Consider the following 56,687-nt stretch of genomic DNA (forward strand, 5'->3'; position numbering starts at 1 on the left):
TGGGGACGCTGGAGCACATCATGCGCTCGGGCCACGAGTACACGTGGTTCGTCCTCACCCAGAAGATCATCGAGAAGGAGTTCGCGCTGTCGGGCTCCGAGCAGAACCCGGACCTGACCGGGAAGAGCGTGCGCGACGTGCTCAAGCGCGCGCTGCCGGGGGCACCGGGGCCGGTCGAGGCGTTCAAGCGGCACGGCGTGGACTTCGTCGTGGAGGACGACCTGGCGGCGCTGGTGCGCGGCATGAACGCGCTCACCAAGGACGACCTGATCGACGAGACCGCGCTGCGCCGCGAGATCGAGGCCCGCGACCGCGAGATCACCAACACCTTCACCAAGGACCTGCAGGTCACCGCGATCCGCGGGGCCCGCAACTACATCGGCGACAAGCTGATCCGCACCGCGGCGCCGCACCGGCTGCTGGACCCGAAGGCGGGACCGCTGATCGCCGTGCGCCTGAACGTCCTGACCCGCAAGTCGCTCGGCGGGATGGAGACCGACCTGGACGCGCGGGTGCTGCGCGCCGACGGCGAGCCGCTGCCGGGGCTGTACTCGGCGGGCGAGGCGGCGGGCTTCGGCGGCGGCGGGGTGCACGGCTACCGCTCGCTGGAGGGGACCTTCCTCGGCGGCTGCATCTTCTCCGGCCGTACGGCGGGCCGCGCGGCCGCGAAGGCGACCGCCTGACGACCCCCGGGGCGCCTCCTTGCGCTGCCGTTCCGTGCCGACCCCGGTCCTGACCGGTGCCGGGCGGGGGGCACCATGGGAGGAGCAACAACGGCGGCGCATGGTGGGAGCACGGGCTGTGGTGGACGTCCACGGGGCAGTGACGGAAGGCTTTGAGCCAGTCCGGGAGGCCTTCCTCCGGAACTTCGAGGAGCGGGGCGAGCGCGGCGCGGCCGTGGCGCTGTACCGGGACGGCCGCAAGGTCGTGGACCTGTGGGCGGGCTCCGCCGACGGGCACGAGGACGGTGGCGGCGGCGCGCCCTGGGCGGAGGGCACCGCGCAGGTGGTGCGTTCGGCCACGAAGGGCGTCGCGGCGGCGTGCCTGCTCCTGCTGCACCAGCGGGGCCAGCTCGACCTGGACGCGCCCGTCGGCACGTACTGGCCCGAGTTCAAGACCGCGGGCAAGGAGCGCGTCACGGTGCGCGACGCCCTGGCGCACCGGGCCGGTGTTCCGGCGCTGGACACCCCGCTCACCCCGGCGCTGGCGCAGGACGGCACCAGCGGTCCGCGCGCGCTCGCGGCGCAGGCCCCGTTCTGGGCGCCGGGGACGGACCACGGCTACCACGCGCAGACGTACAGCTGGCTGATCGGCGAGCTGGTGCAGCGCGCGAGCGGCGGCCGTTCCCTGGGCCGCTACGTGGCGGAGGAGATCGCCCGCCCGCTCGGTCTCGACCTGTGGATCGGGCTGCCGGCCGGCGAGGAGGGCCGGGTCGGCCGGATCGCCGCCGTGGAGACCCCGCCGCCGCCGGCCGCGGCCGGGCTGCGGGCGCGGCCCAAGCGCAACGTGACCGAGGCGTACGAGGACCCGTCGTCGCTGACCCGGCGGGCGTTCGGCGCGATCGACCCGCTGCCGGACGAGAACGACCCCGGGTACCACGCGGCCCAGCTGGCGGCCTCCGGGGGCATCGCCACCGCCCGCTCGCTGGCCCGCTTCTACGCCGCGCTGATCGGGGAGGTCGAGGGCCCCGGCACCCGGCTCTTCGCCCCGGCGACGCTCACCTCGGCGCGCACCCCGGAGTCGGAGGGCCCGGACCGCGTGCTGGTGGTGAACACCCGCTTCGGCCTGGGCTTCATGCTGCACGGCCCGGCCGCCCCGCTGCTGTCCCCCGGCTCCTTCGGCCACCCCGGCCGCGGCGGGTCCCTGGGCTTCGCGGACCCCGGCGAGGGCGTCGCCTTCGGCTACGTCACCAACGGCATGCAGAAGAACGTGACCGCCGACCCCCGTGCCCAGGCGCTGGTCCGTGCGGTGCGGGAGTGCCTGCGCTGACGACGGCCGGAAAAGTTGCCCGGGCTCCGGGAGCCGCGAACGATGGATGAGTGAGCGACGCCGCATACCTCCGGTTTCCGCATGTTCACGGCGAGCGGCTCTGTTTCGTCGCCGAGGACGACATCTGGGTCGCGCCCCTGGACGAGGGGCGCGCGTGGCGGGTGACGGCCGACCGGATCCGGGTCGGGCATCCGCGGTTCTCCCCCGACGGCTCGGTGATCGCCTTCAACAGCTGGCGCTCCCTCGATCCCGAGGTGTACGTCGCGCCGGTCGAGGGCGGCCCGGCCCGCCGGCTGACCTACTGGGGCAGCACCGACTGCCGTGTGCGCTCCTGGACGCCGGACGGCCGGATCCTGGCCGTCTCCTCCCACGGCGAACCGTTCTCGCACTACACCTGGGCCTACGCCGTCCCCGACGAGGGCGGCCCGGGCAGCCGCCTGCCCTGGGGCCCGGCGTCCGACATCGCCGTGGACGACAGCGACGAGGGCGGACACCGGACGCTGCTGCTGACGGCGACCGCGCCGCACGAGCCGGCCTCGTGGAAGCGGTACCGGGGCGGGGCGACCGGGCGGCTGTGGCTGCAGTGCCGCCGGCTGGTGCCGGAGGTCGACGGCCACCTGGAGTCGCCGATGTTCGTCGCGGGGCGGATCGCCTTCCTCTCCGACCACGAGGGGATCGGCAACCTGTACTCCTGCCTGCCGGACGGTACGGACCTGCGGCGGCACACCGACCACGCCGACTTCTACGCCCGCAGCGCCGCCACCGACGGCACGCGCGTGGTCTACCAGTGCGCGGGCGAGGTGTGGCTGGTCGACGACCTCGGCCCGGGATCGGTGCCGCGCCGCCTCGCCGTCGACCTCGGCGGCCCGCGCGCCGGGCGGAGGCCGTACCAGGTCCCGGCCTCGGCGTACCTGGACGGGCTGGCGGTGGACCGCACCGGCCGTGCCAGCGCGGTGTGCGTACGCGGCAGCCTGTACTGGCTCACCCACCGCGACGGGCCGGCGCGCACCATCTCCGACGAGCCCGGGTCACGGGTCCGGCTGCCGGTCATGCTGGGCGACACCGGGCGGATCGCCTTCGTCACCGACGCCGAGGGCGAGGACGCCATCGAGATCGCGGCGCTGCCGGGCCGCCCCGCGGCGCTGGCCGCCGCCGACATCGCCGACGCCGACGACGCCGTCGCGCAGGCGCTGCGGGCCGCGGAGGAGGAGGCCGCGGAAGGGGAAGCCGCGGAAGGGGAAGCCGCGGAAGAGGGGGAAACGGCGCAGGACCTCGCGTCCGCCGAGGGGCAGACCGTGCCGCGCCCCCCGTGCCGCAGCGGCGGCACACGGCTGGCGTGCGGACTGCTCGGCCGGGTCCACGAACTGGTGCCCTCCCCGGACGGCCAGATCCTCGCCGTGGCCTCCCACGACGGGCGGCTGCTGATGGTCGACGCGGAGTCGGGCATGGTGGCCGAGCTGGTCCGCTCCTCCAACGGCCCCGTCCGTGACCTGTCCTTCTCCCCGGACTCCAACTGGATCGCCTGGTCCCACCCCGTCATCGGCCGTTCGCTGCGCAAGATCCGGATCGCCCGGCTCAGCCCGGACCCGGAGACCGGCAAGCACACCCTCATCGACGTCACCAACGGCCGCTTCGAGGACGAGCAGCCGGTCTTCACCCGCGACGGGCGCTACCTGGCCTTCCTGTCCTGGCGCGGCTTCGACCCCGTCTACGACGTCCACACCGGCGACCTGTCCTTCCCGCTGGGCTGCCGCCCGCACCTCGTACCACTGCACTCGGCGACGCCCTCGCCCTTCGCGCTGCCCGTGGAGGGCCGGCCGCCGGGGGGCGGGCTGGATCCGACCGGCTTCGCCGAGGGGCCGCTGGCGGTGGAGGCGGCCGGGCTGCCGATGCGGGTGACGCCCTTCCCGGTGCCGGCCTCCAAGTACAGCTCGCTGGAGGCGGTGCGCGGCGGGCTGACCTGGCTGCGCTGGCCGATCTCCGGCGCGCTCGGCGAGACCTTCGTCAACCCGACCGACCCCTCGGCCCGCCCCACGCTGGAGTACTTCGGCCTGGCCAAGTCCAAGCGGGTCGAGCTGGTGCGGCACATGGACTGGTACCGGGTCAGCGGCGACGGCACGCAGTTGGTGGTCTTCGACGAGGGCGACCTGACGGTGGTCCCGGCGTACGAGCCGGGCGACCTGGACTCCACCGTCTACATCGACATGCGGCGGATCCTGCACGAGGCGAACCCGCCCACCGAGTGGCGGCAGGCGTTCGACGAGGCCGGGCGGATCATCCGCGACTACTTCTGGGCGCCGGACATGTGCGGCATCGACTGGCCGGCGATCCTCGACCAGTACCGTCCGCTGGTGGAACGGGTCGCCACCCCGGACGAGTTCGCCGACCTGCAGCGGGAGGTCCTCGGCGAACTGGGCACCTCGCACGCGTACGTCGCGTCCGCCCGCCGCAGCGAGGGGCCGCCGCACTACCAGCGGCCGATCGGGCTGCTCGGCGTCAACTTCGTCCACACCAAGGACGGCCGCTGGGTGGTCACGCGCATCCTGCCCGGGGAGTCCTCGGACTCCAAGGCCCGTTCGCCGCTGGCCGGCACCGGGATCCTGGAGGGCGCCGCGCTCACCCATGTCGACGGGCGTGCCGTCGACCCGGAGGCCGGGCCCGGCCCGCTGCTGTCGGCCGCGGGCGGCACCACGGTGGAGCTGACCTTCGCCCCGCCCGACGGCGGGCATCCGCGCCGGGTCGCGGTGGTGCCGCTGGTGGACGAGCGGCCGCTGCGCTACCAGGACTGGGTGGCCAAACGACGCGCGGTGGTACGGGCGTTGAGCGAGGGGAAGTGCGGTTATCTGCACATCCCCGACCTGGGGGGCTCGGGCTGGGCGCAGTTCAACCGCGACCTGCGCATCGAGATCGTCCATCCGGCGCTCATCGTCGACGTGCGCGGCAACGCGGGCGGCAACATCAGCGACCTGGTGGTGGAGAGCCTGACCCGCAAGATCCTCGGCTGGGACCACACCCGCCACGCGCAGCCGGTGAGTTATGCCGGCAACGCCCCGCGGGGCCCGATCGTGGCCCTGGCGGACGAGGCGACGGCCTCCGACGGCGACATGATCACCGCCACCTTCCGGCTGCTGGGCATCGGCCCGGTGGTGGGCCACCGCACCTGGGGCGGCGTGGTCGGCATGACCGGCCGGCACCGGCTGGGCGACGGCACGGTCATCACGGTGCCGATGAACGCCGCCTGGTTCGAGGCCTACGGCTGGGCGGTGGAGAACTACGGCGTGGAACCGGACATCCCGGTCATCCGCACTCCGCTGGACTGGGCGGAGGGCCGCCGCACCGACCTGGAGGTCGCCGTGCAGACGGCACTGGACCTGCTGGAGAAGCACCCGGCCTCCACACCGCCCGATCTGTCCGACCGCCCGGACCGGCGGCGGCCCCCGCTCCCCCCGCGTCCCTGAGCCGGCCCTCCCCGCCGGGGGCGGCCGGAGGTCCCGCCGTGGCCGGGGGTCCCGCGGAGGCCGACGGAAGGGGCGCGCCCGGTACGGACGCGCCCCTCCTCGTTCAGGCCTGGACCACGCGGGTCAGGACCGGTCCCGCCGCTCGTCGATCTCCTCAGGCGAACGCCGGCGTTCGCGGTCGCCCTTGGGCATCGACTCGGGCTTGGACGGCTGGCCGTGGCCGGGCTCGCGGTGCTGCGGCTTGCCCTGCTGGCGCATCGGGTCACCGGCCATGCCCTGAGCACGCTCACGGGTCTGGCCGATGCGCTCCTGCCCCTGGGGCTGAGCCTGCGGGCGGTGCTGCTGCTGCCCGGCCTTGTTTCGCGTGGGGTCGTTCTTGCCCATGATCACTCCTTCGTGATGTGCGGAATGGGCCTCCATCAGGCTGACACGGCCGGACACAGTACGCATTTCGGACGAACGCGGTCCGTGAACGGCGCTGGTCAGACGGGCCTTTCCGACCGGGCGCGCTCGTCGGCGGCACCGCCACGGCCGACGAGTCCGTGCCGGACGCCCCCCGCGGCGGCGATCCTCGGCTCCTGGCGGCGCATCTCGCGCTGCCCCAGGACACCCCCGATCAGACCGGGCAAGTACCCGCGCACGGACTGCATTCCGCGCAGCCACCACTGGGCGTAGACATGCGACGAGCGGCGCGCGACGCCGTCCGCGATGCGCTCCACCGCCGGTTCCAGCGGGTAGGTGCGGTTGGCCGGCCAGGGCAGCCGGGCGCGGGCCTCGCGCATCACCTCGTCCTCGTCGGCGCCGCGCACCATGTCGGTGTCGGTCCAGCTCAGGTACCCCACACCGACCTTGACCCCCTTGAAGCCGACTTCGGCGCGCAGGCAGTGCGCGAAGGCCTCGACCCCCGCCTTGCTGGCGCAGTACGCGGTCATCAGCGGCGCCGGGGTGATCGCGGCGAGGGAGGCGATCTGCAGCAGGTAGCCGCGCGACGCGAGGAGCGCCGGGAGGAACGCACGGGCGGTGACCACGCTGCCCAGCAGGTTGACCTGGATGACCCGTTCGAAGTCGGCGGGGTCCACGTCCGGGAACGGACCACCTGTCGCCACACCGGCGTTGGCGACCACGACGTCCACCCGGCCGTAGCGCTCCAGGACCTCCGCGGCCACCCGGGCCATCGCCTCCCGGTCGGTGACGTCGGCCGTCCAGTACCCCGCGTCCGGACCGATCTCCCCGGCGACCCGCCGGAGTTCCTCCGGCTCCAGCCCCACCAGGGCCAACCGGGCGCCGCGCGCGGCGAGTTTGCGGGCCAGCAGCGCCCCCACCCCGCGGGCGGCGCCGGTCACCACCGCGACCTGCCCGTCCAGCGACCTGCTCATGCCGTCTCCTCCTTGACCTGGGCCCCCGGCCGCAGATGGTCCTCGACGAGAGTGCGTACGACGCCCGCCACCGCGGCCGGCGCCTCCAGCGGCGTCATGTGGCCCAGGCCCGGCAGTTCGGTGAGCCCGGCGAAGCGGGAGAGCCGGGCGGCCATGCCGTGGGCGTGCACCGGCGGGGTGAGCTTGTCGGCGCCGCCCACCAGCACGGCGGTGGGCGCGCGCAGCGCGGAGACGCCCGCGTCCAGGTCGAGCCCGGCCAGCACCCGGCCCCACGCGGCGCGTTGCCGACGCCCGCAGGCGTGCACGATGCGGGCGGTGGCGGCCACCAGTTCCCGGCTCGACGCCGCGCCCAGGATCCCGTACTTCAGCGCGGCCCGGGTCACCGCGGACTGCGGGCCCAGCGGTGCCGAACTGACCAGCAGGAAGCGGTGGAAGGCATCGCGCACCCGCTTGCTGCGCACCCGCGGCGGCAGCACCGCGGCCTCGGCGAGCAGCCGCCCGCTGCCGGTGCTGGCCAGCAGCACCGCGGCCGTGCGGGTCTGCACGGCCGCGCGGTCGCCGGCCGCCATCGCGGTCATCCCGCCCATGGAGTGGCCGACCAGCACCGCCTTCTCGTCGCCCTCGACGGCGGCCTCCAGGACCGCGGTGAGGTCGTCGGCGAGCGCGCCGGTGCCGTAGCCGCCGCGGCGCGGGGTGCCACTGCCGCCGTGGCCGCGCTGGTCGTAGGCCACGACCCGGTACTCCCCGGCGAGTTCGTGGATGAGCGGGGCCCAGAAGAGGGTGCTGCAGGTCCAGCCGTGGATCAGCACCACGGTGGGTGCGGTGCCTGCCTCGGGGCCGTACTCCTCCACGTGGATCGCGGTGCCGTCCGCGGACCGCACGGAGTGCGTGCGCCGGGCGGCCGGAAGGTCGAAGACGGACGCGGTCACGAGGCCACCTCCACGCGCTCCGCGCGTTCCTCGGGGGCGCCGGCCGGCACGGTCTCGTACTCCTGGAGGTCCAGCCGGCGCGTGGCACGCCGGAACTCCGCGGTGGTCCCGGGCCAGACGGTGGTGTTGCGGCCCTGCTCGTCCAGGTACCAGCTGACGCAGCCCCCGGTGTTCCACACCGTACGGGTCATGCGGCGCTGCACCTCGTCGTTCCAGGACCGCACGGCCTCCGGGCGGGCGTCGAGCGCGGCGGCCCCGGTGGTGTCCAGGGCGCGCAGGTATGCGACGACGTAGTTCAGCGAGGACTCGATCATGAGGATCATCGAGCTGTTGCCCAGGCCGGTGTTGGGCCCGATGACGAACAGCAGGTTGGGGAAGCCGTCGACGGCGCAACCGCGCAGCGCGGCCATGCCGCCCTTCCAGTGCTCGGCCAGCGAGCGGCCGTCGGCGCCGAACACCCGCTCACCGATGGGCATGTCGGTGACGTGGAAGCCGGTGCCGAAGACGATGGCGTCGGCCTCGCGCTCGGTGCCGTCGGCCATGACGAGGGTCGAGCCGCGCACCTCCTTCAGCGCCGAGGCGACGACCTCGGTGTTGGGCCGGGCGAGCGCCGGATAGTAGTCGTTGGACAGCAGGATGCGCTTGCAGCCGATCCGGTAGTCGGGGGTCAGCTTGGCCCGCAGCGCCGGGTCCTTGACGGCCTTGCGCATGTGCGAGGCGGCCATGGCCTGCGCGCCGCGCATCATCGCCGGGCGTTTGGTGAACGCGCCGACCTGGAACTCGCGGATCAGCCAGAGCAGTCCGCGCCGCGCCTTGGCGGTGGCGGGCACCTTGTCGTGCAGCCACCGCTCGGCCCGGCTGATCCCGCGGTCCATGCGCGGCATCACCCACGGGGGCGTCCGCTGCACCACGGTCAGGCTCTCCACCTCGGGCTGGATCGCGGGCACGATCTGGATCGCGGAGGCCCCGGTGCCGACCATGGCGACCCGCTTGCCCTTGAGGTCGAAGTCGTGGTCCCACTGCGAGGAGTGGAAGACCCGTCCCGGGAAGGCGTCGAGGCCCGGCACGTCCGGCAGCCTGGGGTCGGACAGCGGCCCGGTGGCGGAGACCACGACGTCGGCGGTGAGTTCGCCGCGAGAGGTGGTGATGCGCCAGTGCCGGGCGCCGGCGTCCCAGCGGGCCTCGGTCACCTCCGTGCCGAGGCGCAGATGCGGGCGGAGGCCGAACGTGTCCGCGACCCGTTCCAGGTAGGCCCGGATGTGCGGCTGGCCCGAGAAGGTGCGCGGCCACTGCGGGTTGGGCGCGAAGGAGAACGAGTACAGGTGCGAGGGCACGTCGCAGGCGCACCCCGGGTAGCTGTTGTCCCGCCACGTCCCGCCGACGGAGTCCCGGCGTTCCAGCACGACGAAGTCGGTGATCCCCTCGCGTCGCAGCCGGACGGCGGCGCCGAGTCCGCCGAACCCCGATCCGATCACCGCAACCCGCACGTGTTCGCTGTGTCCGGCCATACCGCCGCCTCTCGGTGCCGCCCCGCTGCCGAATTGCGCCAGTGTTCACTGGCGCGGTTCGGAGCGTAGACCAGAAGGCGTTACCAGCGGTAGATGTCGGGCCGCGCGATGTGCCGCGCACACCGCATAGGCTGACCGGCGTGGCCACGCACGAGCGCGAGTACCGGATGGACGAGCTGGCGGAGGCGGCCGGTGTCCCGGTCCGCACCGTCCGTTTCTACCGGGAGCGCAAGCTGCTCCCCGCGCCACGCCGCGAGGGCCGGATCGCCTGGTACAACGACCACCACCTGGCCCGGCTGCGGACCATCACGGCCCTGCTGGAGCGCGGCCACACCCTCGGCGGCATCGCCGAGCTGATGGACGCCTGGGAGAGCGGCCGCCGCGACGTCGGCGAACTGCTGGGCCTGGACCCGGGACTGCCCACCCGCTGGTCGGAGGAGGAGCCGCTGCGGCTCACCCCCGAGGGCCTCGCCGACCACTACGGCGACCAGGCCACCGCGGAGAACCTGGCCACCGCCCTGGACATCGGCTACATCGCCGTCGACGGCGACGACGTCGTCCACGTCAGCCGCCGGCTGCTGGAGGCGTCCGCCGGGCTCGTCCAGGAGGGCATTCCGCTCGCCGAGGTGCTCGCCGCCGGACGCGACATGCGGGGCCGCATGGACCTGCTCGCCGAGCTCTTCGTCGAGCTGGCCCGCACGTACGTCCTGCCGGACGCGGAGGCCGACCTGCAGTCCGGCGACACCACGCGGCTCACCGAGGCCATCGCCCGGCTGCGCCCCCTGGTGCAGGCCGTCGTCGAGGCGGAGCTCGCCCTGGCGATCGACCGCAGGCTGCGCGAAGAGCTCAAGCGGTGACCACGCGCGGGCGGTGACCACGCGCGCCGCCCGCCGGAGACCGTACGGGCGCGTGGCCGGGCGGCTCCCCGGGCGGGTCCCGGCCGCACGGGTCGATCCACAGACGACCGCGTCCAGGGGGAACCCCGCCGCACACCGTCGCCCGGACCACCCCGGCACGACAACCGGACGATCACCGACCCCGCCGACCGCCGCCCCCACCCGCACAAGCGCCTCCCGCCCAGGGGCGAGGAGGGTGCCGGGCATCCGTACTGTGGTCGTATGACCCTCGATCTCGATGCCTATCTCGCCCGCATCGACTGGGCCGGGGAACGCCGTCCCACAACGGAGGTGCTGCGGTCCGTGCACCGCGCCCACCTGCTGGGCATCCCGTTCGAGAACCTCGACCCGGTCCTGGGCCGCGCGCCCTCGCTCGCGCTGCCCGACCTGGAGGCCAAGCTCGTCCGCGGCACGCGCGGCGGCTACTGCTACGAGCACAACACCCTGTTCGCCGCGGCGCTCACCGCCCTCGGGTTCCGGGTCACGCTGCTCACCGCCCGCGTCCTGGTGGGGGCGAAGCCGGGGGACGTCCGCCCCCGTACGCACATGCTCATGCTCACCGAGGTGCCCGGCGAGCCGGTGCCGTGGGTCGGCGACGTCGGCTTCGGCAGCATCGGCGGCCTGCTGGAGCCCCTGCCGCTGGTCGCGGACGTCGAGCTGCACGACCAACCGCGCCGCCACCGGCTGGTCCACGCGCCGCACGACGGCCCGCTGGAACTGTGGAAGCTCCAGGCCCACCTGCCCGGCCCCGCGGACGGCGGCTGGGAGGACCAGTACGCCTTCACGGTCGAGCCCTTCCAGGCCCCCGACTACGAGGTCATCAACTGGCACGTGGCGACCAATCCGCGCTCCCCCTTCTCCCGCGGCGTCTACGTCCAGCGCACCACCGGCGACGCCCACCTCTCCCTCACCGGACGCCGCCTGACGGAGACGGCCGCCGACGGCACCCGCAAGGAGCGCGAACTCGCCGGGGCGGACGAGGTGCTGCGGGTCCTGGCGGACGACTTCGGCGTACTGCTCCCGGAAGGAACCCGGCTGCCGGAGTGACCCGGCGCTACGACGCGCCCTCGCCCTCCGCGAGGGTGTGCGCCACCAGCGCGTTGGCGTGGCCGTGCCCGAGGCCGTGCTCGGTCTTCAGCCAGCCGACGAGCTCCATGTGCCGGGTCAGCGGGGAGGAGCGGATGAGCTCCTTCCATTCCCCGACCGGCCGGCCGTACTTCTTCTCGATGGACGGAAAGTAACTCGCGGGGCCCTTCGCGTTCTGCGTCATGCCCGGTTGACCGCGCGGCGGCCGCGAACTCATCGGACCGGCGACATGACCCGCGTCACACCGGCCGGCCGTTTCCCCGGGTCGGGTGAATCGCGCCGGTTCCCGGCGTGCCGCCCACCGCCGCGTGCTTAGCGTGGCGCCCGGGACGACATCAGGTGAGCCGGACGGGGGTGGCCGCATGACGGTCGAGGACAAGCGCTCGGTGAGCATGAGGATCTTCGGGGACCTGCTCAAGGCACTGCGCGAGGGCCGGGGGCTCACCCTGGACGCGGTGGCGGCGCACACGGGCTACTCGAAGTCGCAGACCGTCAAGATCGAGTGCGGGGAGCGCATCGCCAGTACGGCGTTCATCGAGCGGGCCGAGCAACTGCTGGGCTCACCCGGGGTGCTGAGGGCAGTGGCGCCCCATCTGTCCCGGGAGAAGCTGCCCGTGGGGTACGGGGAGTACGCGGACGAGGAGGCCCGGGCGCTGAGCCTGGGCGCCTACGACTCCCACGTCATCAAGGGGCTGCTGCAGACCGAGGCCTACATGCGCGCGGTGTTCGGCGCCCGCTGTCCGGCGCTGGAGGAGGACGAGACCGAGCGCTGGACCGAGGACCGGCTGGCCCGTCAGGCCCTGATCACCCGCAGGCCGGTGTGCATGCTCTCCTTCGTCCTGGAGGAGTGGGTGCTTCGCCGCCCCGCGGGCGGACCGGCAGTGATGAGGGAGCAGTTGGCGCACCTCGTCGAGGTGGGCCGGCGGCGCAACGTCCAGATCCAGGTCATGCCGGCCCGGTACGAGGCGCACGCAGGCCTGGACGGCCCCTTCACCTTCCTGGAGAACCCCGAACGCCACTTGCTCGCCTACGCTGAAGGACAGGTCGGGGGCCTGCTCACCGATGACCGGAAAAGGGTCAGTCTGCTCCACCAGCGCCATGGCATGATCCGGGCGCAGGCCCTCACACCCGAGGACTCAGCGAAGTTGATCGAGCAGATTGCGGGTGAACTGTGAGCGCTCTCGTGTGGTTCAAGTCCAGTCACAGCGGCAGCGACGGCGGCGAATGCGTGGAAGTCGCACTCAGCCCGGCTTCCGTCCGCGTACGGGACTCCAAGGACCGGTCCGGCCCCGTCCTGGCCTTCGAGCCGGACGCCTGGACCGCCTTCGTGGCCTTCGCCGGTCAATTGCCCCAGCCCCAGCGATAGTTACCTACCGGTAATCCGCACGCCGGTTTCCGCTCATCCGCACCAGCGACCGTACGGTGCATGACAACCCTCAAAACCCTCTACCGGAGACGCGGCGTCCTCGTGGCCGCGATCATCGCCGCCGGGGTGTCCGGCCTCGCGCTCCCCGCCGGCGCGCACGCCGCCGAGCGCACCGGCAGCACGGTGGCGGCGGCCACGACGGCCTCCGCCACCGCCACCGCCGCCGCGGTCGACCACGAGACCTGGCTGCGGGACGTACGCCCCGTGATCGACCAGGCACGCGCCTACGTCCAGGACCGCACGTCCGCCGCGCGCCCCGGCGAGAAGCTCGCGATCGTGCTGGACATCGACAACACCTCCCTGGAGACGTACTTCGACTGGTGGTTCCCACCGGCCGTGGCACCGACGCGCGACCTCGCCCGCTACGCGGACTCCCGTGGTGTGGACGTCTTCTTCGTCACCGCGCGCCCGGACTTCATCCACCCGGCCACCCTCCACAACCTCGAACACGAGGGATACCCCGTCGCGGGACTGTACGGCCGCTCGATCCCGGACCTCTTCGACGAGGTCGGCGCGTACAAGACGGCACAGCGCGCCGCCATCGAGAAGCGCGGCTACGCGATCGTCGCGAACATCGGCAACAACACCACCGACCTGGTGGGCGGCCACGCCGAGCGCACCTTCAAGCTCCCGGACTACGACGGCCTGCTCGACTGACGCCGGCCGCGACCGGCGCCCACGCCCGGGGAACGATCGTTCCCCGGGCGTTCACCATGCCCTCATGCGCGGGCTTCGTACACGCTCGACCTGCGGCTTAGCGTCACGAGGTCCCGTTCGCCCGATGTAGACGAGGTGTAAATGTCCCTCCGGCACGCAATCGCAGCCCTGGCCGTCGTACCCGCGCTCGTGGTCCCCACCGCCGCCCAGGCGGCCACCGCCGGCCACGGCCACGACCACGGCCACTCGCGCAAGGCCGACTTCGACCTGCAGGCCCACCGCGGTGGCATCGGCATGACCACCGAGGAGTCCCTGGAGGGCTTCGGCAAGGCCCTGCGCCTCGGGGTGAGCACCCTGGAGCTGGACACCCACGTCACCAAGGACCAGAAGGTCGTCGTCAACCACGACCGCCAGATCAGCGCCCAGAAGTGCAAGGACACCGGCCCCGTGACGCCGGGCGACCCGATGTACCCGTACGTCGGCAAGTACATCAAGGACCTCACGCTGGCCCAGATCAAGACGATGGACTGCGGCTACCAGCAGCTGCCCGGCTTCCCCGAGCAGGAGCAGATCAAGGGCCACCGCATGGTGGAGCTCAAGGACGTCCTGGGCCTGGTCAAGAGCTACAAGGCCAAGAAGGTCAAGCTCAACATCGAGACCAAGGTGGAGGCCGGCGCCCCCGAGCAGACCGCGCCGCGCGAGCTGTTCGTGCGCCGTGTCTTCGAGGAGATCCACCGCTCGGGCATCGAGAAGCAGGTCACCATCCAGTCCTTCGACTGGGGCGCCCTGAACGAGATGCACAAGCTCGCGCCGAAGTACCCCCTGGTGGCGCTGACCAACTACGACTTCCTCCAGGTCGGCAAGCCCGGCGCCTCCCCGTGGCTCGGCGGCATCGACGCCGACGACTACGACGGCGACTTCGTCAGGGCCGCCGCCGCGATCCCCGGCGTCAAGGCGCTCTCCCCGGTCTACGGCATGCCGCAGAACGGCACCATCGCCGACCCGAACTTCACGTTCTACGTCACCGAGAAGATGGTGGACGACGCCCACGCGCGCGGCCTGAAGGTCATCCCGTGGACCTGTGACGACAACCCGACCATCGAGGCCCTGATGGACATGGGCATCGACGGCATCATCACCGACTACCCCAACCACGTCCGGCAGATCATGGCCGACCGCGGCATGCGCCTGCCCAAGGCCTACCCCGCCCCGCGCCACTGACGACCGGCGCCCCGTTCGCGGACGCCCCCGGGACCGGCCGGTCCCGGGGCGTCCGCGCACGGTTCAGGTCGTCGAGGCGGCGGCGGGTTCCCCGGCCCGGCCGGCCAGGTGCTCCTCGGGGTGGACGCACTTGTAGAGGCACTGCGTGCGGGACATCGCGAAGACGCCGTAACTGAGCACCGCGAACCCCGCCAGCGCGGGCAGCAGCCAGAAACCGGTGCGCGGCTGCTCGCCGTAGAGCGTGACCCCGAGGCAGAAGCCGACGACCGCGTCGCCGAGCGTCAGGGCGGGCTGGGAGGCGATCAGCGGTCCGCCCTGCATCGCGGTCCCCAGCAGGAACAGCGAGAAACCGCCGGCCGCGGCGAAGGCGTAGGTCTGCCAGGACAGCAGCCAGGCCGCCACCCCCTGGTGCTCCAGGATGTCCATCGAGGACTTGATCAGCGCGGCCGTGAGGGCGTTGCCGACCGCGGCCCCGGCGCCCAGGCAGGCGGCGCGCATCAGGCCGTTGGGCCGCCGCAGACCGGCGAGCACCAGCACCGCGCCGAGCCCTCCGACGATCAGCAGCGTCGGCACCCACCAGATGCCTGGCACCTGCTCCCGCCCGCCGCTGGGCGCCATCGAGAAGAGGAACAGCGCCAGGCCGCCCGCGATGCACGCCACGCTGACCCAGGCCTTGTGGGACAGCTCGACGTGGAAGACCATGCCGCCGATCACCAGGGCCAGCGGCAGTTCCAGGATGAACACCGGCTGGACCGCGGCGAGCGACCCCGTGCCCAGCGCCAGCGCCTGGAAGATCGCGGCGAGGATGACGCCGAGGATGCCGGCGAGCCAGACGGGGGTGCGCAGCAGGTCCTTCATCAGACCGAGGCGCAGGGACTTCGAGGCGGGAACGGTGAGCACCGCGCGTCGCTGCAGCACCGTGCCGAAGGCGTTGCTGCAGGCCGCGAGGACGGCGAAGAGGATGGAGATCATGACGCAGGCACCACTCCCGCGTGCTCGGCCGCGGTCGTCCTCGTCCGGCTCGGCGCCGGACGACGCTCGACGGTTTCGCTGGTTACGTCCGGTTTTCCGCGTGAATGGAAAGTCTAACGTCGAACTTATCCGCAGGCCCGCCGCGGCCGGGTGATCACGGCACCGCGATCAGAGCGCGGCGCGGTCGCCGGTGTCCACCGGCTGCGTGGCCCGCGCCCCGCGCAGCGCGTCGGAGCGCACCTCGTCCGCGGTCAGCACGTAGCCCGTCGTGGAGTCGGCGGTGGAGCGGGCGAAGACCACCCCGTAGACGCGTCCGGAGGTGTCCAGCAGCGGGCCGCCGGAGTTGCCGGGGCGGACCACCGACCGGACCTGGTAGATGTCGCGGGTGACGGTGCCGTCGCCGTAGATGTCCTGACCGGTGGCCCTGATGCGCCCGGCCACCGTGGCGGCGCGCAGGTCCAGGCCGCCGTCCTGCGGATAGCCCGCCACGACGGCGCCGTCGCCGCGCACCGCGTCGTCGGTGAAGCTCAGCGCGGGCGCGTTCAGCCCCGGGACGTCCAGGACGGCGATGTCCTTGCCGGGGTCGAAGAGCACGACGGTGGCCCGGTAGGCCCGCCCGATGCCGCCGACCTGCACAGCGGGCTCGTCCACCCCGGCCACCACGTGGGCGTTGGTCATCACGTGCTCGTCGGCGTAGACGAAGCCGGTGCCCTCCTGGCCCTGGCGGCGGCCGTCCACGAAGGCGACGCCCTCGATCTTGACGGTGCTGCGGGCGGCGGCCCCGGCCGCGGCCGCGGTGACGTTGTCCCCGGAGGGCGCGGGCACCCCGTTGACGGGCTCGGACTCGAAGGGGTTGAACACCTGCGGGAACCCGGCCTCGGCCAGTGCGCTGGTCGCCCTGCTGAACCAGGTCGGCGCCTGCCGGGGCATGGTGTCCTGGACCGCGCCCAGCACCTCGGACCCCCGGATGGACTGGGACAGCACGCTGGAGGAGGACGTCACCAGCACGCTCGCGGCCACCCAGGCGACCAGCAGCACGGCCACCGCGTTCGCCACCGCGCCGCCCACTCCGTCGACCCAGCGCAGCGGACCCCAGTCCAGACCGGTGCGCGCCTTCCAGGCCACCCCGGAGGCGAGGGCGTGCCCGCCGGCCGCGGGTACCAGGACCGTGAGCAGCGCGACCAGCGTCGCCCGCGGCGTGCCCGGCTCGACGTACTGCAGCACGTACGGCAGCAGCCACACGCCGACCACCGCACCACCGAGGAAGCCCGCGAGCGAGATGCAGCCCGCGACCAGTCCCCGCCGGAAGCCGGCGACGGCGTAGGCGACGGTGAGCACCAGCAGCAGGAGGTCGAGCAGGTTCAACCGAGGGGCCTTTCGACGAAACCCTGTGGACCAGTAAAAACGCACATTAACTGACCATAGGTTCCCTTTTGCGGCGCACCGCACGCGGATTCCGTCACATCCGCCCCGCCTACCCCGGATCGCCGTGGAATCGCATGGGAAAGGCCCGGCGCGGCTTCCGTGTACAACCACGGACTCCGGCACCGGGCCCTCCGTCGCACCGCACCCCGTCCCCACGGGTCGGCGCGTGCGGGGCCTTCCCACCGCTCAGGGGCGGCCCCGCAGCTCAGTCCCCCTACATGTGGACGACCGGGGCGGCCTCAGCATTCCCGTCCTGAGCAGGAATTCCGCGCCGGTACATCAGAAAGCTGATCACCAGGCCGGCCGCGAAGAAGGCCGCGGCCCACCAGTAGGCCGTCGCGTAGCCCTCCAGGGCGGCCCGTGCCTTCACCAGCGGATCGGTGCGGTGAGCCAGGGCGTAGTCGGTGGCGGCGCCGGTGGCCAGGGTGTTCAGCAGCGCGGTGCCGATCGAACCGCCGACCTGCTGCATGGCGTTGACGGCGGCGGAGGCGACGCCCGCGTCCTCGGCCCCGACACCGGTGGTGGCCAGGTTCATGGCGGGCGGGAAGATCAGGCCCATGCCCAGGCCGATCACCAGCAGCGGCGGCAGCACGTCGGCCGCGTAACCGCTGTCCAGGCCGAGCCCGGTCAGCCAGGCCAGGCCCGCCGCCGCGAGGCCGAAGCCGGCCGGCACCACGGGCCGCGGTCCGACCCGGGGCACCAGCACGGTGGTGGCGACCTGTGCGCCGACCATCAGGGCGCCGACCAGCGGGAGGAAGGCCAGACCCGTCCTGACCGCGGAGAAGCCCAGGGTGAGCCGCAGGTAGTAGGTGAGGAAGAGGAAGACCGCGAACATGCCGGCGCTGGAGACCAGCGAGGCGGCGAAGGAGGCACCCCGGTTGCGGTCGAGCAGCACGCGCAGCGGCAGCAGCGGGTGCCGCGCCCGGGTCTGCCACCAGGTGAAGGCGGCCAGCAGCACCGCGCCCGCGGCCAGGTAGCCCCACACCTGCGGCGAGCTCCAGTCGTGGCTCTCGGCGTTGGAGAAGCCGAAGACGACGGCGAACAGCCCGGCGGAGACCAGCGCGGTGCCGGGCAGGTCGATCGTCGCGCCGGGACGGCGGCTCGCCCGCCGCAGCAGGGCCGCGCCGCCGAGGAAGGCGACCAGAGCGAAGGCCAGGTTGACGTAGAGCGTCCAGCGCCAGTTCAGGTACTCGGTCAGCACGCCGCCGAGCAGCAGGCCGACGGCCGCCCCGGAGCCCGCGATGGCGCCGTAGATGCCGAAGGCGCGGGCGCGTTCCCTGGCGTCGGTGAACGTCGTGGTGAGCAGCGAGAGCGCGGCGGGCGCGAGGAGCGCGCCGAAGGCGCCCTGCAGGGCCCGGGCGGTCACCAGCATCTCGAAGCTGCCGGCGACGCCGCCCAGCGCGGAGGCCGCCGCGAACCCCGCGACGCCGATGAGGAAGGCGGTCTTGCGGCCGAAGAGGTCCGCGATCCGGCCGCCGAGCAGCAGCAGGCTGCCGAAGGCCAGGGCGTAGGCGGTGACGATCCACTGCCGGTTGCCGTCGGTGAAGCCCAGGTCGGCCTGGGCGGAGGGGAGGGCGATGTTCACGATGGTCGCGTCGAGCACGACCATCAGCTGCGCGATGCCGATGACGGCGAGGACCCACCAGCGCTGCGTCGCCGGGGCCTCACCTGCCTTCTGCCCGGCCGCGGTCTCGGCCGCCACGGGAGGTTCGGCGGTGCCGGCCTTCGGGTCGGCGGTGCTCTGGGACATGCGGGACGCGCTCCAGTCGGTCGCGGGGAGGGCAGCGAGTGCCCCGGAACGCCGGGAACCCGGCGCGATACGAAACCGTTTCGTACACGTCGAGACTAGAGGCCTCCTTATCGAAACGCAAGTGTTTCGATCGCATGGGTGCAACCGGCTGCCTAGAGTGGGTGCCGACGAGCGAGGAGGTGCGGGCCGTGGCCGAGCAGCACGCGGGAGATCGCCCCGAGAAGGCGATCCTGGAACGGATCAGCGCGATGGTCTCCGACGAGAGGACCCTGCGCGAGCTCCTCAGCGAGGGGCAGATGGACAGCGAGACCGAACGGGCGCGGCTCGACGCGCTGGAGCGCGAGCTCGACCAGTGCTGGGACCTGCTCCGCCAGCGCCGCGCCAAGACCGACGCGGGCGGCGACCCGGGCGAAGCGAGGGTGCGCTCCTCGCGCACCGTGGAGGGCTACCAGTCGTGAAGAGCGACGCCAAGGTGACGGACGCCTCCGGCGCGCGGCGCTACGAGGCACACGTCGAAGGCAGGCTTGCGGGCTTCGCCACATATATCCGCACCCCCGAGATGGTCGCCTTCCTGCACACCGAGGTCGACCCGGAGTTCGAGGGCCGGGGCGTGGGCTCCTCCCTCGCCCGCCACGCGCTGGACGAGGCCCGCGAGCGCGGCCAGAGCGTGCTGGCGGCCTGCCCGTTCATCGCGGGCTGGATCGCGCACCACCCCGAGTACGAGGACCTGGAGTACCGGCCGCGCAGCACGGTCAGCGACTGACGCCTGCGGCGCGGGCCGTTTGTCCGTGTGCGGGTGCGTTGTGGTTGCGGTTGGGGTTCTTTTCCCGCCCGCCCGCCCTCCCCCAACCTTCGGCCGGGGGGACCCCCACCCGGTTGGTTGGTGCGGGTCTCGCCGGGTTCGTTGGGTGGGCCGGGGGCGGGGCCTCCGGGGTGGGCATTCTGTACGGCATATTTATGTGCATGGCGGGCAATCCGAATGGGCGCCGCTCTGCCGCACAACAAATACACGTCAGCGTCCAGAACGCCCACCCCTACGACCCCACCCCCTCCGCGAGTTGCGCGACCAACGGCCGGTGGGGGGTCAGTAGGGCGTGTGCGGCAACCCCGGACCGCTTCCTCACCCCCACCGGCCGTCATGCGCCCACACGGCGGGAGGGGGTGTGGCGGGGTGCGCCCATAGGGGTCCCCCGGCCGAAGGCTGGGGGAGTGCGCCGGCGCGCCACCGACCCGCCGACGAACAGAGCGCAGACCCGCACTGACCGCACCGGGGCAATCGGGCGCATGACGGCCGGAGGGTGGGCGATGAGTCGGTCCGGGGGTGCCGCAGGTGCCTTACTCACCCCCCACCGGCGTCAGTCGCCCACACGACGGGAGGGGGTGTGGCGGGGTGCGCCCGGAAGCGACGAGCGGCGGACCCGGGACGGAATGATCCGGCGAATCCGCGAGCGCTGAGGACGTGCGCCGGCGCGCCACCGACTCACAGACGGACAGAGCGCAGACCCGCACTGACCGCACCGGGGCAACGGGAGGGCGGGCGGGAAAAGAACCCCAACCGCAACCACAAACGACCCGCACACGGCAAACGGCCCGCGCCGCAGGCGTCACCTGGGGGCGATACCGAGCGCGGGAAGCACCACCGCGTCGATGTAGCGGTGCATGAACGCCGCGTCGACCTCCACGTCCTCCAGCAGGCGGCGGGTTATCACGGCGCCGAGCATCATGTGCGGCATGAACTCGGCCGCGGGGACGGCCGCGTCGATCTCACCGCGGTCGGCGGCCCGCCCCAGCAGTTGCCGCACCCCCGTGAGCTCGGGCTCGATCAGGTGCTGGCGCATCGCCTCGGCGAGGTCGGGGTTGGTGGCGGAGGCGTGGGCCAGGCCCCGGATCAGCGGGGTGTCCACGTCGGAGCCGTCGCCGATGCGGTCGGCGAGCTCGTGCAGGTCGCCGGGGAGCGAACCGGTGTCGACGTTCTCGACGTGCACCGGCTTGGTGCACCTGAGCGCGGTCACGACGAGCTCGGGCTTGCTCTTCCACTGCCGGTAGAGGGTGGCCTTGCTCGACCGGGTGCGGGTGGCGACCGCGTCCATCGTCAGCGCGTCGTACCCGACCTCGCGCAGCAGGTCGATCACCGCGCCGTACAGCTCCTGCTCCCGCTCGGGCGTCAGCCGCGTGCGGCGCGCCGGTGCGCTCGCGTCGGTCGTCATGTTCCGTGCTCCGTCTCTCGTCCCCTGCGAAACGGTTTCGTATCCCAACGACAATATGGCACCGCCCACCGAAACCGAAACGTTTCGATGGGCGGTGCACATGGTGCGGCGCCTGCGGCGCCGGGGGGCGTCAGGCCAGCGAGGCCGTGAGCGTGATCTCCGTACCGGCCAGCGCCTTGCTCACCGGGCAGTTCGCCTTGGCGTCCTCGGCCGCCTTCACGAACTCCGCCTCGTCCATCCCGGGCACCTCGCCCTCGACGGTCAGGTGGATGCCGGTGATGCCGGTGCCCGGCTTGAAGGTGACGTCGGCCTGGGTGCGCAGCCGGGTCGGCGGGGTGCCCGCCTTGCCCAGGCCGGCCGACAGGGCCATCGAGAAGCAGCTGGAGTGGGCGGCGGCGATGAGCTCCTCGGGGCTGGTCTTCCCGCCCGGCTCCTGCGAGCGGGCGACCCAGGTCACCGGGTACTCCCCGATGCCGGAGGAGTCGAGGGTCACGACCCCGCTGCCCTCCGTCAGACTGCCGTCCCAGACGGTGTGCGCGACCCGCGTGGTGGAGTGCGGCGTGGTGGACATGGTGGTTCCTCCCGAGTGCGGAGTACGGCTGCGGCGGGTCCAAGTCTTCACCACGGCGCGCCGCTTCGCGAAGCGACCTCCCGCGCCGTGACGGTCGTGTTGCCCCCTGTCAAACGAGCCGTCACCCACAAGAGTGGCTGTACGCAGGGATTTCACCGACCCGCCTCCGACCGCCGTGCCGCCGTCCTAGGTTCGGGACCTGGGACGCGGACTCAAGGAGTGAGCCTGGTGGTCGAATCCGTGCGGGTACCGATTCTCGCTTCGTGGGAGCGCTGTCAGACCGCCGGCCTCGATCCCGAACGCTTCGAGGTCCCGTACACCGACGACCTCGACCCCACCGGGGCCCTGGTCCGGGCCGCGGGTCCGGTCCTCGACCGGCTGGCCGGCACGCTCTCCGGCACCCGTACCGCCGTCCTGCTCACCGACGACCGGGGGCTGGTGATCGACCGCCGGGCCGCCGAGCCCCCGTTGCTGCCCGCCCTGGACCGGGTGCGGCTCGCCCCGGGCTTCAGCTACCACGAACTCGACGCCGGAACCAACGGCATCGGCACCGCCCTGGCCGCCCGGCAGCCCGTACGCGTCGCCGGCGAGGAGCACTTCTGCGCCGCCCTGCGCGGCTTCACCTGCTTCGGCGTGCCCGTGCGCCACCCCGTCAGCGGCCGGGTGGAGGGCGTGCTCGACCTCACCAGCCTGTACGGCGACGCGCATCCCCTGATGGCCGAACTCGCCCGCGGCTGCGCCCTCGCCATCGAGCAGCGGCTCCTCGAGCAGTGCGGAGAACGCGAACGCGCCCTGCTGCACGACTACCTGAACGCCGAGCACCGCGGCGCCGCGGCCGCCTCCCTGCGGCTCGACGGCGCCGGACGCGTCCAGGGCGTCGGGCCACCGGCCGGGCTCACCGACGGGGACGAGTCGGCGCTCGCCGAGACCGCGGCCGGGCTGATCGCCGCCGGACGCCGGGAGGCGCTCGAACTCCCCCTCTCCCACGGCCGCACGGCCCACCTGATGTGCCGGCCCCTCGCGGGCGGCGCCGTCGTGGAGGTCAGCGTGCCCGGGGCCGCCGCGTCGCCCGGCGCGGCCGGGCGCCGCCCGCTGCTGGTCGGCGAACCGGGGGTGGGCCGCCTCGCCGTCGCCGCGCGCCGCCGCCTGGAACTGCTCAGCGACGCCGCCCTGCGGATCGGCACCACCCTCGACGTCGCCCGCACCGCCCGCGAGATCGTCGAGGCCGCCGTGCCCCGCTTCGCCGACCACGCGACCGTCGACCTGTTCTGCCCCGTCCTGAGCGGCACGACCCCCGGTGACCCCGGTGACCCCCGGGCGGAACTGCGCCGTGTGGCGGCGAGCGGCGCGGGACCCGGCGCCGCGTACGGCCCGTACGCCAGGGGCGAACCGATTCGCCTCGTCCCCGGCAGTCCCCAGGCCAGAGCGCTGCGCGGCGGCTCCGCGGTCCGCGACACCTCACCCGGCCCGGACGGCGAGCCGCACGCCGTCATCGCCGTCCCCCTGCGGGCCCGCGACACCCTGCTGGGCGTCGCCACCTTCCAACGCGCCGCGCTGACCGAGCCGTTCGCCGACGACGACCTCACCCTCGCCCGCGACCTCGCCGCCCGCGCCGCCGTCTGCATCGACAACGCACGGCTCTTCACCCGCGAGCACCACCTCGCCCTCGAACTCCAGCGCAGCCTGCTGCCGCGCGGCGTACCGGAGCAGCACGCCGTGGACGTCGCCCACCGCTACCTCCCGGCGGCCCGCGGCCGGGTCGGCGGCGACTGGTTCGACGTCATCCCGCTCTCCGGGGCGCGTGTGGCGCTGGTCGTCGGCGACGTCGTCGGCCACGGCATCCACGCCGCGGCCGCCATGGGCCGGCTGCGCACGGCGGTGCACAACTTCTCCGCCCTCGACCTGCCCCCGGACGAGCTGCTGGGCCGCCTGGACGACCTCGTCGTGCGCCTCGACGACGAGAGCGGCAACGGTCCCGGCCTCGCGGGCGCGACCTGCCTCTACGCGGTCTACGACCCCGTCACCCGGCACTGCCAGCTGGCCCGTGCCGGCCATCCGCCACCGGCGCTGCTCGCCCCGGACGGCGAGGTGCGCTTCCCCGACCTGCCCGCCGGGCCGCCGCTGGGCCTGGGCGGACTCCCCTTCGAGACGGCCGGGTTCACGGTCCCCGAGGGCAGCGGCCTCGTCCTCTACACCGACGGCCTCATCGAGGGCCGTCACCTCGACCCGGACACCGGGATGCGCCGCCTCGGCCGCGCCCTCTCCGCCGTCCCGCGCGGCTGTCCACCGGAGGAGGTCTGCGCGGCACTCGAGGCCGCGCTGCGCCCCGCGCCCTCCGCGGACGACGTCGTCCTGCTCGTCGCCCGCACCCGCTCCCTGGACGAGCGCCAGGTCGCCTGCTGGGACGTACCCGACGACCCGGCGGCCGTCTCCGCCCTCCGCTCCGCCATCACCCGCCGGCTGCGGGCCTGGGGCCTCGACGAGTTCGCGTTCACCACCGAACTGATCGCCAGCGAGCTGATCACCAACGCCATCCGCCACGGCGCCGGCCCCGTACAGGCCAGGCTGCTGCGTGACCGGGCCCTGGTCTTCGAGGTCGCCGACGCCAGCGGCACCTCTCCCCGGCTGCGCCGCGCCGCCACCACGGACGAGGGCGGCCGCGGCATCTTCCTCGTCGCCCAGTTCTGCCGCCGCTGGGGCACCCGCTACACCGACCGCGGCAAGGTCATCTGGACGGAACAGCAACTCCCCGCGTGAAGCTCCGGCGACCACGGCTGCCCGTCGCTCTTCGGCACCGCGTCCGGCCTCGCCCTGATGGCCCACCGGCCGTCAACCGGGTCGCCGTACCGACCGGCACCGCCCGCGCCACGCTCCTGCACGCTGCCGGGGGCGCCCGCTTCTCCCCCGGGTGTGGCCGCCGGCAGCGTCCTCAACGCGGCCTTCCGGCAACGCCGCTGCCCACCGCCGGTGCCGTCCGGCCGCCCCGCCAGGCCGGCACGGCCGTACGGGTGATCGGCGGGACACGGGGGTTCCGGCTGTGCGCGGACGCGGTGTTGCCTACGGTGGAACCATGACCACGGCGGCAGACAGCGGTACGAACGCGAGCACGGACACCTACGACGTCATCGTCATCGGCGCGGGCCCCACCGGGGAGAACGTCGCCGACCGGACCAGGCAGGCCGGACTGACCACGGTGGTGGTCGAGGCGGAGCTGGTCGGCGGTGAGTGCTCGTACTGGGCATGCATCCCCAGCAAGGCGCTGCTGCGCCCGCAGGCGGCCCTGGACGCCGCACGCGCGGTCGCGGGGGCACGGGAGGCGGCCGGCGGACGGCTGGACGCCGCCGCGGTGCTGGCCCGGCGCGACTGGTGGACCGGGAACTGGAAGGACGACGGGGCGGTGACGTGGCTGGACTCGGCCGGCATCGACCTCGTCAGGGGACGCGGACGGCTCGACGGGCCGCGCCGGGTCGTCGTCGAGACCCCGGACGGCGGCGAGCGCGTCCTCGTCGCCCGGCATGCGGTGGTGGTCTCCACCGGCACCCGCGCCCAGCTGCCCGACCTGCCCGGCATCGCCGACGACCACGTGTGGACCAGCCGCGACGCCACCAGCTCCCCCGAGGTGCCGGGACGGCTCGTGGTGGTCGGCGGAGGCGTCGTCTGCGTCGAGATGGCGACCGCCTGGCGGTCCCTCGGCTCCGAGGTGACCGTGCTGGTCCGCGGCTCCGGGCTGCTGCCGCGCTGGGAGCCGTTCGTGGGCGAACTCCTCGCGGACGGGATGCGCGCCGCGGGGATGGACATCCGCACCGGCGTCTCGGTCACGGAACTGCGGCGCGCCGCCGACTCCGGCCCGGTCACCCTGATGCTCTCCGACGGCTCGGAACTCGTCACCGACGAGGTCCTGTTCGCCACCGGCCGCGTCCCGCACACCGACGACCTGGGCCTGGAGACGATCGGCCTGACCCCCGGCTCGTGGCTGGACGTCGACGACACCTGCCTGGTCAAGGACGTCGAGGGCGGCTGGCTGTACTGCGCGGGCGACACCAACCACCGCGCCCTCCTCACCCACCAGGGCAAGTACCAGGGCCGTATCGCCGGCGCCGCCATCGCCGCCCGCGCCAAGGGCGAGCCCCTGGACACCGCCCCCTGGGGCCGCCACGCGGCCACCGCCGACCACGGTGCCGTCCCCCAGGTCGTCTTCACCGAACCCGAGGCCGCCGCCGTCGGCATCACCGCCGAGGAGGCCCGGCAGCAGGGCCGCCGCGTCAAGGTCGTGGACTACGAGATCGGCAACGTCTCCGGCGCCGGGCTGTACGCCGACGACTACAAGGGCAAGGCCCGCGCCGTCGTCGACCTGGACCGCGGTCACCTCGTCGGCGTCACCTTCGTCGGCCCGTCGGTCGGCGAGATGCTGCACTCCGCCACCATCGCCGTCGCCGGCGAGGTGCCGCTGGACCGGCTGTGGCACGCCGTACCGGCCTTCCCGACGATGAGCGAGATCTGGCTGCGGCTGCTGGAGACCTACCGGGACGCGCCGGACGGCGAGGACTGACGGAGGCGGCGGCCCCGGGCGCCTGCCGATAGGATCGCGCCCTGCTCGTCGAGTCCAGGTCGAGGGGACAGCTGAGGTGGGGATTTTCCGGCGCGGGCCGAAGCGTGACCAGCGGGACGCACCCCGCGATCCCGAGTACGCCTTCTTCTCGGTGGACGAGGGCGCGCGCTTCCGCGCGATCGTGCGCGAGTCGTTCGCCGAACTCGGGCTGGAGGTCACGGTCTTCGCCGACATGGTGGCCGACGACTCGGGCCGTCGCTTCGGGCTCGGCAACCTCGCCGCGCTGTGCCACAACGACCGCCGCGGCCCGCGTGTGTGGCCCCAGCTGGCGCGGGAGCACGTCGGGGCGGTGCTGCGCACCCTCGACGGGCCCTCGCCGCTGGAGACCATGCCCGCCGAGGAGATCCGCGAACGGCTCTACCCGCGCCTGGTCCCCCCCGACGCGGTCGACCCGGAGACCTTCCGCTACGCCCGGGTCGCCGCGCCCGGGCTGCTGGAGGTGCTCGCCCTGGACCTCCCGGAGAGCGTGATGACGCTCGCCGACCACGCCCTGGGCCCGCTCGGCGACGCCCGCGAGCTGCGCGGCCGCGCCCTGCTCAACCTGCGCGACCTGCCGGTGGAGCGGCACGAGGTGGTCCGGCACGCCGACGTGCGCTTCGACGTCCTCGTCGGCGACTCCTTCTTCACCGCCGCCCGGGTGCTGGTCCTGGACGAGCTGGTGGAACGGGTCACCGGGGAGGCGCTGACCTCCGACGGGGCGCTGGTCGCCATGCCGTTCCGGCACCAGCTGGCCTTCCACGCCATCCGCGACAGCGCCGTCATCCCGGCGCTCAACGGCATGGCGGGTTTCGCCGCGGCGGGCCACGAGGACGCGGTGGGCCCCATCAGCCCGTACGTCTACTGGTGGCGGGACGGCGTGCTGACCCAGCTCAGCCGCAAGGACGGCGACGGGCTGCTGATCACCGTCGGCGAGGAGTTCCAGGACGTGCTGGAACGCCTCGTGCCCGACCAGGCGGGCGAGGAGAGATGAGCGGCGGCGAGCCGGGCGGCACGACCGTCAGACCGCTGATAGGCGTCGGTTCCGAGGGGCCGGCGCCCGACTGGGCCGAGGTGTTCCCCGAAAACCCGCCCGGCACGGACGGCGAGCCGGACGGAACGCGGCGGATCCGTCCGCCGCAGCCGCGGCCGGTGGACGCGCCGCGCGGGGCGCGCCGGGCGGCGGCCCGCTCCAGGCGGCGCCCGCGCACCGTCGTCACCGTGGCCGCCGCGGTGACCGGTGTGGGCGTACTGGCCCTGGTCGGGCACCTCGTCACCGGTCCGGGCGAGGCCGACCGCGCACTGCCCGCCCCGAGCGCCTCCCAGCCGCACCTGGCGCTGCCCAGCCTGCTCGACTCCGACGGCACGGCGAACCCTTCGCGCAGCGCCGGGGCCGCGTCGGCACGGCAGGGCGCGGGCGACGCCTCCCCGTCCGCGTCCGGTCCCGCGTCCGGCACGGGAACGCGGGCCCCCGCCACGGCCACCGCGACCACCACCGCCACCGCGCAGGGCGGGACCACCGCCACCGCCGGTTCCGGCGGCGCGGTGCTCAAGCCCGGCTCGCGCGGCGACGAGGTCGTGGCGCTGCAGCAGCGGCTCGCCCAGGTGCGGCTGTACGACGGCCCGGCCGACGGCAAGTACGACGGCGGCGTCAAGGACGCCGTCCAGCGCTACCAGCAGGAGCACGGTGTGACGGGCGACAGCCCGGGGTTCTACGGCCCCGCCACGCGCCGTTCGCTGGAGTCGGTCACCTCCGCGCCCTGAGCCCGCAGCGGGTTCGGCAGCGGCAGGTACCGGGCGGCGGCCCCGTCCGCGCCGGTCCAGCGCAGCAGCAGATTGGTCTTCCCGGGGATGTGCGCGGCGGCGAGCAGTTCCCGCAGCGGCGCCGGGTCGCCGTGCCCGGCCGACCACCGCACGAGGAAGGCCCGGGCCCGCGCCCACAGCACCGGGGCGAGTTCCGGGTGGCGTTCGGCGACCGCGCCCGCGATCTCCAGCAGGTTGTTGGTGACCAGGCAGTAGACCAGGCGCTCCCAGCCGTGCGCGGCGTCCACACCGGGCCCGGGGGCGTCCGGCCGCGCGTGGCGGCGGAGCAGTCCTCGGTGCCGCTCCTCGACCAGCTTGACGCCCTCGTGGTCGCGGAAGAGCGCCTGACCGGGCAGCCCGTCGGCGTCCACGGCGACGAGCACGTTCTGCAAGTGGCACTCCAGCACGGCCCCGTGCCGCAGGTAAGCGAGCAGCACCGGCGGCACGACCTGCCGCAGGTAAGCCTCCCACCAGGCCAGCGCACCCTCCGCGGTCAGCCCCGGCGCGGCGAGCGGGCTGCCCTCGTAGCCCTCGGCGACGGCCGCCGCGAGCAGCGGGGTCAGGCCGGGGCGCAGGTGCGCGCCGAAGCCGTCGCGGACGAGCACGGCCAGTGCCTCGTGGTCGTCCCGGCCGCCCAGGTCGGCGGTCCGGTAGCCGCGGTCGGACAGGACGTCCGCCTCCGGGACGGCGCGCAGCACCTCGTCGACGGGCCCCAGCCAGCGCAGGTCGTGGCGCCACAGCCGGCGGATGTCGTTGGTGATCCGCACGTCGAGGCTGAACTTCAGGAAGAGGTCGGCCTCCGGCAGGTACACCGTCCGCAGGGACGCCGTCGGCACGGCCGGTACGGCGGTGCGCCCCAGGCGCAGCAGCCGCCCGTCGCGGAAGGCGGGGAGGTCGCCCAGCAGGGCCAGCTGCCAGGGGTGCGCGGGCAGCACCCGGTAACCCTCCGGGACGTCCGGGTACAGCCGGTCGAGCACCGCGGTGTCGCCCTCGCCGGCCAGCAGGTCCGCGCGGACCGCGAGCAGGGTGAGCGGGAAGCTCGCGTGTGCCTCCGGCGCGTAGGGCAGCCAGCTCTCCGGCGGGCCGCCGCCACGGGTCTTGGGCGCGGGGTGGTGGCGGTGACCGGCCACCAGGGCCTGCTCGGAGCGCAGATACGGATCGGCGGGCGGCGGCGCGTGCTCGCGGGCCTCCAGCAGGGCGGCGAGCACGTCGCGGCTGTCGGCGATCTCGGCGGGCAGCGCGGTACCGGCGACGCCCGTGCGGGCGGTGAGCTCCGCGGCGGCGACGTCGACCAGCGCCTCCAGCGGAAGCGGCCGCCAGCCGTCCCCGGTGCGCAGCTCCGGCGCGGCGGGATGACGCCCGGACCGCACCCTCAGCAGCGCGCAGGTCGCGGGCAGCCGGTGGACGGGACGGCCCCCGTCCTCGCCCGCCGCCTCGGCGACCTCGCGCAGCAGGCAGTTCAGCAGGGCCGTGGCGGAGAGCGCCTCGGCGCGGTCCCAGGCGTCACCCACGACCGGACGTTCCTGCTGGTCGCTGCCCTGGTCGATGCACGGTCGGCCGCCTCCTGCGTAGGGTAGGGACCCATCATGTACCCGCACTCGGCGGCTGCGACGCGGCGCCCCCTGGAGACGGCGTTCGCCACCGAGCTGGCGACGCTCCGTCCTGATCTGCACGACGCGTACACCGCCGCGCTCCCCGGTGCCCGCGCCGCCGTCCTCGGCCGCCTGTGGCGGGCCCTGCTCCTGGAACCCCTGCCGGGCATCGCCTCGCGCGGCCCCGACCGCGTGCTCTTCCAGGACGGCCGGGTACTCACCGGGCCGCGGCGGCTGCCGCACGACCTGGGGGCGCCGAAGGACGAGCCGGCCCTGCTGCTGGACGGCCGGCCCCACGACCACCCGGCCACCCTGGTGGCGGCCCTCGGGCTGCCGGGCTCGGGCGTGCTGCGCGACGAACTCGACCACAGCGTGGCCTCCCTGGCCCTGTCCCGGGCGGGCGCGGAAAGCGCGGAGGGCCACGGCGTACGGCCGCCGACGCTGGCCTCCTTCGAGCAGGGCGTCGTCGACGGCCACCCCTACCACCCGTGCTGCCGCAGCCGTCCCGGTTTCTCGGTGGCCGAGCAACTGGCCTACGGACCCGAGCACCGGCCCGTCGTCGCCCTCGACCTCGTCGCCGTCCCCGCCGCCGAGTGCCTGGTCGCGGGCGCCTGGCCGGACCGGTTCCGGGACGGCGACCGGCTGCTGCTGCCCGTCCACCCCTGGCAGACCCGGCACATCCTGCCCGCGCTGGGGCTGCGCCCGTACGCCGAGGCCGCGGTCCCCACCCGGCCGCTGATGTCGGTGCGCACCCTCGCCCCGCTCGACGGCGGGCCGCATCTGAAGACGGCGCTGAGCATGCGGATGACCTCGGCCGTCCGCGACATCTCGGCCCGCTCGGTGACCGACAGCGCCGCGCTGTCCGCACTGCTGGACGAGATGACCCGGCGGCTCGGCGGCGACACGCTGCGCGTCACCCGCAACCTCGGGGCGGCCGCCGCCGTCATCGGCGGTGAGCCCAGCCCCGACCTCGCGGCGCTGCTGCGCGAATCCCCGTCCGGCTTCGCCGACCCGGCGGCCGGGGAGCGCGTACTGCCCGTCGCCGCCCTCACCGGGCGTCCCGCCGACGGCGGACCGCCGCTGCTCCGTTCCCTGCTCGCCGCCGCAGGACCCGGCGCGCCCCCGGACGGCGCCGCCTGGCTCACCGCCTTCGCCCGGCTCGCCCTCCCGGCCGTGCTGCGGCTGCTGTCCTGGGGCGTGGCCCTGGAGGCGCACGGGCAGAACCTCCTGGTCGTCCTCGACCGGCACGCCCGGCCGCTGCGGCTGGTCTACCGCGACCTCGCCGACGTCCGGATCAGCCCGGCCCGCCTCGCCCGGTACGGCGTCACCGTGCCCCCGCTCGGCCGCGGCCTCAGCGACGACCCGGCGGTCCTGCACGCCAAGCTCTACGGCTCCCTGGTCGCCACCACGTTCGGCAGCCTCGTCTCCGCCCTCGGGGAGGCCCACCGCCCCTCCGAGGCACGGCTGTGGGCCGCGGTGCGCACGGAGGCCGCCCGCGCCTTCGACGCCCTCCCCACCACGGCGGACACCCGCACCGACCGCGCGGCCCTGCTCTCCGCCCCCGGACTCCCCGTCAAGGCCCTGACCCTGATGCGCCTGGAGACCTCCGCGGGCGGCGACCGGTGGACGGACCTCCCCAACCCCCTCATCTGACCCCGGGATCCCCCGACGGCGCCCCGGCCCCCGGCCGCGCGGCACATCGGCACGCCCCGGCGTTGGCGGCCGCGGCCCGGCCCGCACTCGCTCCCGGCCCGCCCCAGCCCAACGCCGGCTCCCCCGCGAGCCCGGCCAGTGGACGCACCTGCTCAACGCCCCGGCCCTCACGGCCCGAGCCGAAGCAGGCACACACGGGCGGCCGTGGCGCGGCCCAACTCCTCTGGACCGGCCGCCGGATCGCGGCGCCCGGCGCCCGGCAACAAAACCGCTGCGGCTCATCGGTGTGCGTACCAGTCCTCGCGGCCCGAGCCGAAGCAGGCGCGCCCGGGCGCCCGTGGCCCTGCCCCGTCCGCGACCGTTGTCAGTGGGGGCCCCTACGGTGGCGGGCATGTCCGAACCGGCCGACGCCCCGCAGTCCTACACGACGTTGTGGACCAACGACCTCTGCCGCCACCTGACGCGCAACGGCTACGCCGGACGACCGCTCCGCGTCCTGTTCGGTGGCCCGCACCAGTCGCTGCCCAGCTTCCGGCTCGCGGGGGTCAAGCCCGGCGACCGCGTCTTCCCGGTCCGCGTCCACCACACCCGGCTCCATGTGCTGGGCCGCCTGCAGGTGGCGCGGATCATCCCGTACGAGGGGGCCGCGGACGAGCTGGCGAAGCTGCCCGACTGGTCGCCGCTGGAGGGCGGTTGCGCGTCCGAGGTGCTGGTGGGCCCGCCCGGCACGCCGCTCGACTTCGGCACGACCGTCCCCGGCGAGCTGCTGGAACGGCTCACGTACCGCTCGCGCCGCGCCGAACGCCGGCTGCGGTTCGTCGAGGACGGCCGGCTGATGCGGTCGATCGGCCTCCAGGGCGTCTACCGGCTCGCGCCCGAGTCGGCCGCCGAACTCGACCGCCTCGTCGACGCGGCCGCCACGGCAGCCGCGGCCGCCGCGCCGCCCGTCAGCCCCGGATGACGCCCGCCGCCCGCGCCGCCGTCAGCCACTGCGGGAACTCCTCCATCAGCGCCGCGTACAACTCGGCGTCCGACGCCGCCGCGGGCTCCTCCCCGGCGGCGTGGAAACCGGCGTTGTCCACCAACCGCTTGGCGGGCACCGGGAGTTCGTCGAGCTTGCGCAGGAAGTCGAAGTCCTTGCTCCCCGGATCGCCGAAGCCGACGAACTGCCAGAAGATCGGTAGCCCGGACGCGGAGCAGAGCAGCCTCTCGGCGGCGGTGCGCGAAGAGGGGCCGCCGTCCGTCTGGAAGATCACGAACGCGGGCTGCGCCGCGCCGGACGCCCGGTAGTGGTCGATCACCGCCTGCATCGCCAGGTGGTAGTTGGTGCGGCCCATGTGGCCGTAGCCCTCGTGGAGGGCGTTGATGCGGCCCTCGTACCCGTCGAGGCCGATCTCGGCGACGCCGTCCACCTCGGTGGAGAAGAAGACCACCGGCACGACCCCGTCGTCGTCGAGGTTCGCCGCGAGCCCGAGGGCCTGCTCGGCCAGGCGCTGCACCGTGCCGTCCCGGTAGTGCCGCCGCATGCTGCCGGACCGGTCCAGCACCAGGTACACCGCGGCCCGTTCCCCCGCGACCCCGGCCTTCTCCAGCGAGACCCGGGCACCCTTGTACAGGCTCACCAGGCCCGGCGCGGCCGCCCGCACCTTCTCCAGATCGATGGCCATTCCGCCCCGCCCCCTCGCGCTCGCACTCGCACTCGCAGCTTCCGCCCCGATCGTGCCACCTCCGCCCGCGCGCGGTCACCCGTCAGGTGACGCTCCACAGGCGCCGGTAGAAGGCGGTCCGTTCCGGGTCCGGGGCGATGCCGTACGCGTCGAGGAGCGCGCCCTCCCAGCCGGGGCCGTAGTTCCACTCGGTGCTCCAGGTGGCGACGGCCAGATCGGCCCAGCGGTCGGCGACGCCGAGGGCGCCCATGTCGACGTGGCCCGACCAGGTGCCGTCGTCGCCCAGCAGGGTGTTGGGCGCGCAGGGGTCGCCGTGGCACACGACGAGCCGCTCGACGGGCGGCGCCGGCGGCAGGTCCCGCGGCACCTGCCTGCCGGCCCGCCGGGCGCGTTCGAGACGGGTGCCGACGGACCAGTCGTACGGGCAGCCGGCCACCGGCAGCCGCTCGTGCAGCGCGCGCAGGCCGGCGCCCAGCGCACGTACCGCCGTGCCGGGGTCCGCCGTCCAGCGCGGGCTGACGGCGCTCTCGCCGGGCAGCCCTCGCGTCACCAGCCAGGCCCCGTCGCCGTCCGTCCCGTGCTCCAGGACGGGCGGCACGGGCGTGAAGCGGCCCGCCCACTGAAGGCGTTCGGCCTCGGCCGCCAGGTCCAGCCCCGAACCCGCCGGCGCCCACTTGGCGAACAGCAGGTCCTCCCCCGCCCCGAGCCGGAACGTCAGCCCGCCCGCCTCGTTGCGCCACACGGGCAGCGGCGTCCGCTCCCCCGCCAGCGCCCCGATCCGCGCGGGCACCTCCACCTCGCCGTCCGGCGGCCCCGAAATCTCCACCGCCGCATCCTCCCCCCGAACCCGGCGCAGGGCCGGCCGTTTCCGCGGGCCGGAGTGCCCGGGCCCCTCCCTACGCCGCCCTGCGCGTCGTCGTCGGCCTCGACGAGGTGGCCAGTGCCGCCAGACAGGCGGCGCCCACCGGCACCGCGACCAGCAGGACCGCCAGCAGCCCCCAGGGCGCCACGATCGGCACGTGCTTGATGATCAGGCTCGAACCGCCCTCGTCGAGTTGCCGCTCGTTGAATGCCTCGACGATGCGCCGGTCGACCAGACGCAGTCCGATGGCGGGGATGATCCCGGTCACGGCGCCCAGCACCACGCCCGTGGCGGCCACCACGGCGCACTGGAACGCGCTGAGCAGCCGACGGGTCCCGGGCGGCGCCCCGATCGCGGCGAGGGTGGCGAGGTCCGTCTCCGCGTCGGAGCGTGCCAGGCCGGTCGCGGTCCCGGCGGCGCCGAGTGTGACCACCGCCGCGAAGATCGCCAGCGCGAGCGGCACGACGTCATCCGGGTCCCCGGGTCCCTCCTCCAGGTGGAACAGGACGTCGGCCCCGGTGTCGCCGAGGGCCTGCTGCGTCTTCTGCTTCTGCGCGTCACTCGGCGGCTGCGTGGTGGTGAAGTAGGCGCCGAGCGGCAGTGTCCCGATGTGGGCGGCCTCGGCCGCCGCCGGGGGTACGACCAGGAGGATGCCGTACGCGGCCGGCTCGCGCGGCACTTGGTACGTGGGGAATTCGACGACCCTGCTCGGCGGCTGCTCCCCCCGTGCCTCGGCGGCGCTCGCCTCCAGGTCGTCGGTGACCAGCCGGACGGCGACCCGGCCCCGGGCGTCCACGTTGCGGCGGTCGAGGGAGACGGCCCGCCCCCGCGCCAGGGCGGCCACCGCCCCCGGGTCGTCGATGCCGAGCACCTTCAGCAGGTTGGCGTCGCCGACCAGGACTCCGCTGGGGGCCGTGAGGCCGACCTTGTCGGACGTGCAGCGCGAGTCGCGGGCCAGCGCCCTGAGTTCGGCACGGGGCATCGCGAACAGCGGGTTGCCCGGCCCCGTCTCGTCCAGCGGGCACACCCTGTCCGCGGGCCTCACGACCTCCACGTATCCGCACATCCCGTCCCGGTCGCAGCCGGCACTGCCGGTGAACAACTGGTCCACGTCCGCCTCCACGCCGATGGGCAGGTTGCGGTCGACGGCCGTTCTGGCGGCCGGGACGTCGCGGCCGCGGTCGTCGTCCGCCATCACCGAGACCGCTCCGTTGGGCAGCAACGCCTCGTACCCGTCGCGCTCCTGGGCGGCCGTGCTGCCGGTGTAGGCCGCGACGGTCACGGTGCCGGCGACGGCGGCGAGCACGGCCGCCACGGCGGGGGCGGTACGGGCCCGGTTGCGTGCGGCGTCCCGCAGCGCCAGACGCGGCGACAGGCCCCAACGGCGCCCGAGCCGGCCGGCGATCCCCATGAACGCCGGGGTCATCGCGACGACGCCGGTCTCGGCGATGACGCTGCCGACCGCGACGACGGCCTTCCATTCGGTCCTCATCGCCCCGTACACCGCGATGGCGGTGCCCAGCAGGAACGCTGCCAGGCCCACGACGGGCAGTCGCCGTCCGGCGCGCCGCACCCCCTTGCGGCCGCCCAGCGCGGCCAGGACCGGCTGCCGGGCCGCCGTGAGGGCGGGCAGGGCCGCGGCCGCGAGGCCCGCGACCACGGCCAGCAGCGCGATGCCGAGGAGGTCGACCGGGTGCGGGTCGAGTCCCGCGAACCGCGCCCCGCTCCGCTCCTCGAACAGCGGACGCAGGGCCGCGGCCAGACCGATGCCGAGGACGGTTCCCACCACGGCCGCGACCGCCCCGGCGATCAGACCGCCGGAGAGGACGACGGCCCTGATGTCCCGGCCCTCGCCGCCGCCCGCACCGATGAGGCCGAACTGCCGGCGCGAGCGCTGGGCCCCGACGGCGAACGCGGGCCCCGCGAGCAGGCAGACCTCCGCGAGCGCCAGGACGACGACGGTCACCGCCGCCGTGGCCCGCGCGGAGACCGGCCGGACCAGGGTCGGCTCCTCCGGGTGCTCCCGGTAGAGCGGCACGTCGGAGCGGGCCGGCGGACGCAGCGTCACATCACGCGAGACCACCGCCACGCCGAGGGTGTTGGCCTCCACCACCATGGGCCAGCCGAAGCCGCCCGGCACCGACACCAGGAATGTCTCGGTCGGCGGCTCGGACGGCGTCCTGTGGGTGGCGTCGAGGACCCGGCCGTAAGGCGCCAGCAGCGCGCCCGGCAGCGCGTTGACCTCGTCCGCGGTCAGCTCCCCGGGGCGCTCGTAGGCGCCGACGATGCGGTAGGAGGTGCTGAGGTCCCGCACGGTGAGCCGTGACCCCACCCGCAGGCCGCTCACCGTCAGGAAGTGGGTCGTCACCGCCACTTCGTCCCGCCGGACCGGGTGGCGGCCCTGCTTCAGCGTGGTGATGCCGCGGGTCATCGGGTCGGCGGTCTCGAGTTCGAGGACGTCGACGTCGAGCGCGCCGTGGCGGGTGCGCACTTCGGCCGTACCGGCGAGACGTTCGAGCTTCCGGGCGTGCGGCGGCACCGCCTGCGCGAGGACGGCCGCGGCGGACGTCGGGGGCGGTGGGCCGTTCCTCTCCTCGGCGTCGTCCGCCTGCCCCTCGGCGGAGGTGCGGTCCGCGTACGTGACCGAGGCCGCGGGGTCCTGGAGGATGGGGCCGAAACCCGGGTAGCGGATCTCGGCGTCCGCCTGTCCGAGGGCGCGCTCCAGCTGCTGCTCCGGGGAGAGCTGTGCGCTGCGCAGCGTCACGTCGGCCGCCGACGCCCCGAGCACGGGCAGGGCGAGCATGCCGACGACGAGCAGGGTGCGCCCCGGGGCCCGCCTGGCGTCGCGGCCGGCGATCCGCAGCGCCGCCCGCCAGGCGTGGAAGCGGGCGGTCACCGGCCTGCCGTCCCGGTGAGCAGCGCCTCCGCGGACGTCCTCCCGCTCTCGTCGACGACGACGCCGTCGCGCAGGAAGACGATCCGGTCCGCCCACGCGGCGAGCCGCGGTTCGTGGGTCACCAGCACCCCGGCCGCGCCAGCCTCGCACCTCCTGCGGAGCAGGGCGAGCACGGACTCGCCGGTCTCCGAGTCGAGCGCTCCCGTCGGCTCGTCGGCGAGCAGCAGACGGCGCTCGCCGACGAGCGCCCTGGCGATGGCGACGCGTTGCTGCTGGCCTCCGGACATCTCGTCGGGGAAACGGTCCGCCAGGTGCTCCAGCCCGACGTCGCCCAGCGCGTCGACGGCCTCCCTGCGCGCCCGGCGCGCCGGGACGCCGTCCAGTTCCCGGGGGAGGGCGATGTTCTCGGCGGCCGTGAGGGCGGGGATGAGGTTGTAGTCCTGGAAGACGTAGCCCACGCGGCGCCGGCGCAGTGCCGCGAGTTCCCTGCGGCCGGCGGTGGTGAGCTCGGTGTCCTCGACCGTCACGGTGCCGGACGTCGGGGTGTCCAGACCGCCCGCGATCGCGAGCAGCGTGGACTTGCCGGAGCCGGACGGCCCCATGACGGCGACGAGTTCGCCCGCGTGGACGTCGAGGTCGACGCCCCGCAGTGCGTGCACCTCGGTGGCTCCGCTGCCGTGCGTCCGCGTCAGTTCGCGTATGCGCAGGACGGGTTCGGTGGTGAGTGGGGACAAGACGGTCCTCTTCGGAAGGCGTACGGGGTGAGGGTGGGGGGCCGGAAGGTCGGCCGGGAGAAGGCCGGGAACGGCACTAGGAACGCGAGGCGCGGCGGCGTCCGGACCGGGGCGTGCCGTCGTCGGCGGGCTCCTGCCGGGTGTCCGCCTCCGCCCGCCGGGCCGCGGCGGCGGCCGCCACCCTGACCAGCCGTGCCTCGCAGTGGTCGAGCCAGCGGGCCTCGGCCTCGGTCTGGAAGATGAGCTGTTCGAGGACGAGCACCCAGGCCATCTCCTCCGGCCGGTCCGACGGCGGCTCCGGGGTCCGGGCCTTGAGCCGGGTGTAGTCCTGCATCGCCCGCAGGGTGTGGAGCCGCTGCAGCTGGATGACGTCCCGCACCTCGACTCCCGGCGCGCTCACCGCCATGGCGAGTTTGATCGCGAGTTCGTCGCGCGGCGGGTTGCTGCGGTCGACGGGGCTGCGGAACCAGGAGTCGAGCTCGGACCGCCCTTCCTCGGTGATGCGGTAGAGCGCGTGCCCCGAGCCGTCCTCCCCGTCCTGCACGACCAGTCCGTCGCGCTCCAGCCGGTTCAGGGTCGTGTAGACCTGCCCGACGTTGAGGGACCAGGTGGCACCGGTGCGGCTCTCGAACTCGGAGCGCAGCCGGGACCCGTAACGGGGTCCGTGTTCAAGCAGGGCGAGCAGCCCGTGACGGATCGACATACCGAGTATGTATACCAAGTATGTTCGCCCTGGCCAACGCCGGACGCGACCGCGCGTCCCGCCAACGTGCCGCCGGGACCACCGACTTGGGCCTTGAGCGCCCACTGCCCGCACCGGCGCGCACGGCGCCGGGGCGGGAGCCGGAGGCGGGCAGGCGTGGGGGCGGCGGATGAGGTCCATCAGCAACTCCCCGTCCGGATCGTCCGACGTGAGCGTCGCGACCAGGGCCTCCCGCGGGGACGGCGGGGTGTCAGGGCGGGCCGCGACGGCGTCGCGTACGAAGACGTCCGCATCCCGGGCCGGCGGATCACTCATCCCGGCGGGGGGGGCCGGGCGCGCCCGAACCGCGGGGACGCCCTTGCGGGCGGCCGGCTCCCGCGGCTCCGTACGCAGACTCACGGCCCGAGCGCCGGGCGTCCCGCGCTGCGGATCCTCCGGAACGCCAAAGCCCCCGCCGGATCTCCCCGGCGGGGGCTTTGAGCTGCTGTGGACCTGAGGGGATTCGAACCCCTGACCCCCTCGATGCGAACTATGGGGCGTGACGGTCGCTGAGGTCTGCCGGGCACGTCGGTTGGCCGCTGAGGGCTGGTGACGGTCGGCAGTGGGCGTGGCGGTTGCTGTACTTCCCTGCGGTATAGCCGTAGCCGCGTTCACCGACGATGCCTCGTGCTCAGTGCGGCTGAGGCGGCGGGTCCCAGTGTGCCGTGAGATCGGCACACACGAGTGGACCGACGACGAGTACCTCCACTATGCGAACGCCAGGAAGTCACCGTTGCCGTGCAGCGGAAAGCGGCGATCAGTTACTGTGTCCAGGCGTACGAGGACTGGAACTTCGGCTAATCCGACACTTTCACCGGAATCGACTTCGCGCCGTTCGCGCGGCTGCACGAAGCAGGTCTAGCTAGGGGGTTTGTTGTGTACGGAACCACAGGACTGCTGGCTTACGGTGGATAGCCGCGATAATCCGGACCTTCCTGGTCGTGTGATCCGTCGCCGGCCGGGAAATTGCGCAATCGTTGCCGGAATTCTCTCACTGCTTCTCTGTGGAGGGCCGCTGGCCGCAGTCACCTACTTTTTCATGTCTCCATCGATTAGTTTTCACACTAGACCGCTTGATGTAATCCTGAAGGAATTCCAAGTAAATTTGCCGCCTGGAGTGAAGGATGTCTCGTATCGAGACTTCGGAAAATATCAGGGCGACGAGATGGCCTTGGAGTTTTCCACCGACGAAAGTGGGGCGGAGGGCTTCGTGGAGGACATCGAGTCGGGTCAGCACCTGGAAATCGGCCTGAACATGATCACTTCCGATCAAGCAGACAGGGCAGGTTGGAGCATTCCGGAATCTGCCGACTACCGGGGGGCGTTTCTCCATGGAAGACCGGAGTGCGGTTGCGAATTCACAATTTTGGCAGCAAGTGAAGGGGAAAAGGTGACGGTGTACGTATACGCACTCAAGGCAGGATAGGCGCGGCGAGTGCGCGGGCTTGGAGGACCAGTTCTTCTAGAAGTGGTGCGCCGGGGCCTCCGGCTGAGGTCAGAGCAACGCTCCCGCTTCCTGACCTGTGCCGACGCCGTGGTTGGCTGTCAGCGTCTGCCACCGGTGGCCCGCCTCGGACGGCCCAGCGACGGCCCTGTCCGTCTCCTACGCAGGCTGCCACCAGTTGAGCGGTTGCCCGTCAGCACCGAATACGTTGCTAAATCCCCATTCGAGCTGCTCGCCCACTGAGGTGGACCAAGCGCCCATCACTGCTTCGACGGCGGGGAATCCGGCAGAAGCGGGCACTGTCACCACGATGAACCTGCGATCGGCAGGAGCCTCGACCAGGCCATTCAACGGCGCAAATCCCTCAGTCAGGGCTTCCAAGGAGTCAGCGTCGAAGGCAGGATCGCCGAACGCTTGGATGCAAAGGTTCGGGCCTCGCTGCTCAACTTGGAACATTCCCTCGGCGTCGATCTTCAGCAAGTCACCAGCTGCGCAGCCTTCGACCAACCCCGGACTGCCTGCCAATTCGAACAACCCCGGACTGACAGCCTTGGCCGGAAGGGTCTCGAACGCAGGTTTGCCGGAACTCGTGCGGCCCGCCTGGAGGGAGACGTGGCAGTGGCCGGCGTGGTCGGGGCTTTCGACGCTCATGCAGGCATGCTGGCATACCCGTGCCGAGGTCGGCGTAGCGGCTTTGGGCGGGAACTGCCATGGGGCGAGAGACATCTCATCTCGTGGCAGGTCAAGTCTGAACGTCAGGCTGTGGGGGTTGGCGAGGCGGGGAAGGCTCGGTTGGGGTCGTACTTCGTGTGGCTTTGTAGGCAGTGATAGAGGCAGCCGAGGAGCTTGTTGAACAGGTTGCGCAGAGCGGCGGTATGACGTTCCCCGCCGGCGCGGCGGCGGTCGTAGTGGGTTCGTGGTGCGGTTTGGCGGAGGGCGGCAAAGGCCCACATGTAGCCGGACGACTTGCAAGTGCGTTCAAAGCCCGCCCGATGAGCTATTAGACCGGAGCCCGTACGCTGGCCGCGAATCGGGCTGGCTCCTTGCCTGCCCGCAATAGCCCGAAGTGGGCCCCCGATCTTCGAGGCTCGCCCCATGGCGGCTGCGTAAAGCCGCGGAGCCGACCGCCCCAGCCACAGCGGGTTTCTCCTCAGCAACCCTTCGCCGTTTGGCGGGCGGCCGGCGGCCGGGCCGGAGCGGGGCGCAGACAGGAGCGTCGGCCCGAGGCGCCGGGCCGCGCGCCGCCGCGCTCTGCGCGGCGGGAGCGCCTGGCTGCTGCCGTGATCGAGCGCAAGTGGTACACAACGGCGGAGGTCGCCGAGATGCTCGGCTTCGGCCTGTCCAAGACCAAGATGCTTGTGCTCACGGGCGAGATCCGCTCCGTGAAGGTCGGTCGCAACCGGCGCATCCTTCCGGCCTGGGTGGACGAATACGTGAACCGCTGTTCTGCTGCGGGGTGGTCGGCATGAGCGGCAAGCGCAGCAATGGCGAAGGGTCCATCTACCCCTACAAGAACGGCTACGCGGCCTACGTCTGGGTCACCAGGCCGGACGGCAAGCGCGCCCGCAAGTACGCCTACGGCAAGACCCGCGAAGAAGTCCACGGCAAGTGGGTCAAGCTGCATGCGGAGGCCGCGAGCGGGCCGGTGGCGACTTCCACGCCGACGATGGCGCAGTACCTCACGCGGTGGCTGGCCGAAGTCGTGGATCCCGACCTCAAGCCCAAGACGGCAGACACGTACGCGATGCACGTCCGGCTCTACATCATCCCCGGCCTCGGCTCGAAGAGGCTCGACAAGCTCACCGTGCAAGACGTCCGAAGGTGGGTGAACAACCTCCTGAACCAGTGCCAGTGCTGTGCTCAGGGCAAGGACGCCGAACGGACCTCGCCGCGGTGCTGCGCCGCCGGCCGCTGCTGCCGGCAAGTCCCGTCCCGCCGGACGGTCCAGGACGCTCGTGCCGTGTTGCGGTCGGCGCTGACCAACGCCATGACGGAGGAGCTGCTCTCGAAGAACGTGGCGGCTCTGGTCAAGGTCCGGTCGGGTCGGAAGACCAGGCGCGATCCGTGGTCGGTGGAGGAGGCCCGGAAGTTCCTCGAAACGGCCCGCGCCGCCCGCGATCCGCTCTATCCCGCCTACGTGCTGATCCTGGTACTCGGCTTCCGGCGCGGTGAAGTGCTGGGCCTCACCTGGGAGAACGTGAACCTGGATGCCGGGGAGATCACGGTGCAGCTCCAACTCCAGCGCATCCGCCGCCGCCTGGTGCACGACGAGACCAAGACCGAGGCATCAACCGCGACGCTGCCACTGCCGCAGATCTGCGTCGCTGCGTTGGAGCTCCGGCGGAAAGAACAGGAAGCCGCCCAGCGGGCCGCCAGGGACCTCTGGACCGCCTCCGACTTCGTGTTCACTACGCGCTACGGCACCCCTATTGAGCCGCGCAACTTCAACCGCTCGTTCGAGGGCCGATCGGCGAAGGCCGGCGTCCGGCGCATCCGTCTCCACGACACGCGGCACACCTGCGGGTCGCTGCTGGCCGCGCTCGATGTGCACCCCCGGATCGCGATGCAGATCCTCCGGCACAGCAAGATCGCGGTGACGATGGAGATCTACACGCATGTCCCGTCCGAGGCGACGCGCAAGGCTCTGCGCAGGCTCGGCAAGCACCTCGACAAGCAAGATCGACCGTAGTTGCTGTACTTCGCTGCTGTACGGCATGACAAAGCCCCTGCCGGATCTCTCCGACAGGGGCTTTGAGCTGCTGTGGACCTGAGGGGATTCGAACCCCTGACCCCCTCGATGCGAACGAGGTGCGCTACCGGACTGCGCCACAGGCCCTTGCAACGAGGAAAACTCTAGCATCCCGGCAGGGGTGCTCCGCGCCCCCGGCGCCGGGAGGTCACTCGTTGGCGGCGCGGGGGCGGTCCCGGTCCGCGTGCTGGTCGAACAGCGGGGTGCGGGTGCGGTCGCGGGAGCGGCGCGGGGTGACCGGGGCGGTGGAGAAGGTGGGCCGGGGGGCCGGGACTTCCCAGGTGTCCTCGGTGGGGACGCGCTGCTGGTCGACCCACTCGGCGTGGTCGGTCTGCTCCACGAGGGCCCGCCGGTCGGCCGTCGCGGGCTCCTCGGCGGGCGGTGTGGGCTCGCTCACGTCGGGCACGTCGGGGGCCGGCTCGCGGGTCGTACGGGCCTCGCGCAGGCGCTTGGCGGCGTCGGCCGCGCGGCGCTGGTCGAGCTTGACCTCGAAGCGGCGGCGTTCCTGCACGCGCAGGTAGGCGATGTAGAACGTGAGCAGCACGGCGGGCGCGGCCGGGGCCCAGAGGAAGGCGACGCCTCCGACGGCGGCGACGATCATGCACGCGGTGAAGCCCAGGAAGAGCAGCGTGATGGTGCGGCGGCGCGCGGCGAGCACCTTGGCCCGCGGATTGGGCTTCTTCGCCTTCCAGGGACTCGCCTGGCCGCCCGGCTTGGCCGCCTTCACGCTCTGCCGGGACTTCGGCTTCACCTCCGTCGCGGGCACGGCAAGGGCCCGGACGTCGACCGCGGGCTCCGCCTCGGCCTCCGATTCCGGGTCCGCCGTCTTGGCGTACCTGCGCTCCAGTGCCGCCCGTCCCGACAACAGCCGGATGGCGGTGCTGAAGCGTTCCGTCGGGCGCGCTTCGTTGAGCTCGTCCTGCCTACGGAGCCACATCGGCACCAAGTAGGCAGCCCAGGCCCCGACGATGACTGCGTAGATGAGGCCGCTGCTGCTCACGCATCACACGGTAGGGGGGTTCACACGAGGGCATACGCAATTTGGCGCGGTGTGTCGCACGATCTGGCTGATACTCCGAAATTTTTTTCTGATTGCGTTCAAGTCGGAGTCGGATCGGCGGCCATTTTCGAACAGATATTTTATTTGTGAGCCGTGCCAGGTCGGGCCTGGTGCCAGCGGTGGAGCATTCCCTCCGGCACCTCCTCCGCCGTCAACGCGAAGACCAGGTGGTCACGCCAGGCTCCGTCGATATGGAGATAGCGGGGGCGCAGCCCTTCCTCGCGGAAGCCGAGTTTCTCCACAACCCGCCGGCTCGGCATGTTCTCCGGCCGGATGCAGACCTCGACGCGGTGCAGCCCCACCGCGCGGAAGCAGTGGTCGACGGCGAGCGCGACCGCGGTGGGCATGACCCCGCGGCCGGCGACGGCCTCGTCGACCCAGTAGCCGACGTGGGCGCTGCACATGGAGCCCCAGGTGATCCCGGCGACGGTGAGCTGCCCGGCGAGCCGCCCCTGGTACTCGATGACGAACGGCATCATGCGGCCGGCGACGGCCTCGTGGCGCAGATGCCGGACCATCTGCCGGTAGGTGGGCCGCTGGGTGAGGTGCCCGGGCGGCGCCGGGGGCACGGTGGCCTCCCACGGCCGCAGCCATTCACGGTTGCGGCGGTTGACCTCACGCCAGGCCCGCTGGTCGCGCATCCTTATCGGGCGGAGGAGGACGTCCCCGTCCGCCAGCTCGGCCGGCCAGGACCCGTTCAGCTCGGTCTCCCAGACGTAGGGTGGTCGCCGCCGTGGATCTGCTCGACGGCATGGACGAGGATCGGGGCCAGGACGGCCAGGCCGTCCTTGACACCGCCGGTCGACCCGGGGAGGTTCACCACCAGGGTGCGCCCGGCGACACCGCAGACGCCACGCGACAGCGCGGCCGTGGGCACCTTCTCGCGGCCCGCGGCGCGCACCGCCTCGGCGACTCCGGGGACCTCGTAGTCGAGGACGGCGCGGGTGACCTCCGGGGTGCGGTCGGTGGGCGAGATGCCGGTGCCGCCGGTGGTGACCACCACGTCGTAGCCCTCGGCCACGGCCTCCCGCAGCGCGCTGCCGACGGGCTCGCCGTCAGGGACGACGCGCGGGCCGTCGACGGTGAAGCCCATCTCCCGCAGCCCGGCGACGACCAACGGGCCGCCCCGGTCCTCGTAGACCCCGGCGGCCGCGCGGTTGGAGGCGGTGATCGCGAGCGCCCTCATCGGGTGCGGCTCCAGTCCCCCGACTTGCCGCCGGTCTTCTCCTCGACCCGTACGTCCGTGATGACCGCGGCCTTGTCGACGGCCTTGACCATGTCGACGACCGTGAGCGCGGCGACGGTCACCGCGGTGAGGGCCTCCATCTCGACGCCCGTCCGGTCGGTGGTCTTCACGGTGGCGGTGATGTCCACGGAGGAGTCGCCCACGGCGAGGTCGACCTTCACCCCGGAGACCGCCAGCGGGTGGCAGAGCGGGATGAGGTCGGGGGTGCGCTTGGCGCCCATGATCCCTGCGATCCGCGCGGTGGCGAGGGCGTCGCCCTTGGGCACGCCCTCGCCCCGCAGCAGCTCGATGACGCGCGGCGACACCAGGACCCGGCCGGTGGCACGGGCGGTTCGGGCGGTGACGTCCTTCTCCGAGACGTCGACCATGCGGGCCGCCCCCGCGTCGTCGATGTGCGTCAGATGCTGCTGTTCTGTCATCGGTACGGCACTCCCACTGCTCGCCGCGTGCTCGCGTGGGCAGTAACGGTACCCGCTCAGTCGAGCAGCACGACCTCGACCTCCGAGCCCGCCGCGACCTCCGTCGTGTCCTCCGGCACCACGATCAGCGCGTTCGCGTGGGCGAGCGCCTTGACCAGGTGCGATCCGGCGCCGCCCACAGGGGTGACCCGGCCGGAGGAGGGTTCGTGGCGGCCGCGCAGGAACTGCCGCCTGCCCTTCGGCGAGGAGGTCAGCTCGCCGTCGCACACGGCCCGCACGGTCGTCCGGAACACCGGCTCCACGCCCATGAGGGTCCGGATGGCGGGCCGGACGAACAGCTCGAAGGAGACGTAGGCGCTGACCGGGTTGCCGGGCAGGGCGAGCAGCGGGGTGCGCTCGGGCTCCGGCGGCGCGGCATCCGCGTCCTCGCCGTCGCCCTCCGCCTCGGCGCGGGCCCCGACGTCGACGAAGCCGAAGCCCTGCGGCTTGCCGGGCTGCATCGCCAGCTTGCGGAACTCGATCTCCTCGCCGAGGGCCTCCTTCACCACGTCGTACGCGCCGACGCTGACCCCGCCGCTGGTGACCACGAGGTCCGCCCGGATCAGCTGGTCCTCGACGGTGGCCCGGAAGGTCTCGGCGTCGTCCGCGACCGCGCCCACCCGGTAGGCCTGGGCGCCGGCCTCGCGGGCGGCGGCGGTGAGCATGAAGCTGTTGGAGTCGTGGATACGGCCCGGGCCCAGCTCCTCGCCGGGCGGGACCAGCTCGCTGCCGGTGGAGACCACGACCACCCGCGGCCGGGGCCGCACCCGTACGGTGGCCCGGCCGACGGCGGCGAGCAGGGCGATCTGCGGCGGGCCCAGCACCGTGCCGGCGCCCAGCGCCAGCTCGCCCGCCGCGACGTCGCTGCCCCGGGCGCGGACGTGGTCGCCCCGTCCGACGGGCCGGTAGACCCGGACCTCGCCGCCCACGGCGTCGGGGCTACGGCTCGCGGCCGGCATGCCCACGACCGGGGCGCCGCCGGTGCCGCCGTCGGTCCACTCGACGGGGACGACGGCCTCGGCGCCGGGCGGCAGCGGGGCACCGGTCATGATCCGGGCGGTCTGCCCGGGCCCCACGGTGGGCAGTTCCCCACTGCCGGCGGCGACGTCACCGATGACGGTGAGCACGGCCGGATGTGATGCGTCGGCGCCCTGGGTGTCGGTGGTGCGGACCGCGTAGCCGTCCATCGAGCTGTTCTCGAAGGGCGGCAGCGCCACCGGCACCATGACGTCCTCGACGAGGACGCACCCCTGGGCGTCGAGGAGTTGCAGCTCGATGGGTTCCAGCGGCTTCAGCTGCCGCAGGATGTTTTCGAGATGCTCCGAGACGGACCAGACGCGGTCGGCCGTGCCACTGCTCAATCTTGGATCTCCTCGCTGACATACGTGCGCAGCCAGGACCGGAAGTCCGGCCCCAGGTCATCACGTTCGCATGCCAGTCGGACAATCGCACGCAGGTAGTCGCCTCGATCTCCGGTGTCGTAACGCCGGCCGGTGAAGATGACACCGTGCACGGGCCCGTCCGGGCCGTCCTCCTGGGCCAGTTCGCGCAGCGCGTCGGTCAGCTGGATCTCGCCGCCGCGGCCGGGCTCGGTCTTGCTGAGCACCGCGAAGACCGACGGGTCCAGCACGTAGCGCCCGATGACCGCGTACGCGGAGGGGGCCTCGTCCGGCGCGGGCTTCTCGACGAGGTCGGTCACGCGGACCACGTCGTCGTCACCGGTGGGGACCACGGCGGCACAGCCGTACAGGTGGATCTGGCTCGGGTCGACCTCCATCAGCGCGACGACGCTGCCGCCGTGCTGCTCCTGCACCTCGATCATGCGGCCGAGCAGCGGGTCGCGGGGGTCGATCAGGTCGTCGCCGAGCAGCACCGCGAAGGGCTGGTCGCCGACGTGCGGCTCGGCGCAGAGCACGGCGTGCCCGAGGCCGCGGGGGTCGCCCTGGCGGACGTAGTGCATGGTGGCGAGGTCGCTGGACTCCTGGACCCGCGCCAGGCGCGCCTCGTCGCCCTTGGCGGTCAGCGCCGACTCGAGTTCGTAGTTGCGGTCGAAGTGGTCCTCGAGCGGCCGCTTGTTCCGGCCGGTGATCATGAGGACGTCGGAGAGGTTCGCGGCGACGGCCTCCTCCACGACGTACTGGATGGCGGGCTTGTCGACCACCGGCAGCATTTCCTTGGGAGTCGCCTTCGTGGCGGGCAGGAAACGGGTGCCAAGGCCGGCGGCAGGGATGACAGCCTTGCTGATCCGGGTACGCGCGTGAGTCATGATGCCAACGATAACCGCTGCATATGAGGTGAAGATGAAGTTCCGGTTGCTTGATGACGATAGGCAGCGGTTGGGCGTCAAATGAGTGACGACAAGGTTAGCAAGAGGGAATTGCGAGAACGCCTCCTCCAGGTGAGGCGCGGGTTGACGCCGGGTGACCGGGCGGAGTCCGAACGGGCGATCGCGCAACACGCCCTGGAACTGGACGAGTTGTCGCAGGCCAGGACCGTGGCGGCCTACGTGTCGATGGGCGGCGAGCCGGGCACCCGTGCGCTGCTCGACGTGCTGCGCGAGCGTGGGGAACGGGTGCTGCTGCCCGTCCTGCTCCCCGGCAACGACCTGGACTGGGCCGCCTACGAGGGCCCCGGCGGCCTGCGGCGGGCCGCCCGCGGCCTGTACGAGCCCACAGGCCCCCGCCTCGGCCCGGACGCGGTCACCGCGGCGGACGCGGTCCTGCTCCCCGGACTCGCCGTCGACGGCCGGGGGCTGCGGCTGGGCCGCGGCGGGGGCTCGTACGACCGGGTCCTGGCCCGGCTGGACGCGGCGGGGGCGACGCCGGCGCTGGTGGTGCTCCTGTACGCGCACGAGGTGCTGGACCGGGTGCCCGACGAGCCGCACGACCGGCCCGTCGACGCGGTGGTCACCCCGGAGGGCGTACGGCGCTTCGGGAACGGCCGGGGACGGCCGCCGGGCTGAGAACGACAGGGGGCGGGCCCGAAGGCCCACCCCCTGTCGTCACGCGCCGCCGCGCGGACTACGGCGTCAGCGCGAGGGTGTCCTCCGTGGCCCCCGAGACCGGCTGCTTGGTGAAGACCCACGGGAGCAGTTCGCCCTTGGCCCACTTGGTGGTCTGATCCGTGTAGTGGGAGCTGTAGGCGTGGCCGGAGGCTCCCGTCAGGTTGATCCACCGGGACTTGTCGAAGTCGTCGAGCGAGACGACCATCCGCATCGACGGCACCCAGACGACCTGGTAGCCGCCGGCCGCGTTCCACCCGGTCGCGTTGACCGCGGCCTCGCCGCCGCCGACCTGCCACGGGCCGCGGTTGAGCAGCCAGCGGACGACGGCCGGACCACCGGTGCCCAGGGTCTGGTTGCGCAGCTCCAGCGTGTGGAGGCGGCCCCAGCTCCAGGTGTCGATGTTCTTGCCGAGCTTCGCGGTCAGCTCGTAGCGGGCGTCCTTCATGGCCCGGGCGAACAGCTCGTCGCGGGTGGTGCGGGTCCGGTCGCTGTCCTTGTCGTAGAAGGCCGAGGGGGAGTCCGTCCACCACGGGTTGTCGTCGTCCGCCAGGATCGTGCGCACGACCTCGAACCAGCGGTCGCCGCCGTCCGGCTGGGCCTCGTCGGCGGCACGCCGCCCGCACTCGCGCACCAGCTGGGACTTGCCGTCGAGGTCGTCGACCGGGCCGGACCGGTCGGCGGCCGGAACGGTCAGGCACTGGCCCTCGGGGCGCAGCTCCTTGGGCAGCTTGTTGCCGAAGGCCAGCTTGAGGATGTTGCGCCAGACGGCGTTGAAGTAGGCGGCGGGCGCCGAGTCGGAGTCCTGGTTGTAGTCCCAGCCCTCCAGCAGCTTCTGGGCGTTGCGGACGTAGTCGTCCTTGTCGTTCTTTATGTCGATCTTCAGCAGGTACGGCACCAGGGTCTTGGCGATCTCGCTGCTGTTGTCGCCCTGCATCGCCTGCATGTCGTCCATGGAGATCAGGCCGCTGTCCTTGATCTTGGACTGGATCAGGTCGTTGATCCGCTGGCTGCGGGTGCCGTAGCCCCAGTCCTCGGTGAGCAGGTAGGGGTACTCGCTCTTGTCGACCACGGCCTGGTTGGCGGTGACGATGTAGCCGCGCGTCGGGTCCTGCTCGTACGGCATCGCGGAGAAGGGGATCCAGCCCTTCCACCGGTACTGGGGGTCCCAGCCCGGGGCCGGGCGCGTGCCGTCGCCCTTGGCGCGGACCGGGATCCGGCCGGGGGCCTGGTAGCCGATGTGGCCGTACTGGCCCTTGTTGTCGGCGTAGATCAGGTTCTGGGACGGGACGGCGAAGTCGCGGGCGGCGGCCCGGAACTGCTCCCAGCCGGTCGCCGTGTCGAGCTCGAAGACCGCGTCCATGGTGTTGGACGCGTCCAGCGCGGTCCAGCGCAGGGAGACCGCGTAGCCGTCGCCGCGGTCGGGCGCGGAGTTCGACACCGGCGCGCGGTCGCCGACGGTGCGCAGCTCGGCGCTCCGGTCGGAGATGACCGGGCGGCCGTCCTTCGTGCTGCGCACGGTGATCGTGCGGTCGTCGCCGCCGGCGACCCGGATGGTCTCCTTGCGGGTCGTGAAGGGCTGCTGCTTGCCGTCGTAGAGGTACGTGTCGGCGGTGACCTTCTCCAGGTAGAGGTCGGTCACGTCGGCACCGAGGTTGGTCATGCCCCAGGCGATCGACTGGTTGTGGCCGATGATCACACCGGGCATGCCGGAGAAGGTGTAGCCGGCCACGTCGAAGGGGCAGGCCTTTCCGACGCTGTTGCAGTGCAGGCCCATCTGGTACCAGAGCGAGGGCATCTGCGGGGCCAGGTGCGGGTCGTTGGCCAGCAGCGGTTTGCCGGTGGTGGTGTGCTGGCCGGAGACGACCCAGGAGTTGGACCCGATGCCGTTGCCGTTGGGGCCGAGCAGCGCGGGGATCTGGTCGAGGGTGTCGGAGAGCGACGACAGCTGGGACTGGACGTTCGACGTCGCCTGGGAGGTGGAGGTGCCGTCGGTGCCGGTGCCTGTACCGGTGCCCGTGCCGATGCCTGTACCGGTGCCTGTACCGGTGCCGTCGGACCCCGTCCCGGTGCCGGTACCGAGGTTCGTGCCCTCCGTGGCGGTTCCCTGCGGTTCGTACTCGCCGGTGAGGTCGTCGACCTTCCCGCCCTCGACGATCGGCTTGTGCCGGTCGTACGGGTACGCGGGGTAGAGGTCGGCGATCTGCCCGGGGCTCAGCCGGCTCGACATCAGCGAGCGGTCGATCTCGTCCTGCATGTTGCCGCGCAGGTCCCAGGCCATGGCCTTGAGCCAGGAGACGGAGTCGACCGGGGTCCACTTCTCGGGCACGTAGTCGTTGCTGAACTTCAGCGCCGCGTACTCGACGGACAGGTCGGCGCCGGAGTGGCCGTCCAGGTAGGCGTTGACCCCGTCGGAGTAGGCCTCGAGGTACTTCTTCGTGGTGGCCGACAGCTTGGTGTCGTACTCCTGCTGCGCGACCCGGCGCCAGCCGAGCGTGCGCAGGAAGGCGTCCGTCTCGACCTGGCCGCTGCCGAACATCTCCGACAGCCGGCCGGCGGTCAGGTGCCGGCGCACGTCCATCTCGTAGAAGCGGTCCTGGGCCTGGACGTAGCCCTGGGCGCGGAACAGGTCCTCGGCCGTGTCGGCGTAGATCTGCGGGATCCCGTTGCCGTCGCGCTTCACTTGGACGGCGCTGGTCAGGCCCTTGAGCTGCAGGGTTCCGGTGGTCTGCGGGAGGGAGGCGCGAACGGTGGCGACACTCCAGTACGACCCGTAGACGATGCCCGCCACGAGCACGAGCACGACCCCGATCACGATGAGGCGCGTGCGGCGGGACTTCTTCTTGGCGGGCATCGATGTCCTTCGAAAGGCAGGGTGGACCGATTGCTAGGGGCCACCTTAGGCGTACCGACCCGTAGCCCCCCAGGCGGTGTCCAGTCCTGTGGACGGAGATCGCCACAACCCCAAGCACAGGTAAAATATTAGGTAAGGCAATGAACTTCGTTGGAAGGACCGGCTCCTGACTGTCGACCGCCTCAATGAACTCCTGCTGGTGTGCGCCCTCGTGCTGCTCATAGCGGTGGTCGCCGTGCGCCTCTCCTCGCGCAGCGGCCTCCCCAGCCTGCTCCTCTACCTGGGCATTGGGGTCGCGATAGGACAGGACGGACTGGGAGTCGCCTTCGACAACGCCGAATTGACCCAGGTGTTGGGATATGCCGCACTTGTGGTGATTTTGGCCGAAGGTGGTCTCGGCACCCAGTGGCGGGAGATCAAACCGGCGGTCCCGGCGGCGGCGGTCCTCGCGACCCTCGGCATCGCGGTCAGCGTGGGCATCACGGCCTCGGCGGGGCACTACCTCGTCGGGTTGGACTGGCGGCAGGCGCTCCTCATCGGCGCGGTCGTCTCGTCCACCGACGCGGCGGCCGTCTTCTCGGTGCTGCGCAGGGTGCCGCTGCCGAGCCGGGTGACCGGTGTGCTCGAAGCGGAGTCCGGGTTCAACGACGCCCCGGTGGTCATCCTGGTCGTCGCCTTCTCCCAGCACTGGCCGGTGCACAACTGGGGCGTGCTGCTGGGCGAGATCGCCCTGGAACTGGCCATCGGCGCCGCGGTCGGCCTGGCCGTCGGCATGCTCGGGGCGTTCGCGATGCGCCGCGTCGCGCTGCCCGCCTCCGGCCTCTACCCGATCGCGGTCCTGGCGATCGCCGTCCTCGCCTACGCGGGCGGGGCGCTGGCGCACGGCTCGGGCTTCCTCGCCGTGTACGTCGCCTCCGTCGTGCTGGGCAACGCCAAGCTCCCGCACCGCCCGGCCACCCGGGGCTTCGCGGAGGGGCTGGCGTGGCTGGCGCAGATCGGCCTGTTCGTGCTGCTGGGCCTGCTGGTGACCCCGCACGAACTCGGCGACGACATCGTGCCCGCGCTCGTGGTCGGCCTGGTCCTGACGGTGGTGGCGCGACCGCTGTCGGTGACGGCGAGCCTGCTGCCGTTCCGCACGCCCTTCCGCGACCAGGTGTTGCTCTCCTGGGCCGGGCTGCGCGGGGCGGTGCCCATCGTCCTCGCCACGATCCCGATGGTGGCGGGGGTCCGGCAGAGCGAGCGCATCTTCAACATCGTCTTCGTCCTGGTGATCGTCTACACCCTCGTGCAGGGTCCGACGCTGCCCTGGGTCGCCCGCAGACTGAACCTCGGCGACCCGGGGGCCGCGGAGGACCTGGGGATCGAGTCGGCGCCCCTGGAGCGGCTGCGCGGGCATCTGTTGTCGGTGCGGATCCCGCCGCGCTCGCGCATGCACGGCGTGGAGGTCAGCGAACTGCGGCTGCCGCCGGGTGCGGCGGTCACCCTGGTCGTCCGTGAGGACCGGAGCTTCGTCCCGCTGCCGACGACGGTGCTGCGGCACGGTGACGAACTCCTCGTCGTCGCCACCGACCCGGTGCGGGACAGGGCGGAGGCGCGGCTGCGGGCGGTGGGACGCGGCGGCAAGCTGGCCGGATGGCTGGAATCGGGCGGTGGGGCCGGCCGTTAACATGGCTGACGACAGTCACCACCAACTCTGTCTGATGCAGAGCTGGCGCGACCGCCCGGCGGCCGGACAGACCCGGTATCTACCTCGGTCATGCGCGAGAGGACAGCTCTCGGCGCACAGGAACGCGACCAGGCGTCCAGGGTGCGCTACCAGGCGGCGGAAAGGCCCGGCCGTGGGATCCACGGTCACTCGTACGTCCCGTTCATCCCGTTCATCCCGATCCACCGGATCGCCCCGCTCGTCGCGCCCTTCGGGTGCCTCCCGTCGTGCGCGTGCCGCGGCGCGCCCGGGATACGGGCAGCTGCTGCGCACGCCGGGCGCGTGGGCCTTCCTGCTGCCCGGGTTCGCCGCGCGCCAGCCCTTCGCGATGCTGACCATCGGCATCGTGCTGCTGGTGCAGCACACCACCGGCTCCTACGGCACCGCCGGTGCCGTCTCGGCCGTCACCGGCGTCTCCATGGCGCTGTTCGCCCCGCAGAGCGGCAAGCTCTCCGACCGCTTCGGCCAGGGCTCCGTGCTGCTGCCCGGGGTGGTCGTCCACTCGGCGTCCGGGACGCTGCTGGCCGTGCTCGCACTCGCGCACGCGCCGCTGTGGGCACTGCTGGCGGTGGCGGTGCCCACCGGCGCCTCGGTGCCGCAGGTCGGCCCCATGGTGCGGGCCCGCTGGGCGGCCACGCTGCCGGCCGGGTCGCCGCTGCTGCAGACGGCGGCGGCCTTCGAGTCGGTCACCGACGAGTTCACCTTCGTGATCGGGCCGGTGCTGGCCACGGCGCTGGCCACCGGGGTGCACCCGGCGGCCGGGTTGCTCTCCGAGGCCGTGCTGACGCTGGCCGGCGGCCTGCTCTTCGCCGCCCAGCGGCGGACCGCGCCCGCCCCGTCGCGCGCCGTCGCGGGGTCCCGGAAGCGCGAGGCCTCGGCGCTGAGCGTGCCTGGTGTGCGGGTGCTGGCCGTGGCCTTCCTCGGGATCGGCGCCGTCTTCGGCGGCATGCAGGTCTCCATGACGGCCTTCACGGAGGAGATCGGGCGGCCCGGCATCAACGGCCTGCTCTACGGGACCTTCGCGGCCGGCAACATGCTCGCGGGCATCGCGTGCGGCGCCGTCGCCTGGAAGTCCGGGCCCAAGCGGCGCATGGTCGTCGGCTACACGGCGCTGACCCTGGCCACCTCGATGCTGTGGGCGGCGCACGCCGTGCCTCTGCTGGGCGCTCTCGGGCTCCTGGTCGGGCTCACCATCGCCCCGGCCCTGATCACCGGCTACACGCTGGTCGAGTCGCTGGTGCCCGCGGGGATCCGCACGGAGGCGTTCACCTGGCTGACCGGCGCGGTCGCGCTGGGCCAGGCGGCGGCCGCCACGGCCGCCGGACGGCTGGCCGACGGACTCGGGGCGAGCGCCGGGTTCACCGTGCCGCTGGTGGGCACCGGGCTGGCGCTCGTCACGCTGCTGGCACTGCGCGAACGGCTCGCGCCGAGGCCGTCCGAAGTGGTCGCGGCACGCGGCGGCGGGACCGGCCCCGGCAGTGTCATCGGTCACCGAGAGCCGGTCACGGTGGACTGACGCCGCGGAATACTGCACTATTGACCGTCGTTAGCACTCACTGAGTCAGAGTGCCAGGAGGAGCAAGTGCCGACGTACCAGTACCAGTGCACCGCCTGCGGCGAGGGCCTCGAGGCGGTGCAGAAGTTCACCGACGACCCGCTGACCGAGTGCCCGGCGTGCAACGGCCGGCTCCGCAAGGTCTTCTCCGCGGTCGGCGTCGTCTTCAAGGGATCCGGCTTCTACCGGACGGACAGCCGCGGCTCGTCGTCCAGCAGCACGCCGGCCGCCAAGAGCGGCAGCTCGGAGTCGAAGTCCTCTTCGGACTCCAAGAGCAGCAGCGGTTCCGCCGGTTCCTCCAGCGGCACCACCAGCGGGTCCTCCAGCTCGGCGAGCACCTCGGCCGCCTGAGCGGAACCCACGGCACCCTCACCTGGTGAAGGCCCCCGTCGCGGGCGACGGGGGCCTTCGGCGTACCGGCGCGACCGGTTTCGTGCTGCAGTGCCGAGGCCTCCGGTCGCAGACTGGAGACATGCTGAGTGGTTGGGTCGTCGACCGGCCCGGGCCCATGATCACGGAGCCTCTGGTGCGCGTCGGGCGCCCCAAACCGGTGCCCGGACCGCGTGAACTGCTGCTGCGCGTGGAGGCGTGCGGCGTGTGCCGTACCGACCTGCACCTGGCGGAGGGGGACCTGCCGCCGCACCGCCGCGAGACCGTCCCCGGGCACGAGGTGGTCGGGCGGGTCATCGGCACCGGCGAGCTCGTCGGCCGCTTCGCCGAGGGGGACCGGGTGGGCGTCGCCTGGCTCCGCGGCACCTGCGGGAACTGCGCCTACTGCCTGACCGGCCGCGAGAACCTGTGCCCGTACTCGCTCTACACCGGCTGGGACGCCGACGGGGGCTTCGCCGACTTCACCTCCGTGCCCGAGGACTACGCGTACGCCCTTCCCGAGGACGCCGACGGCCGCGACGCCGTGCACCTGGCGCCCCTGCTGTGCGCGGGCATCATCGGCTACCGTGCCCTGCGCCGCAGCGACCTGCCGGCCGGCGGTCGGCTGGGCATCTACGGCTTCGGCGCCTCCGCACACATCGCCGCCCAGGTCGCACTGGCCGAAGGGGCCACCGTGCACGTGCTGACCCGGTCGGAACGGGCGCGGGACCTCGCGCTGGAGCTCGGTGCCGCCTCGGCGGGGGCGGCGGCGGACCGGCCGCCGGAGCCGCTGGACGCGGCCATCCTCTTCGCGCCGGTCGGCGACCTGGTACCGCCGGCCCTGCAGGCCCTGGACCGGGGCGGGACCCTGGCGATCGCAGGCATCCACCTCACCGACATCCCGGCACTGAACTACCAGCGCCATCTGTTCCAGGAGCGCAATCTGCGCAGCGTCACCTCCAACACGCGACAGGACGGACAGGAATTCCTGGCCCTGGCCGCCAGGATCGGGATCCGGGTCACCGCCACCCCGTATCCCCTGGACCACGCTGACCGGGCACTGTCCGACCTGGCCGCGGACCGCGTCAACGGGGCGGCGGTGCTGGTGCCGGACTGAGACGCGGAGGGGACGGCCAGGATCGACCGGCACGGGAGCGACGGCGGAGCGACGGAGAGGGCAGAGGCACGGGACGGGGCGGGAGGGGCCGGACGGGGCGGGAGGGGCCAGACGGGGCAGGAGGGACCGAACGGGGCGGGGCGGGGAACGGAGCCGAGCGGAGCGAAAGCGACAAGGAGGCACCGCCATGAACACCAGCCACGGACCGGTCGTGGTCGGCACGGACGGCTCGCCCCGCGCCACCGCCGCGGTGATGTGGGCCGCCGGTGAAGCCGTGCTGCGCGATCGCCCGCTCCACATCCTGCACGCGACCGGCCTCGAGACCCGTTCCGGCAGGAACCTGTCCCCCGAGACCGCACAGTTGGTCCTCGACGGCGGCCGCGCGCTTCTGGATGAAGCGGCGGCCTCCGCCAACACCCGCTACCCGGACCTGGCCGTCTCCACCTCACTCGGCAAGGGCAAGCCCGCCGACACCTTGCTCGACCAGTCCGGGCCCGAGGTCCTGACCGTTGTCGGCTGCCGTGGACGCGGCGGCTTCCATGCCCTGCTGCTGGGCTCGGTCGGGTTGCAGGTGGCGACCCACGCGCAAGGACCCGTGGTCGTCGTGCGGGGCGGCGAGCAGCCCTCCACCGGTGTCGTCCTGGTCGGGCTCCGGGACGAGACCGATCTGCCCACCGTGCGCTTCGCCGCCGACGAGGCCCGGTTGCGGAAGGCCACCCTGCGCCTGCTGACCGCGTGGAGCCTGCTCGGGGCGGTGGGTGAGATGGTGCCCGGGCTGGACGACGCCACGTCGGTCGGTGACCGGGAGGCGGCCGCGGAACAGCACGTCGCCGACACGATCAGCGAGGAGTACCCGGACCTCACCGTGACCGTCGACCTGGTCAAGGCCTCTTCCGCGAGCGGTGCCCTCGTGGATGCCTCGGCCCATGCCGATCTGCTCGTCGCGGGTCCCCGGCGGCACGAGCGCGCCGGCGGCAGGCTGGCCCATGTGACCCATGCCGTGCTGCACCACGCACACTGCCCCGTGGCGGTCTTCCACCGGGCCTGACCCATCCCGCGCCCGGCCAACCCTGCGGTACCGCTGACGGCCACGACAGCGGCGGTGTGGGCGGGTGGCCACGGCG

Annotated in this window: 50 protein-coding genes and 1 tRNA gene (1 of these 51 cut by a window edge); 26 read left to right on the forward strand and 25 right to left on the reverse strand. The window is 73.1% G+C overall.

What is annotated here, in order from left to right:
* The 3 genes from ACFW3D_RS08245 to ACFW3D_RS08255 all read left to right on the forward strand — a co-directional run.
* Positions 1-683: the end of an FAD-binding dehydrogenase gene (locus ACFW3D_RS08245; protein WP_500502735.1), read on the forward strand. It extends 973 nt beyond the left edge of the window; only the last 683 of its 1,656 coding nucleotides appear in the window; its start codon lies beyond the left edge, outside the window; it ends in the stop codon at positions 681-683.
* A gap of 100 nt (positions 684-783) precedes the next feature.
* A complete protein-coding gene (locus ACFW3D_RS08250; RefSeq protein ID WP_500502737.1) occupies positions 784-1,989 on the forward strand; it encodes a serine hydrolase domain-containing protein in 1,206 nt (401 codons plus the stop codon).
* A 50-nt stretch (positions 1,990-2,039) separates the two neighbouring features.
* The gene (locus ACFW3D_RS08255) at positions 2,040-5,447 is read left to right on the forward strand and encodes a S41 family peptidase (RefSeq protein WP_500502739.1); all 3,408 of its coding nucleotides are present in this window, start codon (positions 2,040-2,042) and stop codon (positions 5,445-5,447) included.
* A gap of 123 nt (positions 5,448-5,570) precedes the next feature.
* Here ACFW3D_RS08255 and ACFW3D_RS08260 read toward each other — a convergent pair whose 3' ends face one another.
* From ACFW3D_RS08260 to ACFW3D_RS08275, 4 genes are all read right to left on the reverse strand, one after another.
* Positions 5,571-5,831 (reverse strand): hypothetical protein, encoded by a 261-nt coding sequence (locus tag ACFW3D_RS08260; RefSeq protein WP_500502740.1) that lies wholly within the window; start codon positions 5,829-5,831, stop codon positions 5,571-5,573.
* Between the two features lie 98 nt (positions 5,832-5,929).
* Positions 5,930-6,823, reverse strand: a complete 894-nt coding sequence (locus ACFW3D_RS08265) for an SDR family oxidoreductase (RefSeq protein ID WP_500502741.1) — start codon at positions 6,821-6,823, stop codon at positions 5,930-5,932.
* Complete coding sequence (locus ACFW3D_RS08270) at positions 6,820-7,752, reverse strand: alpha/beta fold hydrolase (protein WP_500502743.1); 933 nt, start codon at positions 7,750-7,752, stop codon at positions 6,820-6,822. The genes ACFW3D_RS08265 and ACFW3D_RS08270 overlap by 4 nt, the downstream gene beginning before the upstream one ends.
* Entirely contained in the window at positions 7,749-9,260 is a 1,512-nt protein-coding gene (locus ACFW3D_RS08275; RefSeq protein WP_500502745.1) for a flavin-containing monooxygenase, read from the reverse strand. Before ACFW3D_RS08275 ends, ACFW3D_RS08270 begins: the two co-directional genes overlap by 4 nt.
* A gap of 167 nt (positions 9,261-9,427) precedes the next feature.
* Here ACFW3D_RS08275 and ACFW3D_RS08280 point away from each other — a divergent pair, with 167 nt between their 5' ends.
* Positions 9,428-10,117 carry a MerR family transcriptional regulator gene (locus ACFW3D_RS08280; RefSeq protein ID WP_500502902.1) on the forward strand — a complete coding sequence of 230 codons (690 nt, stop codon included), beginning with the start codon at positions 9,428-9,430 and terminating at the stop codon, positions 10,115-10,117.
* 261 nt (positions 10,118-10,378) lie between these two features.
* The gene (locus ACFW3D_RS08285; RefSeq protein ID WP_500502747.1) at positions 10,379-11,203 is read left to right on the forward strand and encodes an arylamine N-acetyltransferase family protein; all 825 of its coding nucleotides are present in this window, start codon (positions 10,379-10,381) and stop codon (positions 11,201-11,203) included.
* Between the two features lie 7 nt (positions 11,204-11,210).
* Here the strand turns inward: ACFW3D_RS08285 and ACFW3D_RS08290 are convergent, their stop codons facing one another.
* Positions 11,211-11,426 (reverse strand): DUF4287 domain-containing protein, encoded by a 216-nt coding sequence (locus ACFW3D_RS08290; RefSeq protein WP_500502749.1) that lies wholly within the window; start codon positions 11,424-11,426, stop codon positions 11,211-11,213.
* Positions 11,427-11,604: 178 nt separating this feature from the next.
* Between ACFW3D_RS08290 and ACFW3D_RS08295 the strand changes: the two genes are divergently transcribed.
* The 4 genes from ACFW3D_RS08295 (at position 11,605) to ACFW3D_RS08310 (ending at position 14,546) form a co-directional block, all read left to right on the forward strand.
* A complete protein-coding gene (locus tag ACFW3D_RS08295; protein ID WP_500502751.1) occupies positions 11,605-12,417 on the forward strand; it encodes a helix-turn-helix domain-containing protein in 813 nt (270 codons plus the stop codon).
* Positions 12,414-12,608: a DUF397 domain-containing protein gene (locus ACFW3D_RS08300; protein ID WP_500502753.1), complete on the forward strand. Its 195-nt coding sequence runs from the start codon at positions 12,414-12,416 to the stop codon at positions 12,606-12,608. Before ACFW3D_RS08295 ends, ACFW3D_RS08300 begins: the two co-directional genes overlap by 4 nt.
* Positions 12,609-12,668: 60 nt before the next feature.
* On the forward strand, positions 12,669-13,325 hold the full coding sequence (locus ACFW3D_RS08305) for an HAD family acid phosphatase (RefSeq protein ID WP_500502755.1): 657 nt from the start codon (positions 12,669-12,671) through the stop codon (positions 13,323-13,325).
* Positions 13,326-13,466: 141 nt separating this feature from the next.
* Positions 13,467-14,546 carry a glycerophosphodiester phosphodiesterase family protein gene (locus tag ACFW3D_RS08310; RefSeq protein ID WP_500502757.1) on the forward strand — a complete coding sequence of 360 codons (1,080 nt, stop codon included), beginning with the start codon at positions 13,467-13,469 and terminating at the stop codon, positions 14,544-14,546.
* 63 nt (positions 14,547-14,609) lie between these two features.
* On the opposite strand, the gene ACFW3D_RS08315 is transcribed toward ACFW3D_RS08310, so the two are convergent.
* The 3 genes from ACFW3D_RS08315 to ACFW3D_RS08325 all read right to left on the reverse strand — a co-directional run bounded on the left by ACFW3D_RS08315 (position 14,610) and on the right by ACFW3D_RS08325 (position 18,693).
* Complete coding sequence (locus ACFW3D_RS08315; RefSeq protein ID WP_500502759.1) at positions 14,610-15,518, reverse strand: DMT family transporter; 909 nt, start codon at positions 15,516-15,518, stop codon at positions 14,610-14,612.
* Between the two features lie 168 nt (positions 15,519-15,686).
* Entirely contained in the window at positions 15,687-16,883 is a 1,197-nt protein-coding gene (locus ACFW3D_RS08320; protein WP_500502761.1) for a MarP family serine protease, read from the reverse strand.
* 274 nt (positions 16,884-17,157) lie between these two features.
* Entirely contained in the window at positions 17,158-18,693 is a 1,536-nt protein-coding gene (locus ACFW3D_RS08325) for an MFS transporter (protein WP_500502763.1), read from the reverse strand.
* A 188-nt stretch (positions 18,694-18,881) separates the two neighbouring features.
* On the opposite strand from ACFW3D_RS08325, the gene ACFW3D_RS08330 reads away from it, so the two are divergent.
* A complete protein-coding gene (locus ACFW3D_RS08330) occupies positions 18,882-19,151 on the forward strand; it encodes a DUF2630 family protein (RefSeq protein WP_500502765.1) in 270 nt (89 codons plus the stop codon).
* Positions 19,148-19,456, forward strand: coding sequence for a GNAT family N-acetyltransferase (locus ACFW3D_RS08335; RefSeq protein WP_500502766.1), 309 nt, complete (start codon positions 19,148-19,150; stop codon positions 19,454-19,456). The genes ACFW3D_RS08330 and ACFW3D_RS08335 overlap by 4 nt, the downstream gene beginning before the upstream one ends.
* 841 nt (positions 19,457-20,297) lie before the next feature.
* Here ACFW3D_RS08335 and ACFW3D_RS08340 read toward each other — a convergent pair.
* The gene (locus ACFW3D_RS08340; protein ID WP_500502768.1) at positions 20,298-20,900 is read right to left on the reverse strand and encodes a TetR/AcrR family transcriptional regulator; all 603 of its coding nucleotides are present in this window, start codon (positions 20,898-20,900) and stop codon (positions 20,298-20,300) included.
* A gap of 130 nt (positions 20,901-21,030) precedes the next feature.
* The gene (locus ACFW3D_RS08345) at positions 21,031-21,471 is read right to left on the reverse strand and encodes an OsmC family protein (RefSeq protein WP_018559864.1); all 441 of its coding nucleotides are present in this window, start codon (positions 21,469-21,471) and stop codon (positions 21,031-21,033) included.
* A gap of 228 nt (positions 21,472-21,699) precedes the next feature.
* Here ACFW3D_RS08345 and ACFW3D_RS08350 point away from each other — a divergent pair, with 228 nt between their 5' ends.
* The 4 genes from ACFW3D_RS08350 (at position 21,700) to ACFW3D_RS08365 (ending at position 27,820) form a co-directional block, all read left to right on the forward strand.
* A complete protein-coding gene (locus ACFW3D_RS08350; RefSeq protein WP_500502770.1) occupies positions 21,700-24,228 on the forward strand; it encodes a SpoIIE family protein phosphatase in 2,529 nt (842 codons plus the stop codon).
* Positions 24,229-24,541: 313 nt separating this feature from the next.
* Positions 24,542-26,020 (forward strand): dihydrolipoyl dehydrogenase family protein, encoded by a 1,479-nt coding sequence (locus tag ACFW3D_RS08355; RefSeq protein ID WP_500502772.1) that lies wholly within the window; start codon positions 24,542-24,544, stop codon positions 26,018-26,020.
* 76 nt (positions 26,021-26,096) lie between these two features.
* On the forward strand, positions 26,097-27,050 hold the full coding sequence (locus ACFW3D_RS08360) for a hypothetical protein (protein ID WP_500502774.1): 954 nt from the start codon (positions 26,097-26,099) through the stop codon (positions 27,048-27,050).
* Complete coding sequence (locus ACFW3D_RS08365) at positions 27,047-27,820, forward strand: peptidoglycan-binding domain-containing protein (RefSeq protein ID WP_500502776.1); 774 nt, start codon at positions 27,047-27,049, stop codon at positions 27,818-27,820. Before ACFW3D_RS08360 ends, ACFW3D_RS08365 begins: the two co-directional genes overlap by 4 nt.
* Here the strand turns inward: ACFW3D_RS08365 and ACFW3D_RS08370 are convergent.
* Positions 27,769-29,370, reverse strand: coding sequence for an IucA/IucC family protein (locus tag ACFW3D_RS08370; RefSeq protein ID WP_500502778.1), 1,602 nt, complete (start codon positions 29,368-29,370; stop codon positions 27,769-27,771). The genes ACFW3D_RS08365 and ACFW3D_RS08370 overlap by 52 nt on opposite strands.
* Positions 29,371-29,445: 75 nt before the next feature.
* Here ACFW3D_RS08370 and ACFW3D_RS08375 point away from each other — a divergent pair, with 75 nt between their 5' ends.
* Both ACFW3D_RS08375 and ACFW3D_RS08380 read left to right on the forward strand, forming a co-directional pair.
* On the forward strand, positions 29,446-31,104 hold the full coding sequence (locus ACFW3D_RS08375; protein ID WP_500502780.1) for an IucA/IucC family protein: 1,659 nt from the start codon (positions 29,446-29,448) through the stop codon (positions 31,102-31,104).
* A 391-nt stretch (positions 31,105-31,495) separates the two neighbouring features.
* Positions 31,496-32,065 carry a hypothetical protein gene (locus ACFW3D_RS08380; RefSeq protein ID WP_500502781.1) on the forward strand — a complete coding sequence of 190 codons (570 nt, stop codon included), beginning with the start codon at positions 31,496-31,498 and terminating at the stop codon, positions 32,063-32,065.
* Here the strand turns inward: ACFW3D_RS08380 and ACFW3D_RS08385 are convergent.
* The 5 genes from ACFW3D_RS08385 to ACFW3D_RS08405 all read right to left on the reverse strand — a co-directional run bounded on the left by ACFW3D_RS08385 (position 32,052) and on the right by ACFW3D_RS08405 (position 37,966).
* Positions 32,052-32,771, reverse strand: a complete 720-nt coding sequence (locus ACFW3D_RS08385) for a vWA domain-containing protein (RefSeq protein ID WP_500502782.1) — start codon at positions 32,769-32,771, stop codon at positions 32,052-32,054. The two genes, ACFW3D_RS08380 and ACFW3D_RS08385, sit on opposite strands and share 14 nt — an antisense overlap.
* A gap of 82 nt (positions 32,772-32,853) precedes the next feature.
* Positions 32,854-33,597, reverse strand: coding sequence for an aminoglycoside 3'-phosphotransferase (locus ACFW3D_RS08390; RefSeq protein WP_500502784.1), 744 nt, complete (start codon positions 33,595-33,597; stop codon positions 32,854-32,856).
* A gap of 70 nt (positions 33,598-33,667) precedes the next feature.
* A complete protein-coding gene (locus tag ACFW3D_RS08395; RefSeq protein WP_500502786.1) occupies positions 33,668-36,529 on the reverse strand; it encodes an FtsX-like permease family protein in 2,862 nt (953 codons plus the stop codon).
* Positions 36,526-37,263: an ABC transporter ATP-binding protein gene (locus ACFW3D_RS08400; RefSeq protein WP_500502788.1), complete on the reverse strand. Its 738-nt coding sequence runs from the start codon at positions 37,261-37,263 to the stop codon at positions 36,526-36,528. Before ACFW3D_RS08400 ends, ACFW3D_RS08395 begins: the two co-directional genes overlap by 4 nt.
* A 76-nt stretch (positions 37,264-37,339) precedes the next feature.
* Positions 37,340-37,966 (reverse strand): PadR family transcriptional regulator, encoded by a 627-nt coding sequence (locus ACFW3D_RS08405; RefSeq protein WP_500502790.1) that lies wholly within the window; start codon positions 37,964-37,966, stop codon positions 37,340-37,342.
* Positions 37,967-38,912: 946 nt separating this feature from the next.
* Here ACFW3D_RS08405 and ACFW3D_RS08410 point away from each other — a divergent pair.
* A complete protein-coding gene (locus ACFW3D_RS08410) occupies positions 38,913-39,431 on the forward strand; it encodes a hypothetical protein (protein WP_500502792.1) in 519 nt (172 codons plus the stop codon).
* Between the two features lie 177 nt (positions 39,432-39,608).
* On the opposite strand, the gene ACFW3D_RS08415 is transcribed toward ACFW3D_RS08410, so the two are convergent.
* Positions 39,609-40,100 (reverse strand): DUF4265 domain-containing protein, encoded by a 492-nt coding sequence (locus tag ACFW3D_RS08415; protein ID WP_500502793.1) that lies wholly within the window; start codon positions 40,098-40,100, stop codon positions 39,609-39,611.
* Positions 40,101-40,717: 617 nt separating this feature from the next.
* Between ACFW3D_RS08415 and ACFW3D_RS08420 the strand changes: the two genes are divergently transcribed.
* Both ACFW3D_RS08420 and ACFW3D_RS08425 read left to right on the forward strand, forming a co-directional pair.
* Positions 40,718-40,918 carry an excisionase family DNA-binding protein gene (locus ACFW3D_RS08420; protein WP_500502904.1) on the forward strand — a complete coding sequence of 67 codons (201 nt, stop codon included), beginning with the start codon at positions 40,718-40,720 and terminating at the stop codon, positions 40,916-40,918.
* Complete coding sequence (locus tag ACFW3D_RS08425) at positions 40,906-42,138, forward strand: site-specific integrase (protein WP_500502796.1); 1,233 nt, start codon at positions 40,906-40,908, stop codon at positions 42,136-42,138. The genes ACFW3D_RS08420 and ACFW3D_RS08425 overlap by 13 nt, the downstream gene beginning before the upstream one ends.
* A gap of 73 nt (positions 42,139-42,211) precedes the next feature.
* Here ACFW3D_RS08425 and ACFW3D_RS08430 read toward each other — a convergent pair.
* From ACFW3D_RS08430 to galU, 7 genes are all read right to left on the reverse strand, one after another.
* Positions 42,212-42,285, reverse strand: a tRNA-Ala gene (locus ACFW3D_RS08430).
* A gap of 61 nt (positions 42,286-42,346) precedes the next feature.
* On the reverse strand, positions 42,347-43,198 hold the full coding sequence (sepX, locus tag ACFW3D_RS08435; protein WP_500502798.1) for a divisome protein SepX/GlpR: 852 nt from the start codon (positions 43,196-43,198) through the stop codon (positions 42,347-42,349).
* Positions 43,199-43,338: 140 nt separating this feature from the next.
* Positions 43,339-43,959, reverse strand: a complete 621-nt coding sequence (locus tag ACFW3D_RS08440; protein ID WP_500502906.1) for a GNAT family N-acetyltransferase — start codon at positions 43,957-43,959, stop codon at positions 43,339-43,341.
* On the reverse strand, positions 43,956-44,444 hold the full coding sequence (locus tag ACFW3D_RS08445) for a MogA/MoaB family molybdenum cofactor biosynthesis protein (protein ID WP_326575306.1): 489 nt from the start codon (positions 44,442-44,444) through the stop codon (positions 43,956-43,958). Before ACFW3D_RS08445 ends, ACFW3D_RS08440 begins: the two co-directional genes overlap by 4 nt.
* The gene (gene moaC, locus ACFW3D_RS08450) at positions 44,441-44,923 is read right to left on the reverse strand and encodes a cyclic pyranopterin monophosphate synthase MoaC (protein WP_500502801.1); all 483 of its coding nucleotides are present in this window, start codon (positions 44,921-44,923) and stop codon (positions 44,441-44,443) included. The genes ACFW3D_RS08445 and moaC overlap by 4 nt, the downstream gene beginning before the upstream one ends.
* Before the next feature lie 56 nt (positions 44,924-44,979).
* Positions 44,980-46,323, reverse strand: coding sequence for a molybdopterin molybdotransferase MoeA (locus tag ACFW3D_RS08455; protein ID WP_500502804.1), 1,344 nt, complete (start codon positions 46,321-46,323; stop codon positions 44,980-44,982).
* Positions 46,320-47,228, reverse strand: a complete 909-nt coding sequence (gene galU, locus ACFW3D_RS08460; protein WP_500502805.1) for a UTP--glucose-1-phosphate uridylyltransferase GalU — start codon at positions 47,226-47,228, stop codon at positions 46,320-46,322. The genes ACFW3D_RS08455 and galU overlap by 4 nt, the downstream gene beginning before the upstream one ends.
* Positions 47,229-47,309: 81 nt before the next feature.
* On the opposite strand from galU, the gene ACFW3D_RS08465 reads away from it, so the two are divergent.
* Positions 47,310-47,924, forward strand: coding sequence for a 5-formyltetrahydrofolate cyclo-ligase (locus ACFW3D_RS08465; protein ID WP_500502807.1), 615 nt, complete (start codon positions 47,310-47,312; stop codon positions 47,922-47,924).
* Positions 47,925-47,982: 58 nt separating this feature from the next.
* On the opposite strand, the gene ACFW3D_RS08470 is transcribed toward ACFW3D_RS08465, so the two are convergent.
* On the reverse strand, positions 47,983-50,817 hold the full coding sequence (locus ACFW3D_RS08470) for a penicillin acylase family protein (RefSeq protein ID WP_500502809.1): 2,835 nt from the start codon (positions 50,815-50,817) through the stop codon (positions 47,983-47,985).
* Between the two features lie 166 nt (positions 50,818-50,983).
* Between ACFW3D_RS08470 and ACFW3D_RS08475 the strand changes: the two genes are divergently transcribed.
* The 5 genes from ACFW3D_RS08475 to ACFW3D_RS08495 all read left to right on the forward strand — a co-directional run bounded on the left by ACFW3D_RS08475 (position 50,984) and on the right by ACFW3D_RS08495 (position 56,611).
* Positions 50,984-52,483, forward strand: coding sequence for a potassium/proton antiporter (locus ACFW3D_RS08475; RefSeq protein WP_500502908.1), 1,500 nt, complete (start codon positions 50,984-50,986; stop codon positions 52,481-52,483).
* 367 nt (positions 52,484-52,850) lie between these two features.
* A complete protein-coding gene (locus ACFW3D_RS08480; protein WP_500502811.1) occupies positions 52,851-54,038 on the forward strand; it encodes an MFS transporter in 1,188 nt (395 codons plus the stop codon).
* Between the two features lie 66 nt (positions 54,039-54,104).
* Positions 54,105-54,428: an FmdB family zinc ribbon protein gene (locus ACFW3D_RS08485; protein ID WP_500502812.1), complete on the forward strand. Its 324-nt coding sequence runs from the start codon at positions 54,105-54,107 to the stop codon at positions 54,426-54,428.
* 121 nt (positions 54,429-54,549) lie between these two features.
* Positions 54,550-55,563, forward strand: coding sequence for a zinc-dependent alcohol dehydrogenase family protein (locus tag ACFW3D_RS08490; protein WP_500502815.1), 1,014 nt, complete (start codon positions 54,550-54,552; stop codon positions 55,561-55,563).
* Positions 55,564-55,750: 187 nt separating this feature from the next.
* A complete protein-coding gene (locus ACFW3D_RS08495; protein WP_500502817.1) occupies positions 55,751-56,611 on the forward strand; it encodes a universal stress protein in 861 nt (286 codons plus the stop codon).
* Positions 56,612-56,687 lie beyond the last annotated feature (76 nt).

The sequence above is a fragment of the Streptomyces sp. NPDC058864 genome (assembly GCF_042742985.1).
In the GTDB taxonomy this organism is placed as follows: domain Bacteria; phylum Actinomycetota; class Actinomycetes; order Streptomycetales; family Streptomycetaceae; genus Actinacidiphila.

Excerpts from the sequence above, each read along its gene's own strand:
- ACFW3D_RS08250 (WP_500502737.1), top strand. The coding sequence starts at position 784 with ATGGTGGGAGCACGGGCTGTGGTGGACGTCCACGGGGCAGTGACGGAA.
- ACFW3D_RS08260 (WP_500502740.1), bottom strand. The coding sequence starts at position 5,831 with ATGGGCAAGAACGACCCCACGCGAAACAAGGCCGGGCAGCAGCAGCAC.
- ACFW3D_RS08265 (WP_500502741.1), bottom strand. The coding sequence starts at position 6,823 with ATGAGCAGGTCGCTGGACGGGCAGGTCGCGGTGGTGACCGGCGCCGCC.
- ACFW3D_RS08275 (WP_500502745.1), bottom strand. The coding sequence starts at position 9,260 with ATGGCCGGACACAGCGAACACGTGCGGGTTGCGGTGATCGGATCGGGG.
- ACFW3D_RS08280 (WP_500502902.1), top strand. The coding sequence starts at position 9,428 with ATGGACGAGCTGGCGGAGGCGGCCGGTGTCCCGGTCCGCACCGTCCGT.
- ACFW3D_RS08285 (WP_500502747.1), top strand. The coding sequence starts at position 10,379 with ATGACCCTCGATCTCGATGCCTATCTCGCCCGCATCGACTGGGCCGGG.
- ACFW3D_RS08290 (WP_500502749.1), bottom strand. The coding sequence starts at position 11,426 with ATGACGCAGAACGCGAAGGGCCCCGCGAGTTACTTTCCGTCCATCGAG.
- ACFW3D_RS08295 (WP_500502751.1), top strand. The coding sequence starts at position 11,605 with ATGACGGTCGAGGACAAGCGCTCGGTGAGCATGAGGATCTTCGGGGAC.
- ACFW3D_RS08305 (WP_500502755.1), top strand. The coding sequence starts at position 12,669 with ATGACAACCCTCAAAACCCTCTACCGGAGACGCGGCGTCCTCGTGGCC.
- ACFW3D_RS08310 (WP_500502757.1), top strand. The coding sequence starts at position 13,467 with ATGTCCCTCCGGCACGCAATCGCAGCCCTGGCCGTCGTACCCGCGCTC.
- ACFW3D_RS08315 (WP_500502759.1), bottom strand. The coding sequence starts at position 15,518 with ATGATCTCCATCCTCTTCGCCGTCCTCGCGGCCTGCAGCAACGCCTTC.
- ACFW3D_RS08325 (WP_500502763.1), bottom strand. The coding sequence starts at position 18,693 with ATGTCCCAGAGCACCGCCGACCCGAAGGCCGGCACCGCCGAACCTCCC.
- ACFW3D_RS08340 (WP_500502768.1), bottom strand. The coding sequence starts at position 20,900 with ATGACGACCGACGCGAGCGCACCGGCGCGCCGCACGCGGCTGACGCCC.
- ACFW3D_RS08345 (WP_018559864.1), bottom strand. The coding sequence starts at position 21,471 with ATGTCCACCACGCCGCACTCCACCACGCGGGTCGCGCACACCGTCTGG.
- ACFW3D_RS08355 (WP_500502772.1), top strand. The coding sequence starts at position 24,542 with ATGACCACGGCGGCAGACAGCGGTACGAACGCGAGCACGGACACCTAC.
- ACFW3D_RS08365 (WP_500502776.1), top strand. The coding sequence starts at position 27,047 with ATGAGCGGCGGCGAGCCGGGCGGCACGACCGTCAGACCGCTGATAGGC.
- ACFW3D_RS08375 (WP_500502780.1), top strand. The coding sequence starts at position 29,446 with ATGTACCCGCACTCGGCGGCTGCGACGCGGCGCCCCCTGGAGACGGCG.
- ACFW3D_RS08380 (WP_500502781.1), top strand. The coding sequence starts at position 31,496 with ATGTCCGAACCGGCCGACGCCCCGCAGTCCTACACGACGTTGTGGACC.
- ACFW3D_RS08385 (WP_500502782.1), bottom strand. The coding sequence starts at position 32,771 with ATGGCCATCGATCTGGAGAAGGTGCGGGCGGCCGCGCCGGGCCTGGTG.
- ACFW3D_RS08405 (WP_500502790.1), bottom strand. The coding sequence starts at position 37,966 with ATGTCGATCCGTCACGGGCTGCTCGCCCTGCTTGAACACGGACCCCGT.
- ACFW3D_RS08415 (WP_500502793.1), bottom strand. The coding sequence starts at position 40,100 with ATGAGCGTCGAAAGCCCCGACCACGCCGGCCACTGCCACGTCTCCCTC.
- ACFW3D_RS08445 (WP_326575306.1), bottom strand. The coding sequence starts at position 44,444 with ATGAGGGCGCTCGCGATCACCGCCTCCAACCGCGCGGCCGCCGGGGTC.
- moaC (WP_500502801.1), bottom strand. The coding sequence starts at position 44,923 with ATGACAGAACAGCAGCATCTGACGCACATCGACGACGCGGGGGCGGCC.
- galU (WP_500502805.1), bottom strand. The coding sequence starts at position 47,228 with ATGACTCACGCGCGTACCCGGATCAGCAAGGCTGTCATCCCTGCCGCC.
- ACFW3D_RS08465 (WP_500502807.1), top strand. The coding sequence starts at position 47,310 with ATGAGTGACGACAAGGTTAGCAAGAGGGAATTGCGAGAACGCCTCCTC.
- ACFW3D_RS08470 (WP_500502809.1), bottom strand. The coding sequence starts at position 50,817 with ATGCCCGCCAAGAAGAAGTCCCGCCGCACGCGCCTCATCGTGATCGGG.
- ACFW3D_RS08480 (WP_500502811.1), top strand. The coding sequence starts at position 52,851 with ATGCTGACCATCGGCATCGTGCTGCTGGTGCAGCACACCACCGGCTCC.
- ACFW3D_RS08490 (WP_500502815.1), top strand. The coding sequence starts at position 54,550 with ATGCTGAGTGGTTGGGTCGTCGACCGGCCCGGGCCCATGATCACGGAG.
- ACFW3D_RS08495 (WP_500502817.1), top strand. The coding sequence starts at position 55,751 with ATGAACACCAGCCACGGACCGGTCGTGGTCGGCACGGACGGCTCGCCC.